The following is a 55,893-nucleotide window of genomic DNA, read 5'->3' on the forward strand; positions in this document are numbered from 1 at the left end:
AGCGCGCCCGCCCCGGCACCCGCGCCCGCGGCGGCCCCGGCTCCGGCAGCAGCGGCTGCCGCCGCGCCGGCCGTCGCTGGCGTAAGCGGCAAGGCCGCCCACGCCAGCCCGTCGGTGCGCAAGTTCGCACGCGAGCTGGGCGTCGACGTGTCGCGCGTGGCCGGCACGGGCCCCAAGGGCCGCATCACGCAGCAGGACGTGCAGAACTACGTCAAGGGCGTGATGACCGGCCAGGCCGCCGCGCCGGCCCAGGCTGCCGCGGCTGGCGGCGGCGGTGGCGAGCTCGGCCTGCTGCCGTGGCCGAAGGTCGATTTCACCCGCTTCGGCGAGGTGGAAAGCAAGGCCCTGTCTCGCATCAAGAAGATTTCCGGCGCCAACCTGCACCGCAACTGGGTCATGATCCCGCACGTCACCAACCATGACGAAGCGGACATCACCGAGCTGGAAGCCTTCCGCGTGCAGCTGAACAAGGAAAACGAGAAGTCCGGCATCAAGGTCACCATGCTGGCCTTCATGATCAAGGCCACGGTCGCGGCGCTGAAGAAGTTCCCGAACTTCAATGCCTCGCTCGACGGCGACAACCTGGTGCTGAAGAAGTACTTCAACATCGGTTTCGCCGCCGACACCCCGAATGGCCTGGTCGTGCCGGTGATCAAGGACGCCGACAAGAAGGGCGTGCTGGAGATCAGCCAGGAAATGAGCGAGCTGGCCAAGCTGGCGCGCGACGGCAAGCTCAAGCCGGACCAGATGCAGGGCGGCTGCTTCTCGATCTCGTCGCTGGGCGGCCTCGGCGGCACGTACTTCACGCCGATCATCAACGCGCCGGAAGTGGCCATCATGGGCGTGTGCAAGTCGTTCCAGAAGCCGGTGTGGGACGGCAAGCAGTTCGCGCCGCGCCTGACGCTGCCGCTGTCGCTGTCGTGGGACCACCGCGTCATCGACGGCGCCGAGGCTGCGCGCTTCAACACGTACTTCGCGCAACTGCTGGCCGACTTCCGCCGCATCCTGCTGTAAAAAGCAGCCGCGACGCACACCGGCTTTGCCGGTGTGCGAAAGGCCAGCCACCTGAGTTGATTCAGAGGAGCGAGCCATGACTACCTGTGTTGTCGTCAAGAAGGGCGCCGAGGTGGCGATCGCGGCGGACGCGCTGGTCACCTTCGGCGATACGCGGCTGTCGCGCGCGTATGAGCGCAACCAGAAGGTCTTTCCGGTCGGCGACGGCTTTATCGCGCTGGCCGGGACGACCGCGCACTTCCCGGTCATGCGCACGCTGCTGGCAGGCCTGGGCGAGGAGTGCCGGCTGGACTCGCGCGACGACGTGTTCCGCACCTTCCTGAAGGTGCACGAGAAGCTGAAGACGGAGTACTTCGTCAACACCAAGGAAGACGAGGACGATCCCTACGAGTCGTCGCAGATCGTATGCCTGATCGCCAATCCGGCCGGCATCTTCGGCGTCTATTCGTATCGCGAGGTGTTTTCGTTCGACCGTTTCTGGGGCATCGGCTCGGGCCGCAACTACGCGCTGGGCGCGATGCACGCGGTGTATGACCGGCCCGACCTGGATGCGGGCGAGATCGCGCGCATCGGCGTCGATGCGGGCGTGGAGTTCGACAAGAGCTCATCGGGGCCGATCGAGGTCCATACGGTGCGGCTGCACGATGCAGACAATGGCGCAGCGCCGGCGGCGGATGCGGCAACCAACAACGACGGCGCGCCCTGAAGCCGAGAGGCGGGCGCGTATTGAGGAGCAAATATGAGTGTGATCGAAGTCAAGGTGCCGGATATCGGCGATTTCGACGCGGTGGAAGTGATCGAGGTACTGGTCAAGGCCGGCGATACGGTCGAGACGGAACAGTCCCTGATCGTGCTGGAGTCCGACAAGGCGAGCATGGATGTGCCGTCGTCGGTCGCCGGCAAGGTGGTGGAAGTCAAGGTCAAGGTGGGCGACAAGGTCGGCCAGGGCGCGGTGATCTGCACCGTGGAGGCCGAGGCCGCCGCCGCTGCACCGGCGCCCGCGCAAGCTCCGGCTCCGGCCGCTGCGCCTGCGCAGGCTGCCGCGGCACCGGCCGCCGCTGCGCCGGCCGCCGCAACGCATAGCGGCGGTGCCGATATCCAGTGCGAAATGCTGGTGCTGGGCGCCGGCCCCGGCGGCTACTCGGCCGCCTTCCGCGCCGCCGACCTGGGCATGAATACCGTGCTGGTCGAACGCTACAGCACGCTTGGCGGCGTCTGCCTGAACGTGGGCTGCATCCCCTCCAAGGCGCTGCTACACAACGCCGCCGTGATCGACGAAGCCAAGGCGCTGGCCGCCCATGGCATCCTGTTCGGCGAAGCCAAGATCGACCTCGACGGCCTGCGCCACTACAAGAACCAGGTGGTCGGCAAGCTGACCGGCGGCCTGGCCGGCATGGCCAAGGCGCGCAAGGTGCAGGTGGTGCGCGGCATCGGCAACTTCCTCGATCCGCACCACATGGAAGTCGAGCTGACCGAGGGCGAGGGCAAGCGCAGCACCGGCAAGAAGACCGTGATCCGCTTCGAGAAGGCCATCATCGCCGCCGGCAGCCAGGCGGTGAAGCTGCCCTTCATCCCGGAAGACCCGCGCATCGTCGACTCGACCGGCGCGCTCGAACTGCCGGAAGTGCCCAACAAGATGCTGGTCATCGGCGGCGGCATCATCGGCCTGGAAATGGCCACGGTCTACAGCACGCTGGGCGCGGAAATCGATGTCGTCGAGATGCTGCCGGGCCTGATGGGCGGCGCTGACCGCGACCTGGTCAAGGTCTGGGAAAAGAAGAACAAGGACCGTTTCGGCAAGGTCATGCTGAATACCAAGACGGTCGGGGTGGAAGCCAAACCGGACGGCATCTACGTCAAGTTCGAGGGCGAGCAGGCCCCGGCCGAGGCGCAACGCTACGACCTGGTGCTGGTGTCGGTGGGCCGCGCGCCCAACGGCAAGCGCATCGCCGCCGAAAAGGCGGGCGTGGCCGTGACCGACCGCGGCTTTATCAACGTCGACAAGCAGATGCGCACCAACGTGCCGCATATCTTCGCGATCGGCGACGTCGTCGGCCAGCCGATGCTGGCGCACAAGGCGGTGCATGAAGCCCACGTGGCCGCGGAAGCCGCGCATGGCGAGAAGGCGTTCTTCGATGCCAAGCAGATCCCGTCGGTGGCCTTTACCGATCCGGAAGTGGCCTGGGCCGGCCTGACCGAAGACGAGTGCAAGGCGCAGGGCATCAAGTACAGCAAGGGTGTGTTCCCGTGGGCCGCTTCGGGCCGCGCCATCGCCAATGGCCGCGACGAGGGCTTTACCAAGCTGATCTTCGACGAGGAAACGCATCGCGTGATCGGCGGCGGTATCGTGGGTACGCACGCCGGCGACCTGATCAGCGAAGTGTGCCTGGCGATCGAGATGGGCGCCGATGCGGTGGATATCGGCAAGACCATCCACCCGCACCCGACGCTGGGCGAATCGATCGGCATGGCGGCTGAGATCTACGAAGGTACCTGTACCGACGTGCCGCCGCCGCGCAAGCGCTGAGGATTCCGCAGCAAGCGCAGAACCCGCCTCCGGGCGGGTTCTTTTTTTGCGCGATAATGCAATTAACCGCCAGAAGCCCGAGCCCACCACACTAGGGGCCAACAGGGCGGGGCGCTGCACAAGCGGGAAAGAGAAAAACCAAAAAAAAGCCCGGCCTTTGCAGGCCAGGCTTTAACGATACCTTTGGACAAGGAGACCGCGGTACCGAGGAGACATCGGCAGACTAGGCAGTGCCGCTATCCTCGGTCGGGACACCACCTTCATCGTTGGCAAAACACACCGGCAGGTTTCCGCTTCGATGCGCTTTGCCAACGGACCGGCCGGAGCCGGTCCATCGTCAAGGCAAACAGCTATCAGGCAACCGTAGCCTTCTTCGCCGTGGCCGTACGGGCCGTGGCGCTGGCTTGCTGGGCAGCCTTGGTGGCGGCGGAAGCAGCGGCCTGGAAGTTGGTTTCAGCGATTTCCACGGCTTGCTTGGTCGCCTTCTGCACCGACTCGTAGGCGTTGTTGGCAGCCGAGATCGCCGACTTCACGATGGCCACGGTCGATTCCGAACCGGCCGGGGCGTTCTTGGCGAAGTTCTCGACCAGCGCCTGCACGTTCTTCGAGCCTTCGGCCAGTTGGGCCTCGGCCACCTTGGTGAACTCGCTCTGGGTTTCCGAAGCGATTTCGTACAGGTGACGGGTGTAAGCCAGGGTCTTCTCGGCGACCGGTTGCACGGCTGCGGCCTGCAGGGCCAGCAGTTCCTGTGCGTCCTTGGCCGACAGCGCCTTCTTGGCGTTTTCCACGTTTTCGGCGAACGTGGTCTTCACGACCTGCAGGTTCAGTTCGACAAGCTTTTCGACGCCTTCAAATGCCTTGGTAGTCAGGCCGAACAGCGTTTCCAGGTTTGCTTTTTGCGCTGCTGCGACTTGTTCCGGGGTCAGGATCATTGCTGGTCTCCAGTGGTGAACTTCAAGGTCAAGCAAAATACAAAAATAAGCCGCCTAGATGTCAGGGCCGTGACGGTGTTTCCCGTTTCGGCCAGCCCAGGCGCGTGTGGGTGGTTGTGTGCCGCGCCCGATGCTTTGATGCGCCGCAACAATTCCAATTCTAGGGAAGCCAGGTTTAATGTCAAGCGCATTTTGTGCGTCGCACAAAAAGATTGTGGCGGTGCGCTGATTTTGTGCCGCAGCAGGCATTTCGGCAGGGCGGCGAGGGATGGTGAGCGATGCTAACATCGCGGCTTGCCTCGCTGTACGGCTGGCCGCCGCCTGCGAAAACCGACAAGACGTGAACAGAACCGCACAGGCCGACCCATGCTCGCCTTCTACGCCGACCATTTCGTGTTGCCGCTGCCGCCGGGACATCGTTTCCCGATGCGCAAGTACAGCATGCTGCGCGACTCGGTCGCAACCCAGATTCCTGGCCTGCGCCTGGCCGAGGCGCCGCGCGCCGGCGACGATGCCCTGCTGCTGGCGCATACGCCGGAATACGTACAGGCCGCTTCCGCCGGCACGCTGGATGCCGCCCGCCAGCGCGAAATCGGCTTCCCGTGGTCCGAAGCCATGGTCGAGCGCTCGCGGCGCTCTGCCGGTGCCACCATCGAGGCGTGCCGGGCGGCCTTGCGCGAAGGCGTTGCCGTGAACCTCGCGGGCGGTACGCATCACGCGTATGCCGACAAGGGAGGCGGCTTCTGCGTGTTCAACGACGCTGCCATTGCGGCGCGCGTGCTACAGCGCGACGGCGACGTGCGCCGCGTGGCGGTGGTCGATCTCGACGTGCACCAGGGCAACGGCACGGCGTCGATCCTGCAAGGCGACCCCACCGTGTTCACGCTGTCGCTGCACGGCGAGAAAAACTACCCGTTCCGCAAGGAAGCCAGCGACCTCGACGTCGGCCTGCCGGACGGCTGCGACGACGATGGCTTTGCCAGTGCGCTGCAGGCGGCACTGGATACGCTATTCAGCCGCTTCGCGCCCGACCTGCTGATCTACCTGGCCGGCGCCGATCCGCACGAGGGCGATCGGCTCGGGCGGCTCAAACTGAGCTTCGCCGGCCTGGCGCGGCGTGACCAACTGGTATTCGACGCCGCCATGGCGCGCGGACTGCCGGTGGCGGTGGCGATGGCCGGTGGCTACGGCAACCAGATCGAAGACACGGTCGCGGTCCACGTGCAGACCGTGCGCCTGGCCGCGCAATACCATGCCCGCCACGGCACGCTGGTGGGGGTGTCATGAGCGCTGCGGCAGAACCCGGCCGCGCGGTGGGCGCGGGCACCCGCCAGACGGCATGGGTGGCGGCGATGCCGTGGCTGTTCGTGCTGATCTGGAGCACCGGCTTCATCGTTGCCAAGTACGGCATGCCGTATGCGGAACCGATGACATTCCTGTTCCTGCGCTTTGCCGGCGTGCTGGTGCTGATGGTGCCGTTCGTGCTGCTGGCCGGCGTGCCGTTGCCGCGCGCGGCCGGCTCGACACATACCGACTGGCGCGTGGTCGGCCATCTTGCCGTGGCGGGCTTGCTGCTGCAGGGCGGCTACCTTGGTGGCGTGTGGGCGGCGATCAAGCTCGGCATGCCGGCCGGCGTGTCGGCGCTGATCGCGGGCATGCAGCCGATCCTGACCGCGCTGATCGCCGCGCGGCTGGGCGAGCGCATCAGCGGGCGCCAGTGGCTGGGCCTGCTCCTGGGCATCGCCGGCGTGGCACTGGTGGTGGGCAACAAGCTCGGCACCAGCTCGCTGACGCCGGCAAGCCTGGCGCTGGCGGTCGGCGCGCTGCTCAGCATTACCGTCGGCACGGTCTACCAGAAGCACTTCTGCCCGGTGTTCGACCTGCGCATGGGATCCGTGATCCAGTTCGGCGCCGCCGCGCTCGCCTGCCTGCCGTTCATGTTCCTGTTCGAGACCCGCGGCGTGCAATGGACCGCCGCCATGATCGGCGCGCTGGCGTGGTCGGTGGTGGCGTTGTCCATCGGCGCCATCTCGCTGCTGTTCGTGCTGATCCGCCAGGGCGCGGCAACCAGGGTGTCGAGCCTGATGTACCTGACGCCGCCAACCACTGCCGTGATGGCCTGGCTGCTCTTCGGCGAACGCTTCCCGCCGCTGGCCGCCGCGGGCATGGTGCTTGCTGCGTCAGGGGTGGCACTGGTCATCCGCAGGTAGCGCTGGTGCGTTCGTTTCGCAGGCGCGAACGCGTCAACGGTTGCGCTGGCGCACTCCGTTTCCCTTTTCCGTTCTTGCCCAGTTCCTTGCTCGCCCCATGAAGCCACAAGCCGACCCGCGCAGTGCCTATCCGTACTTCCAGCCGATCACGACACGTTGGATGGATAACGATGTCTATGGCCACGTTAACAACGTTGTCTACTACAGTTATTTTGACACCGTGGTGAATACCTACCTGATCCGGCAGGGTGCGCTCGATCTCGAGTCGGGCAAGACAATCGGGCTGGTGATCGAGACGCAGTGCAACTACTTCTCGTCGCTCAGCTTCCCGGAGACCGTGGTCGCAGGCTTGCGCGTCGCCAGGCTCGGCACGTCGAGCGTGCGCTATGAGGTCGGCCTGTTCAGCGGCGACAACGAGGTTGCCGCCGCGCAGGGGCATTTCATCCACGTCTATGTCGATCGCGCCACGCGCCGGCCGGTACCGCTGCCGGCGCCGCTGCGCGAGGCGCTGCTGCCGCTGGCGGTCGCAGGCGCGCAAGGGTGACAGCGGGGCAATGGAGACGAACAAGATGTCCCTCGAGATGAAACCGGGTTCGCAGGACGCCGTGGCGTGCGTGGATCGTGCGATCCTGACACGGCGTTCGGTGCGGGCCTTTCTCGATACGCCCGTGCCGCGGGAGACCGTGGAAGACATTCTGGCCGTCGCCAGCCGCGCTCCCTCCGGCACCAATACGCAGCCATGGCGGGTCTATGTCCTGTCGGGAGAAGCCAAGGCAAAGTTGTGCGCCGATGTGCTTGCCGCTTACGAAGACCCCGAGCGCGACAGCAAGTACCTGGAGGAATACCCGTACTACCCCCGCGAATGGGCCAACCCCTACCTGGCGCGACGGCGCAAGGTGGGCTGGGACCTGTACGGCCTGCTTGAGATCAGCCGCGAGGACAAGGCGCGCATGCATGAGCAGCACGCGCGCAACTTCCGTTTCTTCGATGCGCCGGTGGGAATGATCTTTACCATCGACCGCATCATGGAGCAGGGCAGCTGGCTCGACTACGGCATGTTCCTGCAAAGCATCATGGTTGCCGCGCGGGCGCGCGCGCTGGATACCTGCCCGCAGGCGGCGTTCACGCAGTTCCACAAGATCATTGCCAGCCACTTGCTGCTGCCGCCGGAGGAAATGGTGGTGTGCGGCATGTCGCTGGGATTTGCCGATCCGGACGCGCCGGAAAATCGCATGACCACCGAACGGGAACCGGTGAGCGGGTTTGCGCGTTTCCTCTCATAGAGAGGTTTGTATCAATGTGTAACGATTGCTGCCGATATAGAGAGCGAATTGCCGTATTGGCCGTGATTGTTACTGGGGTGAGCAAGGCGGAGCGATTGTAGTTCGTTTGCGGACGTGACCTGTGGTCATCTTTTTCCACCATGTGGAAATGTTTGCAAATCGAACTTTAAGGAGCGTCTGTAAGTCTTTAATCTTGCTAACAATTTCTTAATTTCCTACACTAGCGCCATTCCTCATGCGCTGAACGAATCATGTTTCGGTCTGATTCCATTTTTTCCAGATTCTTCGGCTCCACGCCCTTGTCCGCCGTTGCCGCCGCGGTGCTGGTGTCGGTGTCGATGGTTGCAGCTCCCGTCGCCGAAGCTGCCAGTACGTCCGCAAGCACGCAAAAAGCGTCTAAAAAGCAGGCAACTAACGCTAAAGTCACCAAAAAATCCGCTTCCAAGGCTGTGAGCGCGAAGTCGCGCACCAGCAAGGTTGCCAAGAGCGAAGCCGGTTCCGGCCGCAAGGTGATCGTGCTGAAAAACGGCAAGCGCCAGGTCGTGGCCGCGCATCGCGCGGCGCCGGTGCGCGCCGTGTTCACGCCCGCCAAGCCATCGCTGGGCGAGGCGATGGGGCTGCGCGACACCGATGACGCGCTCGCGCTGCGCTCCAGCGTGGCGCTGGTGATGGACCAGGGCTCCAACGAGGTGCTGTTCCAGAAGAACGCCTCGGCGGTACTGCCGATCGCCTCGATCACCAAGCTGATGACCGCGCTGGTGGTCATGGACGCGCGCCTGCCGATGGATGAAGTGCTGACCATCACCGAGGAAGACCGCGACACCGAAAAGCACAGCAGCTCGCGCCTGCGCTTTGGTACGCAGCTGACCCGCCAGGAACTGCTGCTGCTGGCGCTGATGTCGTCCGAGAACCGTGCCGCTTCGGCGCTGGGCCGCCACTATCCGGGCGGGCTGCCGTCTTTCGTGCAGGCCATGAACCGCAAGGCGCGCGAGCTGGGCATGAACGACAGCCACTTTGTCGACTCGAGCGGCTTGTCGAGCAGTAATGTGTCGAGCGCGATGGACCTGGTGCGCATGGTCAACGCCGCGTACCGCAACCCGACCATCCGCGAGTTCTCGACCCAGACCGAGCATGAGGTCAACGTGCTGGGCCGCACGCAGCACTATGTCAGCACCAACCGCCTGGTGCGCGGCGGCAACTGGGATATCGGCCTGCAGAAGACCGGCTTTATCTCCGAGGCAGGCCAGTGCCTGGTGATGCAGGCACGCGTGCAGGGCCGCAATGTGGTGATGGTGTTCCTGGATTCGGCGGGCAAGCTGTCGCGCTTTGCCGATGCCAACCGTGTCAAGGACTGGCTGGAGCATGCGCCGTCGCAGCACCCGCAGGGCTTTCCCTCTTCCCCTAACTTGACGCAGCGTCCGGGCGGCGCGCACGCGATCCTGGCTTCGCAGCAGGGGCGTGGTATCTGATCGCTGACCTGCAATGAAAAACGCGCCGGATCCCGGCGCGTTTTTTTGTACCAGCGCGACAGCGCTCAGAGCAGCTTGCCCGGGTTCATGATCCCGGCCGGATCAAATACCGCCTTGATCTCTCGCATCAGCCGCAATTCCAGCGGATCCTTGACCGCCAGGAAGGCATGGCGCTTGAGCTGGCCGATGCCGTGCTCGGCGCTGATGCTGCCGCCGTAGCGCATTACTTCATCCAGCACCGCGTCAGTCACAGTCTCGCCCTGGGCCGCTGCCCAGTCCTTGGGGGCGCCTGCCGGGCGCGACAGGTTGTAGTGCAGATTGCCATCGCCGAAGTGGCCAAAGACAAAGGGCCGGATCGCCGGGTCGAGCGCGCGCAGCCGGCTTGCCATTGACGCCATGAACGCCGGGATCTGTTCGATCGGCAGCGACACGTCGTGCTTCAGGTGCGGACCATCGGCGCGCTGTGCCTCGGAGATTTCCTCGCGCAGTTTCCATAGCGCCTGCAGCTGTGCCAGCGATGCCGAGACCGCCGCGTCGAGACAGAGTTCGCGCTCCAGCGCTTCGCCGATCACGCGCTCCAGCAGCGCGTTGAGCGCATTCTCATCCGTGGTGTCTGCCAGTTCGACCAGCACATAGGCGGGATAGCGCTGCGCGAACGGTTCCTGCACGCCTTCCGCGTGCATCAGCACCAGGTCGAGGCACTCGCCGGTAAAGAACTCGAATGCCTGCAGGCGCGCACCGCACTGCTCGAACAGCAGTTCATACAGTTCCAGCGATTGCGCTGGCGAGGCTACTGCCGCCAGCACCACGCTGCGCGTATCGGTGCGTGGGAACAGCCGCAGGGCCGCCGCCGTGATCACGCCCAGCGTGCCTTCCGAGCCGATCAGCAGCTGCTTCAGGTCGTAGCCGGTGTTGTCCTTGCGCAGCGTGCGCAAGCCGTTGAACACCTCGCCGTTGGGCAGCACGGCTTCGACGCCCAGCACCAGCTCGCGCGCCATGCCATAGCGCACCACGTTGACGCCGCCGGCATTGGTGGCCAGGTTGCCGCCGATCTGGCACGAATCCTCGGCCGCCAGCGAAAGCGGCAACAGCCGGTTGGCCTCCTGCGCGGCGCGGCGCAGGTTGCCGAGGATGCAGCCGGCCTCGGCCACCATGGTGTTGGCGATGGTGTCGAGCGAGCGCACCGCATTCATGCGGTCCAGGCTCAGCACCACGTTGCCCGCCTGACCGTCAGGCGTAGCACCGCCGCACAGGCCGGTATTGCCGCCGCGCGGCACCACCGGCACCGCCGCCTGCTGGCACAGCGCCAGCGCGCGCGAGACCTGTTCCACGCTGCGCGGACGCACCACTGCCTGCGCCTGCCCACGATAGATGCCGCGCCAGTCAGACAGCCACGGAGCGATGTCGTCGGGGTTGGTCAGAACAGTGTCGGGGCCGAGCGCTTCGGCGAGGCGTTGGGCGAAATGAGCGGTTTGCATGATGTTCGGTGTTTCCGTGGTGTCAGGGCTGCGCGGGGGAAGGGCTGGCGGTGCGCGCGCGCAGCGTCAGGCCAAGACGCCGCGCCGCGTTCCGCAGGTGGGTGACCGCGGCGGTCCGGGCTGCGTCGGGGTCGCCGCGGCGGATCGCGTCGACGATGGCTTCATGTTCGGCCTGCACGCCTTCGGCCAGCCCAGGCTGGCGCAGCGTATTGGCGCGCGCGGTGGCGACTGCCTGGTGCAGTTGCAGGTTCAGGTACTGCAGCAACTGGCGGTAATACGGGTTATGCGTCGCCGCGGCGATGCCGATATGGAAGGCCGCGTCGATATCGGTTGCCGGCTGCCCGTCGTGGAGGTGGGCATGCAGCCGCTCGAGCAGCGCAGCCAGCGCGGCGACGTCGTCATCGGTGCGGCGCACGGCCGCGAGCGCGGCCGCGGCGCCTTCCAGGTCGATGCGCAGGTCGTACAGGTCAGCCAGGCCGGCGGCGTCGATATCGGGCTCGCGCGGCAGCTGGAACCCCGCCGCGCCGGTCCGCGAGCGCACCGTGCAGCCCACGCCCTGGCGCGTCTCGACAAAGCCCTGCGAGCGCAGGTGCTCGGTGACTTCGCGGATCACCGCGGCGCTGACGCCATATTGCTCCGAGAGCTGTTTGCCGGTCGGCAGCCGGGTGCCGACCGGGTACGCGCCGCTTTCGATATCGGCGCGCAACTGGCGGGTGACCTGTTCGGTGAGGGTGACGGCACGGGTTCGCATGGCCGTCGATTATAAGGTTTTCTGGTTATCAGAAAACTAAGGGTAAACCTATATGAATCAATGTGCCCGATGCCGGAAGTAAAAACGCGCGGGCCGCCATTGCTGGCGGCCCGCGCGTCGTCGCGCTCTCGAATGAATGCCGGCGCTCAGGCCGCGGCTTCGGACACGTAGCCCATGCCGCGCGAGATCTGCAGCGCGGTTTCCTTCAGGTTCTGCAGCCAGCTGTCCTGGAGCCGGTCAGCCGGGGCCGACAGCGACAGGCCCGCCACCAGCCGGCGCGAGTCGTCGTAGATGCCGGCGGCAATGCAGCGCACGCCCAGTTCCAGTTCTTCATTGTCGCGGGCGTAGCCATTGGTGCGGACCCAGTTCAACTCCCGCTCCAGCTTGGTCAGGTCCGTGATCGAGGTCCGGGTATGCCCGGCCAGGCCGGTGCGGGTGGCGTAGTTGCGCACGCGTGCCGACTCGTCGGCGGCCAGGAACAGCTTGCCGACCGAGGTCAGGTGCAGCGGCGCGCGGCCGCCGATGGCGCGCACCACCTGCATGCCGGAGCGCTCGCTGTAGGCGCGCTCGATATACACGATCTCGTCGCCCTGGCGTACCGACAGGTTGACCGTTTGCCCGGTCACGCGGTGCAGCGCGCGCATCGGCGCCAGCGCAGCGTCGCGCACCGACAGTCGAGCCTTGACCAGGTTGCCCAGTTCCAGCAGGCGCATGCCAAGACGGTAGCTGCCCGGATCGGAACGATCGACGAAACGGCAGGCCACCATGTCGTTAAGGATGCGGTGCGCGGTGGAAGGATGCAGGCCCGTGGCCAGCGACAGCTCTTTCAGGCTGACCGGGTCGGCGTGCTGTGCGAGGGCGTCCAGCAGGGTCATCATGCGCTCGATGACCTGGATGGACGTCTTGCCGGGTGACTTGTCTGCTTCGGACATAGTGGAAAGAGAGAATGTTGCTTTGCGGCATTTTTAAGTATCTGCCTGATTCTATCTCGCATCGTGAAAATTTCAATAGGTGAAATGACATTACGGTAAGAATCGCCCCGTGATGTCGCCTGGGAAAGTGATGTGTTTCGCACCGCATTCATGCCGGCGATGAACCGCTTGTGCGCCACGCGCGGCCCAAGGCGCGCATAATTGCGGGGTTTTGGGGTCTGGAGAAGCCAACAATGCGAGTCGGTCTGTTCGCCACCTGCCTGGTGGACCTGATGCGTCCGGAGATCGGATTTTCGGTGCTGAAGCTGCTGGAAGCCGCGGGCTACGAGGTCATGGTGCCCGAGGCGCAGACCTGCTGCGGCCAGCCGGCATACAACTCGGGCGAGCGCCCCGTGTCGCGGGATCTCGCCGAGAAATTCCTGCGCGAGTTCGAGATGTTCGACTACATCGTGGTCCCGTCGGGAAGCTGCGGCGGCATGATCCGCCACCACTACGGTGACCTGCTGCGCGACGATCCGGAGCTGAACGGCCGCTATGAACGCCTGCGCGAACGGGTGTACGAGCTGACCGAGTTCCTGGTCAACGTTGCGCGCGTCGAGACGCTGCCGTCCGGTTTTGCCGGCCATATCACTTACCACGATTCCTGTTCCGGCCTGCGCGAGCTGGGCGTCAAGCAACAGCCGCGCGAACTGCTGTCGCGCCTGCCCGGCGTCCAGCTCACCGAGATGAAGGACTGCGAAGCCTGCTGCGGCTTCGGCGGCACGTTCTCGGTCAAGTACGGCAATATCTCGACGGCCATCGTCGACGAGAAATGCGCCAACATCAAGGCCAGCGGCGCCGATGCGGTGGTGCTGGGCGACCTGGGCTGCATCCTCAATATCGAAGGCCGGCTGCGCCGCACCGGCGACAGCCAGACCCGCGTGCTGCATATCGCCCAGGTGCTGGCCGGCGACGCCTGACAACGAGAGACGCCACGATGCAAGTCCACAGTATGGAATTCAAGGCGCGCGCCGGCCAGAAGCTGGCCGACCAGCGCCTGCAGCAGAACCTGAAGAAGCTCTCGACCAAGTTCGTCACGGCACGCGCCGATGCCATCCGCGACATCGACTTCGACGCCACGCGCGAGGCGCTGAAGGAGCGCCGCAACCGCGCGCTCGAAAACCTCGATGTCTGGCTGGCGACGTTCGAGCAGAACGCCACCAGGCGCGGCGCCACGGTGCTGTTCGCCGAGACCACCGCCGACGCCGCGCGCCTGGTCGCCGAGATCGCGCAGAAGCACGGCGTGAAGAAGGTCATCAAGAGCAAGTCGATGGTGACCGAGGAAATGCGCCTGAACCAGGTGCTGGGCGAGATGGGTGTGCAGAGCATCGAGACCGACCTCGGCGAGTACATCCTGCAGATCAACGACTCGGAGCCGCCATCGCACATCATTGCGCCGGTGGTGCACAAGGACAAGGACGAGATCGCCGACCTGTTCGCCAAGGTTCACCACAAGCCGCGGCTGACCGATATCCCGGAGATGACCCGCGAGGCGCGCGAGGTGCTGCGCCCGGAATTCCTGTCGGCCGACATGGGCGTGACCGGCGGCAACTTCATCATCGCCGAGACCGGCTCGGTCGCGGTGGTTACCAATGAAGGCAACGAAGGCATGTGCACGGTGATGCCGCGCGTGCACGTGGCCGTGACCGGCATCGAGAAGGTGTTGCCGACGCTGGAAGACCTGGCCACGGTCATGCGCCTGCTGCCGCGTTCGGCCACTGGCCAGGCGATCTCCAACTACTTCTCGCTGCTGACCGGCCCGCGTGCCGAAGGCGAGCGCGATGGCCCCGAGCATATGTACTTCGTGCTGGTCGACGGCGGCCGCTCGGGGCTGATCGGTGGCGATTTCCAGGAGATGCTGCGCTGCATCCGCTGCGGCGCCTGCATGAACCATTGCCCGGTCTACCAGAAGATCGGCGGACATGCCTATGGCTGGGTCTATCCGGGGCCGATGGGCAGCGTGCTGACGCCCAGTTACGTAGGCCTGGCGAATGCGGTGGACCTGCCGCAGGCGGCGACCATGTGCGGCGAGTGCAATCGGGTCTGTCCGGCTTCGATCCCGCTGTCGGACCTGTTGCGCAAGCTGCGCGAGAAGCAAATGGAACGCGGCCTGCGACCGTGGCAGGAGCGCTTTGCGCTGAAGGCCTGGGGCTACGTGGCCAAGCGGCCCGACCTGTATGCCTTTGCCACGCGCATCGGTGCCTGGTGGCTGGGCCGCATGGGCGGCGGCAACAAGCTGATCACCAGCCTGCCGATGGCCGGCAAGGGCTGGACCGAAACCCGCGACATGCCGGCCCCGTCGGGCCGTACGTTCCGCGAACTCTACAAGGAAAGGAGGGCGCGTTCATGAGCGCAGCCAACACGGAAACGCTGGCGCGCATGCGCGCCGCACTGGACCGGCACGTCGCCGGGGCCATGCCCGCGCAGGAACTCGTGCGTGCATGGCGCGATGCCGGCAGCGGGTTGGCGCTGCCCCCCGTCTATGGGCAGGCGATGGAAGAGCTGCTGCGCAGGCTGGAGATGTCGGCGGTGTTTGCGCAGGACAGCTGCTCGTTCTCGAGCAGCGCGGTGACGGACCAGCTGGCGCGGTGGCTGGACAAGGCGGCCACGGCCTGAGGCCGATACGCCTCGCCGCAGCCGCCCCCGCGGCTCAACGCTTCATCATCCCCGTCAGCGTCTCCACGAACTCCAGCGACAGCCGCGACAGCGGCTCCGTCTGCACATGGAAGATCTGCACCGAGGCATTGACCCTGGTGCGGATCGGCACGGCGACGATATTGGGCCAGTTCGCGCCGAATACCGTCATGGCATCGACCAGCGCGATGCCGGCACCGGCCTGCGCCAGCGCGCGCGCCACATGGGCCTGCTCCACCTGCACCCGCATGTCGGGCTGGTCGCCATCGTTGCCGAACATCTCGTGCACCAGCAGCGCGAACGGCACATCGGGTCCATAGCCAATCAGGTCTTCGCCGATCAGGTCGGCGGGACGCACCCATTTGCGCGTGGCCAGCCGATGTTCCACCGGCACCAGCGCGACGATCTCGTTCTTCACCAGCAGCCGCGCCTCCAGGTTAGGGTGCGTCAGCGGCATGTTCGACACCGCCAGGTCCACCTGTCCCGATAGCAGCGCACGCAACATGTTGCCGGGGATCTGCGTGCGCACCACCACGCGCACCGCCGGGTGCGCGGCGCGGAAGCTGGCGATCGCGCGCGGCAGCACGGTCTGCCCCAGGTTGGGGCTGCATGTGATGCGCAGGCTGCCGGTCCGGTTGGCGGCGAGATCCTCGGCGATCTCGTTGACGCGCTCGATCCCTTCATAGACCGCATTGACTTCGCCCAGCAGCCGCCGCGCTTCCGGCGTGGGGTAGAGCCGCCCCTTGGTGCGGCGGAACAGTTCGAGGCCGAGCCGTTGTTCCGTGTGCGACATCAGCCGGCTGATGGCCGGTTGCGACACATAGAGCAGCTTCGATGCGCCGCTGATCGATCCGGTCAGCATTACCGCGCGGAAGACTTCGATCTGGCGCAGGTTCATTTTCATGGCATTAACCTGATGTTAAGGCAGGCGGATATATAAGCATATGACAGTCAAGGGCGCCAACCCTACACTGGACTCCATCGACACACCACACACTGATCTGGAGAGCGGGGACCGTATGGCTGACATTCATCTCACCTATCTCAACGGCCGGGACATTGCGCGGCTGGAAATGACCGATGCCGAAATCATCGATGCGGTGGAACAGGCACTGGTTGCGCAGGGCAATGGCCAGACCGTGATCGAGCCGCGCGTGCACCTGATGCCGGACCCGGCCTTCAACGGCCACTTCAACGTGCTGCGCGGCTACGTGGCGCCGCTGGGGCTGGCCGGCGTCAAGGTCGTCGGCGATTTCGTCGACAACTACAAGCTCGGCCTGCCTTCGGAGATGGCCATGCTGAACCTGTTCGATCCGCGCACCGGCATGCCGGTGGCGGTGATCGACGCCACCTTCATCACCGATGCCCGCACCGGCGCGCTGACCGCGCTCGGCGCCAAGCACCTGGCACGCCGCGACAGCAAGGTGCTGGGCCATATCGGCGCGCGCGGCACCTCGTACTGGAATGTGCGCCTGCTCGACAGCCTCTATGACTTCGACGAGATTCGCGTGCATTCGCGCCGTCCGGAAAGCCGCAATGCCTTTGCCGCGCGGCTGGAGCGCGATCTCGGCAAGAAGATCGTGGTGACGGACGACTGGGAATCGTGCGTGCGCGGCGCCGACATCGTGGTCGAGGCGTCGCGCCTGGAGCGCCCGACGCCGATGCTCAAGACCGAATGGATCAAGCCCGGTGCGTTCGTCGTGCCCTACGGCACCATGAGCGCGGTCGAGCTGTCGCTGACCGACATCATGACGCGGATGGTGGTGGACGACTGGGGCCAGTGCAAGGGCGGCATGTTCGGCTCGCTGCGCGCGCATGTCGAAGCGGGCAAGCTGTCGGAACAGACGCTCTACGCCGAACTGGGCGAGATCGCCGCCGGCCGCAAGCCCGGCCGCCAGAGCGACGACGAAACCAACCTGTTCTGGCACCGCGGCCTGTCGCTCAGCGATATCGCGCTGGGACATGCCATCCTGAAGAAGGCCGAGCAGCGCGGGCTGGGCCAGAAGCTGGTGTACGCATGATTGCCAATGCCCGCATGTACGCGGTAACGCCGCAGGCCGAAGCGGCATGGCGCGCGCTGCTGGCGCGCGTGTCCGAGCGCGCGGGCGTTGCGTTGCCGTATGTCGGGCATCCCGCGCCGGCGCCGGTCAGCGCGCTGTGGGCGCGGCCGGACTACGGCTGCGTGTTCATGTGTGGCTATCCGTACGCGAGCGCGCCGGTTACGCCGCAGTTGCTGGCCGCGCCGGTTCCGTCGCATGCGCGCTATGGCGAAAGGCCGGCCTATTTCACGGAGTTCATCGTGCGCGCCGATGCGCCGGTGCAGTCCCTGGCGCAAACCTTCGGCGGGCGGCTGGCATGCATGTTGCCTGAGTCGAACTCGGGCTATAACGCGCCGCGCCATTACCTGATGCGGCTGGCACCGGCGGGTACGCAGTCGCTGTACCGGCCCGCTGCGATGGCCACGCCAACTCCGCGCGAGGTCATCGATGCCGTGCTTGCTGGCGATGCCGACGTGGGGGTGATCGACAGCTATGTGATGGACCTGCTGCGCCGCTATGACCCGGGGCTTGCCGCGCAGCTGAAGACGCTGGCGCTGACGCCGCCCGCACCGATTCCGGTGCTGGTCGCGTCGGCGGGAACCGATCCGCAGCAGTGTGCTCGCGTGCGTGCGGCATTGCTGGGAATGCATGAGGATGCCGCCGGCACCGCGCTGCTGGCGTCGCTGGAACTGGCGCGCTTCGTTGAGGTGCAGCCGGGCGACTATGCCTGCCTGCCCGCGATGGCGAATGAAGCGGATCGCGCGAGCTTTGCGCTGACCGGTCCCGCCGCTGCAGAGCGGGGCACGGGATAGGCAACGTGTCTGACCGCACACGGCCATCGGCGATAACAAGACTGCCGGCGCGGTGGAGGAGCCATAGCCTGATTACTGCCAAATTGGGGAAAACGTCATGAAATCCGCTGTGAATGCCGCTGTGAAATCCGATGTTAAGTCTTTCGTGAGTTCTGACATCCGGCGCCTTGCCATGCATTGCCTGTTTGCCTGTGCGGCAGCCTGCGCGGCATGGCTCGGTGCGGCGCCGGCCCATGCCCAGCCGCCGGCATATCCCGCCAGGCCGGTCCGCCTGATCGTGCCGTTTGCCGCCGGCGGCCCCGCCGACGTGCTGGCGCGCGCCGTCGGGGAGGGCATCGCCAAGGCCACCGGCCAGAGCGTGCTGGTCGAGAACAAGGCCGGCGCCGCCGGCACCATCGGTGTCGACATGGTGGCCAAGGCAGCGCCAGACGGCTACACCATCGCACTGGTGCCGGTCGGGAATATCGCGGTGAATCCCACGCTGATGCCAAACCTTCCCTACAAGCAGTCCGACCTGGCGCCGGTGGCGATGCTCGCCACCGCCGAAAACGTGCTGGTGGTCAACGCGGCCACGCCGGCCAGATCGCTGGCGGACCTGCTCAAGCTGGCCGCACAGAAACCGGGCGAACTGAGTTTCGCCTCGCCCGGCGCCGGCAGCCAGGCGCACCTCGCCGGGGAACTGCTGCAGCTCGATGCCAACGTCAAGCTGAACCACGTGCCGTACAAGGGCGTGAGCCCGGCCATGACCGATGTGGTCGGCGGGCAGGTGACGATGATGTTCGCGCAGCTGTCGGCGGCGTTGCCCTATATCAAGGCAGGCAAGCTGCGCGCCCTGGGCGTGGCCAGCACCAAACGCTCGACGGTGCTGCCCGATGTGCCGACGATCGCGGAGCAGGGCTTCCCGAAATTCGAGGCGGTGTCGTGGTATGCGCTGATGGCGCCGGCGGGTACGCCGCCCGAGATCGTACGCAAGCTCAGCCAGCATGCCGACGCGGTGCTGGCCGATGCGGCGCTGAAGGAAAAGCTGGCAACGCTGGGGATGGAGGCGGCGGGTGGCACGCCGCAGCAGCTGGCGGCAACAATCCAGAAGGAGAGTGTCCGGTGGGCGGGGTTGATCAGACAGCGGCGCATCACGATCGATTAGTCGTTTGCATGCTGCCGGTTTGCTCCCCTCTCCCGCTCGCGGGAGAGGGGGGCAAACATTCGGGACACTCAAGCGTCATCGAACGCAAAAAAATGGGGAGCCAAAGCTCCCCATTCTTCTTGGATGTCAGCGCTGTCAGCCCAGCAACAGCGCGTCATCATCCAGCTGTTCATGCCGCGTCTGCTCGAACATCTTCAGCAGGTCCGGCACATCCAGCCCCTTGCGCTTGTCGCCAGAGACATCCAGCACCACCTGTCCCTGGTGCAGCATCACCGTGCGCTGCCCGTAGTCCAGCGCCTGGCGCATGCTGTGCGTCACCATCATCGTCGTCAGCTTGCTCTCCTCGACGATGCGCGCGGTCAGTTCCAGCACGAACGCGGCGGTCTTCGGGTCCAGCGCGGCGGTATGCTCGTCCAGCAGCAGGATGCGCGACGGCTGCAGCGATGCCATCAGCAGGCTCACCGCCTGGCGCTGGCCGCCGGACAGCAGGCCGATGCGGTCGGTCAGGCGGTTTTCCAGCCCCAGGTTCAGCAGCCGCAGCTTCTCGCGGAACAGCTCGCGCGAGGCGCGGTTCAGCGCCGGGCGGAAACCCCGCTTCGCGCCGCGCGCCATCGCCAGGGCCATGTTCTCCTCGATGGTCAGCGCCTCGCAGGTTCCGGCCATCGGGTCCTGGAACACGCGCGCCACCAGGTGCGCCCGGTCCCATGCCGGCTGGCGCGTGACGTCGGTGTCATCGATGGTGATGCGGCCCGAGTCGACCATCTGGTCGCCGCTGATCGCGTTCAGGAAGGTCGACTTGCCGGCGCCATTGGAGCCGATCACGGCGACGAACTGGCCGCTCGGGATTTCCAGCGTGAGCCCGCGCAGCGCGCGGGTCTCGATCGGGGTACCCGGGTTGAAGGTGAGCTTCAGGTCTTGTGCGCGCAGCATCTCAGGCACCTCCGTTCTTGCGGGCAAACAGCTTCTTGCGCGTGGCCGGCAGCACCAGCGCGATCGTCACCAGCGCGGCGGTGACCAGGTTCAGGTCCTGCGCCTTCAGGCCGATGAAGTCGCTGTTCAGCGCCAGCGCGATGAAGAAGCGGTACAGGATGGCACCGAGCACCACGGCCAGCGTGGTCCAGATCAGGCGGCGCGCCGGCAGCACGGTTTCGCCGATGATCACCGCGGCCAGGCCGATCACGATGGTGCCGATGCCCATCGAGATATCCGAGCCGCCCTGGGTCTGCGCGAACAGCGCGCCGGCCAGTGCCACCAGCGCATTGGACAGCGCCATGCCGGCCAGCGTGGCGCGGCCGGTGGCAATGCCCTGCGCCCGGGCCATGCGCGGGTTGGCGCCGGTGGCGCGCATCGCCAGGCCCAGTTGCGAGCTGAAGAACCAGTCCAGGCCGAGCTTTGCGATCACCACCACGATAAACAGCACCAGCGGGCGCAGCACGTAGTCAGGCATCCATTCCGGCTGCAGGATGGTGAACAGGGTCGGCTCGGTGATCAGCGGCACGTTGGGGCGGCCCATGATGCGCAGGTTGACCGAGTACAGCGCGATCATCATCAGGATACTGGCGAGCAGGTCCATGATCTTGAGACGCACGTTGAGCCAGCCGGTGATCCAGCCAGCCAGCGCGCCGGCTGCGATCGCGACCACGGTCGCCAGGAACGGGTCCTGGCCGGCGGCGATCAGCGTCGCGGCAACGGCGCCGCCCAGCGGAAAGCTGCCGTCAACGGTCAGGTCGGGGAAGTTGAGGATGCGGAAGGAAATCAGCACCCCGAGCGCGACCAGGCTGAAGATCAGGCCGATCTCCAGGGCGCCCAGAAGGGAAAAAAGGGACATGGGGGAATCCTGTTGCGGGGGCCGGCGGCTACCCTGGCGCCGGTTTGGAGCGGGGCGGCACGGCGGCCCGTGTGGAGCCGCCCGCCGCCTCGCCCGGTCTGCGCCTGCCGCGCCGGGTAGGCGCGGCAGGGCACCGCCGTATTGCGACGGCGGCGGGCAGTGACGTGCTTACTTGATGACCGTCTTGGCTTCCTTGATCAGCTCCGGCGACAGCGTGGCGCCTTGCTTGGCGGCGGCGCCCGTGTTCACGAACAGCTCCAGGTTGTCGCTGGTCTGCGAAGCGATCGCGCCCGGCTTCTCGCCCTTCAGGATGCGCACCACGACCTTGCCGGTCTGGTGGCCCAGGTCGCCGTAGTTGATGCCCAGCGCGGCCACCGCGCCACGCTTGACGCTGTCGGTATCGGCCGCCACCAGCGGGATCTTCGATTCGTTGGCGACCTTGACCAGCGACTCATACGCCGACACCACGTTGTTGTCGGTGTTGGTGTAGATCACGTCGACCTTGCCGATCAGGCTCTTGGCGGCCGGCCCGATGTCCACGGTGCGCGGCGCGGCGGCTTCCTTCAGTGTCAGGCCTTCCTTGGCCAGCAGCTCCTTCAGTTCCTTCACCACCACCACCGAGTTGGCCTCGCCCGGGTTGTAGACCATGCCCACGTTCTTGGCCTTCGGCACCACGCGCTTGATCAGGGCGACCTGCTTGTCCAGCGGCAGCTTGTCCGACACGCCGGTCACGTTGGTGCCCGAAGCGGCCCAGCTCTTGACCAGCTGCGCGGCGACCGGATCGGTCACGCCCGAGTACACCACCGGCACCGTCTTGGTCGCGGCGACCACGGCCTGGGCCGACGGGGTGGCGATGGCAACGATGGCGTTCGGGTTGTCGCCGACGAACTTGCGGGCGATCTGCGCGGCGGTGCCGGTGTTGCCCTGGGCGCTCTGGTATTCCCACTTCAGGCTCTTGTCGGCGTCATAGCCGGCCGCCTTCAGTTCGGCGCGCACGCCGTCGCGGATTGCGTCCAGCGCGGGGTGGTCGACGATCGACAGCACCTTGACGGTCTGGGCCTGCACGGCACCGCCGTACAGCAAGGCCAGCGCCACGGCGCCGCCCAGGATCGACTTGGTTGCTGCGAGACCCTTGATGGACTTCATTATCTGTTCTCCCCCGAATGCTCGGTTCTGGATGGATGCGGCCGCGGATGGTTCGGTCCGCTGTCCTGGCGCGCGCCCGCGCACTGGCGGACGGTGCCGGTCCGGGGCGTGCGCGGCGGCTTCCTGCGGCGAGAGGGAGCGTGCGCGGGCGCGTCGGATGCGACAGCGATAAGCCTGCGAGGATACCACTTCTCGCGCACGAAATGCGTAGTCATCATGCCAAAGCGCGGCATCCGATGCTGTCAGACGCCCGCTATCGGCCATTCAGGCGCATATTATTGCGCGGGATTCGTGATTTCCTTGTGGATTACCCCGATTGCGGCGATCCCATCTTCATGCAATTGCGCATCCCGGGCGTCGAGGTTTTCCTCGAGCCGGGCCCCGGCAGGGGGATGGAGAAGGCTTAGCGACGCAAGGCCGCGGCGCAGTCGCGCACCAGCGCCGGGCCGCGGTAGATCAGCCCGCTGTAGACCTGCACCAGCTTCGCGCCGGCGTCGATCTTGGCGCGCGCATCGGCGCCGCTGAAGATGCCGCCCACGCCGATGATCGGCACCGCATCGCCGACCACGGCGTGCAGCGCGCGCACCACGCGCGTGGAGGCCTCGAACACCGGGCGCCCCGACAGGCCGCCGGCTTCCTCGGCATGCGGCAGCCCCTTGACCGCCTCGCGCGAAATGGTGGTGTTGGTGGCGATCACGCCGTCGATCTTGTGCCGCACCAGCGCGTCGCCGATATTGCCGATCTGGTCGGCGTCGAGGTCCGGGGCGATCTTCAGCGCCAGCGGCACGTAGCGCTTGTGCTGGTCGGCCAGGCGCTGCTGCGCGTCCTTCAGCGTCGACAGCAGGCTGTCCAGCTCGCTGGCGCCCTGCAGCTGGCGCAGGTTCTTGGTGTTGGGCGACGAGATATTGACCGTCACATAGCTGGCGTGCGGGTAGACCCGCTCCAGGCAGTACAGGTAGTCGTCATTGGCGCGCTCGATCGGCGTATCGGCGTTCTTGCCGATATTCAGCCCCAGCACGCCGCCCTCGGCCTTCCAGCGCGACGCCTTGACGTTGGCGACAAAGGCATCGACGCCGCCGTTGTTGAAGCCCATGCGGTTGATCAGCGCATCCGCCTGCGGCAGGCGGAACATGCGCGGGCGCGGGTTGCCCGGCTGCGCGCGCGGCGTGACCGTGCCCACCTCGATAAAGCCGAAGCCGAACGCGGCCAGCCCGTCGATATACGCGCCGTCCTTGTCCAGCCCGGCGGCCAGCCCGACCGGGTTGGGGAAGCGCACGCCCATCACGGTGCGCGGATCGTCGGCGATCTTGTTGCCGATGCAGCCGCCCAGGCCCATGCGGTGGGCGCGCAGCAGGTTGTTCAGCGTGAAATGGTGGGCGTCCTCGGCATCCATCGAGAACAGGGCGGGGCGAAACAGGGGGTAGAGCGCGTTGAGCACGGGGCAGCCGGCCGGCGGGGCCGTCACAGAGTGAATTCCAGCCCGGCATTGTAGCGGCTGGTCCGCTTGCCCGGTGGCGGGCTACTCCTTCGCGGGAGGCGTGTCGGGAGCGTCTGGGGCCGCGGCGGCGTCCTTTTCCTCGAAGGCGTGCCAGTGGTTGCCGGTCAGCACCTGCAGCGGCTGGAAGCGTGCCTTGTACGCCATCTTGCGGCTGTCGGCGATCCAGTAGCCCAGGTACAGGTGCGGCAGGCCGAGCGCGTGGGTCTGCTGGATCTGCCACAGGATGTTGAAGGTGCCGTAGCTGGCGTTGCGCTCGAGCGGGTCGTAGAAGGTGTAGACCGACGACAGCCCGTCGTCGAGCACGTCGATCATGCTGACCATGCGCAGGCGGCCTGCCTCGGGCGATCCCGGGGGTTCGCGGAACTCGACCAGGCGCGAATTGACACGGCTTTGCAGCAGGAACTGCTCGTACTGGTCGCGGCTGTCCTGGTCCATGCCGCCGCCGGCGTGGCGCATCGACTGGTACAGCAGGTACAGCGAATAGTGCTCTTCGACGTAGGTCAGCGGCGCCACCAGCGCCTGCAGGTGCTCATGCCGGCGCCAGGCGCGGCGCTGCGAGCGGTCGGGCGTGAACTGGTCGACCAGCACCCGGCACGGCGTGCAGGCATGGCAATCGTCGCAATATGGCCGGTAGGTGAAGATGCCGCTGCGCCGGAAACCTGCGCGCACCAGGCGCGAATAGACGTCGGCGTTGATCAGGTGCGCGGGCGTGGCGACCTGCGAGCGCGCCATGCGGCCTTCCAGGTAGCTGCAAGCGTACGGCGCCGTAGCGTAGAACTGCAGCGCAGAGAGCGGTAGTTCCTTCAGCTTGCTCATGACTCTGGGGGCTCCGGGCGGGACGATGCGGGCGGACGTTTGGCGGGGGCAGCGTCCTTCCCGGGATTCAACCGGCTGGCGCGGCTGGCGTTCCGGCCCAGCACTCCAGCACCGACTTGTCGAACCGCCACGGGTGGATCGCGGGCTGCAGCGCCGCCGCGCGCACATGTGCCACGAACTGCGCGCGGGGGATCGGGCTGGCGCCCAGCGAGGCCAGGTGGTCGGTCTCCTGCTGGCAGTCTATCATCGCCACGCCGTGGTTGCCGAGGAAGGCGCACAGCGCCGCCAGCGCGATCTTGGAGGCGTCGGTGCGGTGCGCGAACATCGACTCGCCGAAGAACATCCTTCCCAGCGCCACGCCGTACAAGCCGCCGACACGCTCGCCGCGGAACCAGGTCTCGACCGAATGCGCCAGGCCGTTGCGGTGCAGCGTGCCATAGGCGGCGATGATGTCGCCGGTGATCCAGGTGCCGTCCTGCCCGTCGCGCGGCGTGGTGGCGCAGGCGCGCATCACCGCCGCGAAATCGTCGTCGACGCGGATTTCCCAGTCCGCGTCGCGCAGCACGCGGCGCAGCGTCTTGCGCAGCGTCACCGACACGCGCAATGCCTGCGGCGCCAGCACCATGCGGGGGTCGGTGCTCCACCACAGCACCGGCTGGCCACTCGAATACCACGGAAAGATGCCTTGCCGGTACGCCAGCAGCAGGCGCTGGGGCGACAGGTCGCGGCTAGCCGCCAGCAAGCCGGGCGCGTCGGAATCGGGCCCGAGCGCCTCCTCCACCGGAGGAAACGGGTCGTGCGGCTCCAGCCAGGCGATCATGAGGGCCGTGCCGGGTGTTGCGCGCGCCGGCCGGCGCTCAGGGCGTGACCGTGGCCCGGCTGGTCAGCGGGCGCATGGGCTTGTCGATATCCAGGCTATGCAGCCGGAAGCTGCCGTCCTGCAGCCGGCCGGCGGCGCGGTCGGCGAAGAAGCAGCGCAGCGTGTGGATCACGGTCGGGAACGCCAGTTCGTCCCACGGCACGTCGGCCTCTTCCACCAGCTTGACCTCCAGGCTTTCCTCGCCCGGCGCGATGTCCAGGTCGTCCAGCGTGGCCAGGTAGAACAGGTGGACCTGGTGCACATGCGGCACATTGAGGATAGAGAACAGCTCGCCCACCTGCACGCGCGCGCCGGCTTCTTCCAGCGTCTCGCGCGCGGCGGCCTGCGCGGTGGTCTCGCCGATTTCCATGAAGCCGGCGGGCAGGGTCCAGAAGCCATAGCGCGGCTCGATCGCGCGCTTGCAGATCAGGATCTTGTCTTCCCAGACCGGAATCGTTCCCACGACATTGCGCGGGTTGACGTAGTGGATGGTGCCGCAGCTGTCGCAGACACTGCGCGGGCGGTTGTCGCCGTCAGGCACACGCAACACGACCGCATGGCCACAGTTCGAGCAGAATTTCATGAGGGGCGTCCGGGAGGAATGGCGAAAGTGTATCACCCTCGCGGAGGGCGCCGCGGCGGGTCAGCAGGGCAGCACGGTGAGGTCGGTTGCATGCCGCACCGATGATGCTGCCGGCGTGTGTGCTGAGGCTGTGCAGAACGGCGCGGCCAAAACAAAAAACCCGCCAGTGGCGGGTTTGTCTGTCGAGCGGACCGAATGGGACCGAATCGGATCGGATGACTTGCAGTGTCCAACCGCATCATCAGCGGTTGGTTGCGGGGGCAGGATTTGAACCTGCGACCTTCGGGTTATGAGCCCGACGAGCTGCCAGACTGCTCCACCCCGCGTCCGTCGAAGAAAAGATTATAGGGCACCTGGTTGCGCATTGCAACACCTGGCTGGAAATATCGCCAGGCGCGGCGAAAACCCGCGTGCAACAACGATTAGATCGCCGCGAGCGCGAACAGGTTCAGCCCTCGCCCGGACTATCGCTTGTGCGCTGCCACAGCGTGGCGGCGAACTCGAAGCTGTCGCGCTGCTGCAGGTCGTCGCGCTGCCAGATCACGCGGTCGGGGCGCACGGTCAGCATCCAGGTGGTGGTTGCCAGTGGCTGCGGGTGGGCGAAAGCGCGCGGCGTCAGCACGGCGCCGCACAGGCCGTGATGCGGGTCGCGTACCGAGGTGTAGCGGATCATGCCGAGGCCGGCTTCGCGCACGACGCGGCCGAAGGCCTGGCAGGGTTCGTGCCGGTCGGGATCGGTCCAGGCATCGCGATCGCGGTCGAAGGGCGGGGCGTCGAGCGCCACGCCGTCGGTGGCGATGCGCACTTCGAACAGCGTCTGCGCGCGCGCGTCGATGCCCGGCAGCGCCGGACTGTCGTTAAGGAAGCGCCAGCGCCAGTAGCCCAGCTCCGCGCAGGCCGTGCGGATCTCCGCGGCGCCGTAAAACACGCCGGGATCCTGCGCGGCACGGAAGCGCGAACCCCAGGGAGACGGCGGGTAGCGAAAGGGGGTGAACAGCAGATAGTGCAGGTGGCGTGCCTCGACCGGCACGGCGGGTTTGCCGGCATCGAGCACGGCTTCCAGCACGGCCTGTTCTTCGAGGCTGTCGACCAGCGGCATGGTGGAGACAACGTGCTGGGCTTCCACCGCCCGCCACAACGTGAGCGCGAACTGCCGGCGCTCAGATGCGACCGCGGGTGGCGTCCAGGTAGTGAACGACACGGACCAGACCTTCCGTTGTGCGGATCATTTCGATGGGCTTGCCGCCCAGTGCCAGGTTTTCATGCGTCAGCCACAGCCGCGCCTGGTCGCCATGGCCGAGGATTGCGTCCAGCGAGCGGAACAGGCGTACAAAGAGCACGCCGAATTCCCACTCCTTGCGGTGCGCGTCGAGTACATAGCCGCCGGATGCCATGCGCGATACCGAAGCCGTGCTGATCCCCAGCACGCTTGCCACCACCGCCTGGCTGATGCCAAGGAAGCCGGCGGCACGCATTACCGCCTTGGTCAGCGTGGTGCCGGGGTCGGGGCCGCCGGCGGGGTCTGTTTCCGGGATCCGCCTGGATTGCATCGCCTTGCTCCTGTTTCTTCAGAAAGATTATAGGCGAACGATTTCAGAAGGGAAGTGTTTGGGGCAAAAAGGTCCGGCCCGCCGGATGCTGGCGGGCCGGTATCGGTTAGACAGGCGTGCCGGCTAATAGGTCTCGATATGCAGCCGGCCCTCGGCTTTCATGATGGCTTCCAGTTCCGCCCAGCTGCGGCCGGCGCCGGCACAGACCGCGTTGAAGGCGGCCAGCACGCCTTCCTCCATCCCTTTCAGTCCGCAGATGTAGACATGGCCGTTCGGGTCCGCCAGCAGGGTCGCCACGGCATCGGCCGCCTCGCGGATGGCGTCCTGCACATAGCGGCGCGGTGTATCGGGATCGCGCGAAAAGGCGAAGTGGATGTCGAGGAAATCCCTGGGCAGTTTGAGCAGCGGGCCGAAGTAGGGCAGTTCGTTGGCATTGCGGGCGCCGAAGAACAGCATCCGGCGCCCGCTGAAGTGCGCCAGGTTGCGCCGCATGCGCTCGGTCATGGCGCGCATGGGTGCGGAGCCCGTGCCGGTGCAGATCATCATCACGCTGGCTTCGGCGTGGTTGGGCATCAGGAAGGTGGTGCCGAACGGACCCACCACCTGCACGGTGTCGCCCTTGGCCAGGTCGCACAGGTAGCTGGATGCCACGCCGCGCACCGGCCGGCCGTCATGGTCCTGGTCGACCCGCTTTACCGTCAGCGCGAGGTTGTTGTAGCCGGGGCGCTCGCCGTCGCGCGGGCTGGCCACCGAGTACATGCGGATGTAGTGCGGCTTGCCCGCGGCGTCGGTGCCCGGCGGCACGATGCCGATCGACTGGCCTTCCAGGATCGGGAAGAAATGGGTGCCGAAGTCCAGCACGATATGGTGGATATCGCTGGAGGCGTCGTCGGCGGTGAGCCGGTAGTTGCCGGCCACCGTCGCGGCGACCGGCGCCCGCACGCCGTGCAGGTTCACATACGGGTGCGCCGCCGACCATGGCGCGCGCTGCGAGGTGTGGCGGCTGGCTTCGACCGCCTGGATGCTGACGTCGGGCGCGGCCGTAGCCGGCACCGCGGCGACGGTATTCTCGATCGCAGTGTCCAGCTCCGGCAACGGCACCTCGGCCGGCAGTTCGTCCCACAACAGCTGCGCCTCGATGGTATAGGCGTCGCCGCGCGGCATGGTGCGCCAGTTGTCGATGGCGCCGGTCGGGCACGGCGACAGGCAGGCATTGCAGCCGTTGCAGACCTCGGCCTTGACCACGTAGTTGCGGTCGTCGTGGGTGATGGCGTCGATCGGGCAGGTGTCCTCGCAGGTATTGCAGCGGATGCAGATTTCCGGGTCGATCAGGTGCTGCTTGATGATGTCGGGGGCGCCCATTGCTCTTATCTCTGGTTAGTCCGGTATCTCCTTGCCGGCTTCTTGCCTGGTTCAGTTGAAACGCACGTACTCGAAATCCATCGGCTGGCGATTGATACCCACCGCCGGCGGCGCGATCCAGTTGGCGTACTTGCCGGGCTCGACCACGCGGCCCATCAGGCTGGCGACAAAGGCGCGGTCCTCGTCCGTGGCGAGCCACTTGCGTTCGTTGGCCTTCCACTCGGCCTCTGAGATCAGTTCTCCCTGCGGCGACACATGCACGTTGGCCAGCGTGCCGATCCTGCGGTTGAAGGCCTTGTGCGGCACGGTCAGGCGGAAGGAGATGCCGGCTTTCTCGATCACCTTGTTCCAGCGCGCCACGCCGCCCATGCTGTCCTTGATGTAGTCGTCGCGCAGCACTTCATTGAGAGCATTGAGCATCGGCACCTCGCGCTCGCCCAGGCGGCCGTCGCGCACTTCCAGCACACGGTAGACATCGCCCTTGAGTACATGGTCGTCGGCGCGCTTGCCTTCCTCGAAGCGGCCCTTCAGGCCGGCGCTGTAGAAGGTGGCAGCGTTAGACGACTGGTCCGCGCCAAACAGGTCGATGGTCACGCTGTAGTGGAAGTTCAGGTAGCGCTGGATCGTCTCCAGGTCGATCACGCCGGCGGCGCGCACCTGTTCCGGATCTTCGATGCCGCGCTCGCGCATGACCTCGCAGGTGCGCTGGATCACGCGCGACACGCCCGACTCGCCGACGAACATATGGTGTGCTTCCTCGGTCAGCATGAAGCGCGTGGTGCGCGCGAGCGGATCGAAGCCCGACTCGGCCAGCGCACACAGCTGGAACTTGCCGTCGCGGTCGGTGAAGTAGGTGAACATGAAGAACGACAGCCAGTCCGGCGTGCGCTCGTTGAAGGCGCCGAGGATGCGCGGGTTGTCCTGGTCGCCGGAGCGGCGCTCCAGCAGCGCCTCGGCTTCCTCGCGGCCGTCGCGGCCGAAGTAGCGGTGCAGCAGGTAGACCATGGCCCACAGGTGGCGGCCTTCTTCCACGTTCACCTGGAACAGGTTGCGCAGGTCGTACAGGCTGGGCGCGGTCAGGCCCAGGTGCCGTTGCTGCTCGACCGATGCCGGCTCGGTGTCGCCCTGCGTGACGATGATGCGGCGCAGGTTGGCGCGGTGCTCGCCGGGCACATCCTGCCACGCGGCTTCGCCCTTGTGTTCGCCGAAATGGATCCTGCGCTCCGGGTCGGCCGGCTGCAGGAAGATGCCCCAGCGGTAGTCGGGCATCTTGACGTGCTCGAAATGCGCCCAGCCCGACGGGTCCACCGACACCGCGGTGCGCAGGTACACGTCGAAGTCGTGCGAGCCATCGGGCCCCATGTCGCGCCACCAGTCGAGGAAGGCGGGCTGCCAGTGCTCGAGCGCGCGTTGCAGCGCGCGGTCATCTGACAGGTTGACGTTGTTGGGGATCTTCTGGCTGTAGTCGATGCTCACGGTGTCTCCTCGTTGTCCTTGCGCGGGGCAGGGGGCAGGGCGCTACACCCGGTCCCAGTCGAAGCGCGCCTTGTTGCCGGTGCCGAACACCTTCAGCGCGCCGTTCTCGCCGACGGCGTTGGGCCGCTGGAAGATCCAGTTCTGCCACGCGGTCAGCCGGCCGAAGATGCGCGTTGCCATGTTCTCGGCGCCGCCGAAGCGCAGGTTCGCTTCCATGCCGGTGAGTGCGTCCGGCGACAGGCTGGCGCGCTCTTCCAGCGCGATGCGGATTTCGTCTTCCCAGTCGATATCGTCCGGCGCGGCGGTGATCAGGCCGAGCGAGTCGGCGCTGAGCGCGTCGAGCGGGGCGCCGACGTGTTCGCGCACCGCGGCCAGCGCGGTCTCGTCGCCATAGAAGCGCGCGGCCAGCCGGTCTTGCCCGTTCGGCATCGGGTAGCGGCCGAAGTTGACTGGCGAAACAAAGATGCGCGGCGCGTCGTCGGGCGCGTCGGGCAGGTGCAGCATGTAGCTGCGGTCAGCCGCCAGCGCCAGTTCCAGCAGCGTGCCGGCGAAGCACGAATCCTGCTCGATCAGCGCGATCAGGCTGCGCGACGACACGTCCAGCCGCGCCAGCGTGCGGCGCAGCATGCCGATGGTCTCGCGCACGAACCAGTGGCCGGCATTGGCTTCCAGCAGCGCATCGGCGGCCAGCACCTGCGCCGGGTCGCCATCGGTTTTCAGCACCCAGATGCCGATGCCGAGGTGGTTGGTGCGCAGCGTCAGGATGGCATCGTCGAGCTCGCGCGCCATCTTCAGCGGCCACCATTGCGCGCCGGCGGCGACCACGCCGGCCAGATCGGCGGGCTGGTGCTTGTCGGGGCCGAATATGGTGAGCGTGGCCTTGCGTGCCGCGGGATCGATATGCACGCGCACGGTCTCGTAGCGGTAGCCGTCGGGCTCGACCGTGCGCGACAGCGGCGTCAGCGTGATGCCGTGGTGGCCCTGCGGGCGGTCGCTGGCGGCGGCCAGTGCCGCGGCGCGCTCGGCGACGTACTCGGCGAAGCGGGCCGGCTTGACCACTTCATCGACCAGCTTCCAGTCCTTTGCGCGCTGGCCGCGCACGCCCTCGGTGGTGGTGCAGAAGATGTCGGCATGGTCGCGCCGGACCTTGCGCTTGTCGGTCACCCGGGTCAGGCCTCCGGTGCCGGGCAGCACGCCCAGCAATGGCACTTCGGGCAGGCTGACCGCGGAAGAGCGGTCGTCGACCAGCACGATCTCGTCGCAGGCCAGCGCCAGCTCGTAGCCGCCGCCGGCGGTGGTGCCGTTGCAGGCGGCAATGAATTTCAGCCCGGAATGCTCGCTGGCATCCTCGATGGCGTTGCGGGTCTCGTTGGTGAACTTGCAGAAGTTGACCTTCCACGCGTGCGACGACTGGCCCAGCATGAAGATATTGGCGCCGGAGCAGAAGATGCGCTCGCGCGCGCTGGTCAGCACCACGGTGCGCACTTCGGGATGCTCGAAGCGGATGCGCTGCAGCGCGTCATGCAGTTCGATGTCGACGCCGAGGTCGTACGAATTCAGCTTAAGCGCGTAGCCGGGCCACAGGCCGGCTTCCTCGTCGACGTCCATCGCCAGCGTGGCGACTGGGCCGTTGAAGCTGAGCTTCCAGTGGCGGTACTGGTCGGGATGGCGCTCGAACGTGACGGGAACGGGGGCTTCGGGGGCGGGTGCCGGCGCGGACATGGCTGTCTCCTTGATGCACTATAGTGCCTTGCGGCTTTTGATGAAATATAGTGCAGAGGAGGGCGCGGCGCAATGCCTGATTGCCCCGCGCGCGGAACGCGTGCGGGGTGAGAGGGGGTAAAGCGAGGTCAGGCGCCCGCGGCCTGCAGTTGTGCGCGCAGCTGTTGCAGCGAGGTCGCGGCATCCAGGCCGCTGGTGTCGATCGAGATATCGGCGCGGGCGTACAGCGGCGTGCGCGCCTGCAGGATGCGGCGCAGGTCGGCCATGGCCTCGCGGTTGCCTTCCATCGGGCGCATGTCGCCCTGGGCCACCACGCGCGCCATGTGCTCTTCCGGCGAGGTGCGCACCCAGATGGTGTAGCAGTGCGCCAGCAGCAGGTTGAAGGTGCCCGGCTCCGACACCAGGCTGCCCGGCGTGGCCAGCACCATGCGCTCGTTCTCGCGCAGCGTGCGTTCCAGCGCACGCATCTCGTAGCGGCGGTAGGCGGCCTGGCCATACAGCGAATGGATTTCGGACAGGCTGGCGCCGGCTTCCTGCTCGATCACGGTGTTCAGTTCGACGAAGGGCACGTCGCGCGCGGCCGCCAGCGCGCGGCCCAGCGTGGACTTGCCGGCGCCGCGCAGGCCGATCAGCGCGATGCGGCGGTGGCGCGCGTCACCGGATTCTTCAGGCGCCAGCGCATGGCGGCAGGCTTCGCGCACGCGCGCGAGGTCCGCGGCCGGCAGTTGCGCCAGCCATTGCACCATCTGCGCGAACTCCGTCGCCTGCTGGCCGTTCAAGCCGTTCGGGCCGTCCACCTCGGCCAGCACCACCGGCAGCGGCACGTCGAGCGCGCCGGCCACCTGGCGCAGCAGCAGCACCGAGGCATTGCCGGTGCCGGTTTCGAGGTTGGCGAGGTAGCGCTCGGACACGCCGGCGCCGCGCGCCAGGTCTTTGCGCGACATGCCGCGCGAGGCGCGCAGCGAGCGGATGCGGTCGCCCAGTTGGGTCAGGTAGGGGTCGCGCTCGGCATTGGCGGCCGGCGCGGACGCTTCGCGCGCGGGGCGGGCGTCGGGGTCGGTGGCAGGCAGCAGGGCTGGGTCGCGGCGCATGGTGTCGAAGGTCATGTTGGCCGGGCGGCGCCTGGGCCGCCTGGCAAAAAGCAAGGGCGCATTATACGAGCAGGGTTGCCGCGCCCTGTGGTGCTTCGGGCTCCCGCCCGGCGGCTCCCCGCAAGGCGCTGTCTTATAGTGCATCCCCTTGCTTGCATAATAGTTGATATGAAATAAAATGCATCGCAAAGCGGATGCCGGCACGCACGTGATCCGGACATCGCGATAACAGCGACTGGCCTGGCGCCTGGCGCGCAGCTACCGGTCCAGGCAGCGCGCGGCATGCGACACCAAGGAGTGGAGACATGACGCCCCCGAATACCGCCGCCATTGCCGGCACTGCAGCGCCGGACGGCACCGTCGCGGTGCTGCCGACGCGCTACAACGCCGCCGAAGACCTGCTTTCGCGCAACCTCGAAGCAGGGCGGGGCGACAAGGTCGCCTATGTCGACGACGCCACTTCGCTGACCTACGCCGCGCTCGATGCCCGCGCCCGCCGCTTTGGCGGCGCGCTGCGCGATGCGGGATTCCGGCAGGAAGAGCGGCTGCTGCTGTGCGCGCTCGATACCGTCGACTTCCCCACGGTGTTTCTCGGCTGCCTGCTGGCCGGGGTGGTGCCGGTGGCGGTCAACACGCTGCTGACCGCGGACGACTATGCGTACATGCTCGCGCACAGCGGCGCCCGCGCAGCGGTGGTATCGACGCCGCTGTTGCCGGTGATGCAGGCAGCGATCGACAAGAGCGGCCTGTCGCCGATGGTGATCCAGGCCGCCCCGCACGGCGATGCGGCGCCGGCATGCAGCGTGGGCGCGATGCTGGCGCGCACCCGCTCGCCGGCGCCGGTCGCGCGCACCGGCCCCGATGACATGGCGTTCTGGCTCTATTCGTCGGGCTCGACCGGCCGCCCCAAGGGCACGGTGCATACCCACGGCAACCTGTTCTACACCGCCGATCTCTATGCCCGCCAGGTGCTCGGCATTCGCGAGGACGACGTCGTGTTCTCGGCCGCCAAGCTGTTCTTCGCCTACGGGCTGGGCAATGCGCTGACCTTCCCGATGTCGGTTGGCGCGACCACCGTGCTGATGGCCGAACGGCCCACGCCGACGGCGGTGTTCCGGCGACTGCGGGAGCAGCGGCCAACAGTGTTTTGCGGCGTGCCGACATTGTTCGCCGGCATGCTCGCCGCGCCCGACCTGCCCGTGCGCAGCGACGTGGCCCTGCGCGTGTGCACCTCCGCCGGCGAGGCATTGCCGCGCGATATCGGCGAGCGTTTCCTGGCGCATTTCGGCTGCGACATCCTGGATGGCATCGGCTCCACGGAGATGCTGCATATCTTCCTGTCGAACCGGCCCGGCGAGGTGCGCTACGGCACCACGGGCATGGCCGTCCCGGGCTACGAACTGAAGCTGCTGGACGAGCGCGGCGAACCGTGCGCGCCTGGCGAGATCGGCGACCTCTACATCAAGGGACCGAGCGCGGCGCTGATGTACTGGTGCAATCGCGACAAGACCCGCGACACCTTTGTCGGCGAATGGACGCGCAGCGGCGACAAGTACCTGCGCGATGCCGACGGCTACTACACCTATGCAGGGCGCAGCGACGACATGCTCAAGGTCGGCGGCATCTACGTCTCGCCGTTCGAGGTCGAAGCCGCGCTGGCGCTGCACCCGGCCGTGCTCGAAGCCGCGGTGATCGGCGTGGCCGATGCCGACGAGCTGGTCAAGCCCAAGGCCTTCGTCGTGCTGCGGCCGGGCCAGCAATGGCAGGACGGCATGGCCGCGGAGCTGCAGGCGTTCATCAAGGCGCGCCTCGCGCCGTACAAGTACCCGCGCCAGATCGAATGCGTGCCGGAACTGCCCAAGACCGCCACCGGCAAGATCCAGCGTTTCCGGCTGCGCCAGCGCGAGGAAGCCGCGCGCCAGTCCCAGACAACTCCTTCCTGAAGCGATGCCAGACGACAAGATGCCGATGCCCACCAGCCTGGTGGAAATCCCCTTCGACGAACGCCGTATCCAGATCGAATACCAGTGGCTGCGCCCCGAGCGCACGCAGCGTCCGCTGGTGGTCTTCCTGCACGAAGGCCTGGGCTCGGTCAGCATGTGGCGCGATTTCCCGCGCGATTTCTGCGAGGCCGGCGACTATCGCGGGCTGGTGTTCTCACGCTACGGCTACGGCCGTTCCACGCCGCGCCCGCATGCCGAGAAATGGCGCCCCGATTTCATGCACCGCCAGGCGCGCGAGGCGTTGCCGGCATTGTTCGACGCGCTCGATATCGGGCCCGGCCGCAAGCATGGCGTGCCCTGGCTGATGGGGCACAGCGATGGCGCTTCCATCGCGCTGATCTATGCCGCCAGCTTCCCGCAGGCGCTGGACGGCATCACCGTGCTCGCGCCGCATATCGTGGTGGAAGACCTGTCAGTAAGCAGCATCGCCGCCACGCGCCAGGTCTATCTCGACACCGACCTGCGCCAGCGGCTGGGGCGCCATCATGACGACGTCGAATCCGCCTTCTGGGGCTGGAACGATATCTGGCTCGACCCGGATTTCCGCCAGTGGGACCTGCGTCCGCTGCTGTCGGGGCTCACGGGCCCGGTGCTGGCGGTGCAGGGCGAAGACGACGAGTACGGCACCATGGCGCAGATCGAGGGTATCCATCGATATGCCCCACAAACCACGTTGCTTAAACTCGCGCGATGCGGGCATTCGCCACACCGCGACCAGCCTGAGGCGTTGACGCAGGCCGCGGTTCGGCATATAAACACACATACTTCATACCTAAAATAATTGGGCTTCCCCGCCCGCTCCGCAGGGTCCGCGGCGCAGCATGCGCCGTCGCAGGCCACGGCAGCGGCAGGGGGACCGGCAACGGTCCGGTAAGCCGCCGGCTTGACCACCAGGAGACATTGATGCGTCGCTTCACACCGCGCGGGCTCGCGCCTGCCTGCCTTGCCGCCGCCACCGTGTTTGCCATGGCCGGCGCCTCGGCCCAGCCCGCCCCGCCAGCCCAGCCCGCGCCGGGCGGCAAGATCAGGGTCGGCTTCATGCTGCCGTACACCGGCACGTACGCGGCGCTCGGCACCGCCATCGAGAACGGCTTCCGCATGTATGTGCAGCAGCAGGGCGGCAAGCTCGGCGGCCGCGAGATCGAATACTTCAAGGTCGACGATGAATCCGACCCCGCCAAGGCCCCGGAAAACGCCACCAAGCTGGTCAAGCGCGACCAGGTCGACGTGGTGGTCGGCACGGTGCATTCGGGCGTGCAGATGGGCATCGTCAAGGTCGCCAAGGAAAACAACACGCTGCTGATCATCCCCAACGCCGGCGTCGATGAAGCCACCGGTCCGCTGTGCGGCCCGAACATCTTCCGCACTTCATTCTCGAACTGGCAGCCGGGCTATGCGATGGGCCAGGTGCTGGCCGAGCGCGGGCTCAAGAAGGTGGTGACGCTGACGTGGAAATACGCCGCCGGCGAGCAGTCGGTCAAGGGCTTCAAGGAGGCCTTCGAGGCCAAGGGCGGCAAGGTGGTGAAGGAGCTGAGCCTGCCCTTCCCCAACGTCGAATTCCAGGCGCTGATCACCGAGGTGGCTTCGCTCAAGCCGGATGCCGTGTTCGTGTTCTTTGCCGGCGGCGGCGCGGTCAAGTTCGTCAAGGACTGGGCCGCGGCGGGGCTGAAGGACAAGATCCCGCTGTACGGCTCGGGCTTCCTGACCGACGGCACGCTGGAAGCGCAGGGCAACGCCGCGCAGGGGCTGGAAACGACGCTGCACTACGCGGACGGCCTGAGCAATGCGCGCGACAAGAACTTCCGGCTGGACTACGCCAAGACCTTCAAGCTGCAGCCCGACGTCTACGCGGTGCAGGGGTATGACGCGGCACAGCTGCTCGCGGCCGGTGCCAGTGCGGTCAAGGGCGACATGACGCGCAAGGCCGACCTGTACAAGGCCATGGGCGCGGCCAAGATCGACAGCCCGCGCGGTGCCTTTACGCTGTCGAAGGCGCACAACCCGGTGCAGGATTTCTACCTGCGCAAGGTGGACGGGCGCGAGAACAAGGTCAGCTCGGTGGCGGTGAAGGCGCTGGCGGATCCGGCGCGTGGGTGCAGGCTGTAAGCGCTTCAATACCCGCGTGTTTGCTCCCCTCTCCCGCCTGCGGGAGAGGGGCAGGGGGTGAGGGCATGCGGGTCAAAGGCTGACGCCCATCGGTTCAAGACCGAAGGCTCCGCTTGATCTGGTACCTGGCTATACCACCCTTCACCCCACCCCTCTCCCCATGCGGGGAGAGGGAGAACACCTTGCTCAGGCAAGTTCGGGCGGCTTTGGCGCACCCAAAACCGTCTTCCCTGTCGTAGTCTGCAGAAGTGCCCGCATGGACATCGTCTCCTTCCTCATCCAGTGCCTGAACAGCGTGCAGTACGGCCTGCTGCTGTTCCTGGTCGCCAGCGGCCTGACGCTCATCTTCGGCATCATGGGCGTGATCAACCTGGCGCACGGCAGCTTCTATATGCTGGGCGCATACCTTGCCTTCACGCTCGCCGGGCTGACCGGCAACCTGTTTATCGCGATCCCGCTCGGCATCGTGCTGGCGGTGGTGTTCGGCTACGTGCTGGAGTGGGCGTTCTTCAGCTACCTGTACGAGCGCGACCACCTGCAGCAGGTGCTGATGACCTACGGCCTGATCCTGGTGTTCGAAGAGCTGCGCAGCATCCTGGTCGGCGACGATGTGCACGGCGTGCAGGTGCCGGCGCTGCTCGACGGCGCGCTGCCGATCGGCAACGACATGACGTACCCGGTGTACCGGCTCTTTATCTCCGCGGTGTGCCTGGCGGTGGCCGCGGCCATGTACTACGTGATCCGGCGCACGCGGCTGGGCATGATGATCCGCGCGGGCGCGACCAACCGCGAGATGGTGCAGTCGCTCGGCATCAACATCACCGTGCTGTACCGCTTCGTGTTCGCGCTGGGCGTGGCGCTGGCGGTGCTGGCGGGGATGATCTCGGCGCCGGTGTCGTCAGTGTATCCGGGCATGGGCGGGCAGGTGCTGATCGTGTGCTTCGTGGTGGTGGTGATCGGCGGTATCGGCTCGGTCAAGGGCGCGCTGGTGGCCTCGCTGCTGCTGGGCTTCGTCGATACCTTTGGCAAGGTGTTCTGGCAGGAGGCGGCCGGCGTGCTGATCTACCTGCTGATGGCGGTGATCCTGCTGTGGAAGCCGCAGGGGCTGTTCAAGGCGGGCTGACATGAATCCGACGACATTGCCGGCGCGCCGGCATTCCCGCGGCAATGCCGCGCTGCTTGCCGCGCTGGGCTGGCTGGTGGCCTTCTCCGTGCTGGCGGTGCTGCCGCTGCTGCTGACCGCGGACAGCCACAAGTTCTATATCGAGCTGCTCAGCAAGGTGATGATCATGGCGATCTTCGCGCTGTCGCTGCAGCTGCTGATCGGCTATACCGGGCTGGTGAGCCTCGGGCATGCCGCGTACTTCGCCATGGCGGCCTACGCCACCGCGATGCTCGCGCCGCAATCCGGGCCGGGCAACGGCTGGCTGCTGCTGGCCGGCGCGCTGGCCGCCTCGGCTGGGCTGGCGCTGGTGGTGGGCGCGCTGGTGCTGCGCACGCGCGGCGTGTATTTCATCATGGTGACGCTGGCCTTCGCGCAGATGGTCTACTTCGTCTTCCATGACACCAAGCTCGCGGGCGGCAGCGACGGCACCTATATCTATTTCCGCCCGGAATTCCCGGTGCCGGGCGAGCAGTTGCTGACCGTCACCGACCCCACGCACTTCTACTGGCTGGTGTGGGCGGGCCTGGTGGCCACGGTCGCGCTGCTGGCGCTGGTGCTGCGTTCGCGCTTCGGCCATGCGCTGGTGGGCATCCGCCATAACGAGCAGCGCATGCGCGCCGCCGGCTATGCCACCTATCGGTACCAGCTAGGCGCCTTTGTCGCCGGCGGGGTGCTGGCGGGGCTGGCCGGCTTCCTCTATGCGATCCAGTTCGGCTTCGTCAACCCGGAGATCGCGTCGTGGCACCAGTCGGGCAACGCCATGCTGATGGTGATCCTGGGCGGTGTCGGCAGCCTTGCCGGGGCGGTGCTGGGGGCGTTTTCGTTCGTGCTGCTGGCCGAATGGTTCAGCACGCTGACCAAGCACTGGCAGCTCGTGATGGGCGGCTTCATCATCGTTGCCGTCGCGCTGCTGCCGCGGGGGCTGGTGAGCCTGCCCGCGGTGCTGCGGCACGGGCGCCGCGGCAAGACCGGGCGGCACAATGGCGGGCAGGGGAGCGAAGCCAGCGAGACCAATGATGGCAACGCGCGAAATACGGAGGCCGCATGAACACCCCGGTACTGCAGGCGCAGCAGCTCACGCGCCGCTTTGGCGGCCTTACTGCCGTGGCCGGCGTCGACCTGTCGCTGGCGCTGCATGAGATCCATGCCGTGATCGGCACCAATGGCGCGGGCAAGTCCACGCTGATCAACATGCTGTCGTGCGAGCTGCCGCCGACGTCAGGGCGCCTGTTCCTGAAGGGCGAGGAGGTCACCGGCTGGTCGCAGCCGCGCCTGGCACGGCACGGCGTGGGGCGCAGCTACCAGCGCAACAACATCTTCCTGCCGCTGACCGTGCGCGAGAACTGCCGGCTGGCGGCGCAGTCGCGCGCGCAGCGGGCCTGGCGCCTGTGGGAAAGCGCGCAGGGCTGCCGCACCAGCGCCACGCTGGCCGACGAGGCGATGGAGCGCGCCGGCCTGGCGCCGCTGGCGGACCGGCGCGCCAGCGACCTGGCGCATGGCCAGAAGCGCCAGCTCGAGGTGGCGATGTGCCTGGCTACGCAGCCGGTTGCGCTGCTGCTCGACGAGCCGCTCGCCGGCATGGGCGCCGAGGAATCGACGCGCATGCTCGGGCTGCTGCGCGGCCTGCGCGAGGGCCATGCCATCCTGCTGGTCGAACACGACATGGACGCGGTGTTCTCGGTTGCCGACCGTATCACCGTGATGGTCAACGGCGTGGTGATCGCCACCGGCACGCCCGAGGCGATCCGGTCCAACCGCGAAGTCCAGCTTGCCTACCTGGGCGAAGAAGAAAACGAGGCCGCATGAGTACGCCTACTAGCACACTCACCAGCACACCGATGATCGAAGCCACCGGCATCAACGCCTGGTACGGCTCCAGCCATGTGCTGCGCGGCATCGATTTCACCGTGGGCGTGGGCGAGACCGTGGGCCTGCTGGGGCGCAACGGCATGGGCAAGAGCACGCTGTTGCGCACGCTGCTGGGCCACGTGCGCCAGCGCCAGGGGCAGATCCGCGTGGCCGGCCGTGACATGTCGCGGGCGCAGCCTTACGAGGTGGCGCGCCTCGGCGTCGCCTACGTGCCGGAAGGGCGGGGCATTTTCCCCAGCCTGTCGGTGCGTGAAAACCTGCTGATGGCCGCCCGCAAGGGCTGCAATGGCCGCAACGACTGGGACGAGGCGCGTGTGCTCGACCTGTTCCCGCGCCTGAAGGAGCGCCTCTCGCATGGCGGCCAGCAACTGTCCGGCGGCGAGCAGCAGATGCTGTCGATCGGCCGCGCGCTGATGACCAATCCCGACTGCCTGGTGCTGGACGAAGCCACCGAAGGGCTGGCCCCGCGCATCGTGCGCGAGATCTGGGAAGTCATCGCCACGGTGCGCGCCACCGGGATCGCTTCGGTGGTGGTAGACCGCAACTTCCGCTCGGTGCTGGCCCACGCCGACCGCGCCGTGGTGCTGGAAAAAGGCCGGGTGGTGCTGGCCGGCCCGGCGGCCGACCTGGCCGGAAAGCCGGAGGCGCTGGATCGTTACCTCGGCGTATAGGCCGTCCCGGGTGCTGCCTGACGCACAAATGTTGCCCTGCCGCAACGGGCCTTGCGGGCGCAAGGACAGGCTGTTTTGCTTACCCAGGCCTTGACCACCGGCCACTTCCCTCCCATGCTTGCTGAGTCACGAAAACGGCATCCGGATCACGCGGAGTGGTCGTGCGCGGGCAGTTCATCTAGAATTGCGCGGGTTTGTGCAATGCAATAGAACGCAAAAAGCGCCGGAAAACGGTCGCAGCAGTCGGCACCCCGCGCCGGGTGGCGGCTGCCAGAGCCAACAAAACTGCCGGCAAGCCGGCCGGGCAGACCCAATCTCATGACTACCCAGTCCACAACCAGCCATTATTTCGTCGAAAGTCCCAGTACACGCGCCCTGGTGCTCGGCGCGGTCGGCGTCGTCTTCGGCGACATCGGCACCAGCCCGCTGTACGCGCTCAAGGAGTGCTTCAGCAAGGAACATGGCATCGCCTTCAGCCCCGACGCCGTACTGGGCGTCATCTCGATGCTGTTCTGGGCCATGATCATCGTGGTTTCGATCAAGTACGTGGTGTTCGTGATGCGCGCCGACAACGACGGCGAGGGCGGGGTGCTGGCGCTGATGGCGCTGGTGCTGCGTACCGTGGCGCCGCGCTCGGGCAAGGCAAAGATCCTGATGATGCTCGGCATCTTCGGCGCCTGCATGTTCTATGGCGATGCGGTCATCACGCCGGCGATCTCGGTGCTGTCGGCGGTGGAAGGGCTGGAGATCGCGGCGCCGCAGCTGTCGCAATTCGTGATACCGATCACTCTGGCCATCCTGGCCGGGCTGTTCCTGATCCAGCGGCATGGCACCCACGCGGTGGGCAAGCTGTTCGGTCCGATCATGACGGCCTGGTTCGTGACGCTGGGTGCGCTGGGCGTGTTCAACCTGGTCCAGGCGCCGGAAATCCTCAAGGCGGTCAATCCGCTGTACGGCATCACCTTCCTGGTCGAGCATGCGCTGCAGGCCTTTATCGTGCTGGGCTCGGTGTTCCTGGTGCTGACCGGGGCCGAGGCGCTGTACGTCGACATGGGCCATTTCGGCGCGCGGCCGATCCGCATCGGCTGGTTCATCCTGGTGATGCCGTGCCTGATGCTGAACTACTTCGGCCAGGGCGCGATGCTGCTGCAAAACCCCGCCGGCGCCGAGAACCCGTTCTACCTGATGGTGCCGGAGCCGCTGCTGATCCCGATGGTGCTGCTGGCCACCTGCGCGACGGTGATCGCCTCGCAGGCGGTCATCTCCGGCGCCTTCTCGCTGACCAGCCAGGCGATCCAGCTGGGCTTTGTGCCGCGCATGCGCGTGCGCTACACCTCGGCCGCGGAGATCGGCCAGATCTACCTGCCGGTGGTCAACTGGCTGCTGCTGGTGCTGGTGATCGGCGTGGTGATCTCGTTCAAGAAGTCCGAGAACCTGGCGGCGGCCTACGGCATCGCCGTGACCACGACCATGGTCATCACCAGCATCCTGGCGGCGGTGTGCATGCGCAATGTGTGGAAGTGGAACACGGCGCTGGTGGTACTGGTCGGCGCGGGCTTCCTGCTGGTCGACCTGTCGTTCTTTGCCGCCAACCTGCTCAAGGTCGCCGAAGGCGGCTGGTTCCCGCTGCTGCTGGGCAGCATGGCCTTCTTCATGCTGATGACCTGGTACAGCGGCCGCAAGCTGCTGCGCGCGCGCAGCCTGGAAGACGGCATCCCGCTGGAGCCGTTCATCGCCGGCCTGCTGGCGCACCCGCCGCACCGCGTCGAGGGCACCGCGGTCTTCCTGACCGGCAACACCGAGTCGGTGCCGGTGTCGCTGCTGCACAACCTCAAGCATAACCGCGTGCTGCACGAGCGCGTGGTGTTCCTGCACTTCATCACGCGCGACGTGCCGTATGTCGACGACGATCATCGCCTGAGCTGCAAGGACCTGGGCGGCGGCGTCTTTATCCTGAAGTCGGAATACGGCTTCAAGGAAACGCCGGACGTGCAGAAGGTGCTGGACCTGGCCGACCGCAAGCTCGGCATGCATTTCGAGCTGATGGAAACCTCGTTCTTCATCGCGCGCGAATCGGTGATTCCGTCCAAGCTGCCGGGCATGACGATGTGGCGCGAAAGCTTGTTCGCCTGGATGCATCAGAACGGCGCCAAGCCGTCAGATTTCTTCCAGATCCCGGCCAACCGGGTGGTGGAGCTGGGTACCAAGGTCGAGATCTGAAGCGGGCGGGCCTGGTGCCCGCCGCTGCAAGCCCCGGGACGGCGCCGCAAGGCGTGTCCCGGGGCTTTTTTGTCTGACGCGGCCCGCGCGGTCGAGGCGCGCGTCTGCCATGCGCCACCCGCCGGCGCTCCCCCGGGGCACTTGTCCCGGAAACCCGGGCGTCGCAGCAGCCGGCCCGGGACCACGGCCTCATGCGCGCGCCGGCCCCGGGCCGGACAATGCAACCCTCAACTTGTCACAGGACCCCTTCGTGGCGGTCCGCCTCCTCGAGGAGCCGTGCCATGCGTTCGTTGCAGCAGTGGTCTCGCCCGTCCAGCCGGCATGCCGACGAAGCCCGTCGCGCGCGCCTGCCGCGACGTGCGCTGCCGCCATGGCTGCGACGCATGCTGCGCGAGCGCATCGCGCCCACCGGCGCGGTGCTGCTGCCGCCGGCGCTGCTGCTGCTCTACGTCTTCTGTCATTCACACGCGAACTGGGAGTCGTGGCTGGCCTCGCTGCGCGAGCTGGACCACGATCACGGCGCGCCGGCGCGCGAGCTGGGACGCGCGTTGTCGCTGGCGCGCTCCCTGCGCGGCCGCCAGGCGCCGGATGCGACGCTCTGGCGCACCGCGGTGCAGCTGGCCGCCGACCGCGTGTCGGCGGGCCTGGCGGCACGCTGGCGCAGTCCGGCGCGGCTGATGCCGTCGCCGGCGCTGTTGCCGCTAATGCCGCTGGTGCCGCTGGTGCCGCTGCTCGCGATGTTCGGATGGCTGCACTGACGTTGAGCGACTGAAGCGGGGCGCCATGCGCGCCCGCACCCCCCACACCCGCATCTTCCTGATCCAGGAGTCAGGCGCCGCACCGCTGCCGCGATGGGAGGGCAGCCGGCAGGCGCCGGGCAATCGGCCCGCACGGCCAAGGCGATCCCGTGCGGCCCGTGCGTTGGTGATCGCCTTGCATGAGGGACCGCAGCGGCCACGCTGCCGGCATCCCCGGTTGGAGATAGCAATGCATAAGAAGTTTGCCGAGACCCTGCTCACCGTCACCGCACTTGCCGCACTGGCGGCCGGCGCGAGCCCGACCGCCCACGCCGGGGCGGGTGACGAAGCCACGCGGACTGCCGCGCATGTCCGCCACGGACAGCGCGACGCCTTCAGCGACGGAGCGCACGGGCCCGAGGCCACGATGTTGTCCGTGGTGGCGCGCCAGGGCATGTCAGTGTGCGCGGTCCGTGACTTTGATCCGTACGGTGACGGCATGCGCAAGCCCGATCCATATACTGACGGCGCGCGCATGGGACAGTTCGACCCGTTTACGGAAGGGACCCGCACCAGATCGCGCGACGGCTACAGCGACGGCGCACGCAGCGGCCCGCGCGACAGTGGCGAATGCCTCAGCCATGCATAACCGCGTGCCTCGGTGAGGCACCATGCCAGCGCACATGCGCCCGCATGTGCGTCAGGACCCGCCCGTGCCAAACGCTGCCGCACGCTCGTCCCTGACCACCGGCCCGGTTTCATGCCGGGCCGGTGCATTCGCGCAACGGCATGCGCGCTTGCGCAATCCCTTGCAAAGCCGCACCGATCCTTTCCTACACTAGTGAAGTCACGCGGCGCGCCCGCCTGGCAGGCACGGTCCCGAGGGCCGCGCCGCCGGCAGGCCGTCCCAGCACCGCGCGGCCCGACATGCCGATGTTCAAGCAGCAGATTCGCCTGTGCACCAGCCGGGATGGCGTTCGCCTTGCCTACGCCGTCACGGGCAGCGGCGCGCCGCTGGTGAAGGCGGCCAACTGGATGAGCCACCTCGAGTTCGATGTGGACAGCCCGGTGTGGAGCCACATGATCATGGCCCTGTCGGCGCACCACACGCTGATCCGCTATGACGAACGCGGCTGCGGGCTGTCCGACCGCGATATCGAAGACCTGTCGTTCGACGCGTGGCTGCGCGACCTCGAAACCATCGTCGATGCCAACGGCGTGGAGCATTTCCCGCTGCTGGGTATCTCGCAGGGCGCATCGATCGCCGTGGCCTACGCCGTGGCGCACCCCGAGCGCGTCAGCCACCTGATCCTGCACGGCGGTTATGCGCGCGGGCGGCTCAAGCGCGACAACCTGAGCCCGCGCCTGCGCGAGGAAGCCGAATTGATGAACAAGCTCGCCGAGCTAGGCTGGGGCCAGGAGAATCCCGCCTTCCGCCAGTTCTTCACGACCCAGTTCATCCCGGGCGGCACGGCCGAGCAGCATGCGTGGTTCAACGAGCTGGAGCGGGTCTCCACGTCGCCGCTGAATGCCGCGCGCTTCATGCGCGTGTTCAACGAGATCGATGTGGTCGAACTGCTGCCGAGGGTCACGTGCCCGACGCTGGTGCTGCATGCGGTGCGCGACGCGCGCGTGCCGTTCGACGAGGGCCGCCTGATCGCCAGCGAAATTCCCGGCGCGCGCTTCGTGCCGCTGGAAAGCGGCAATCACCTGCTGCTCGACACCGAGCCCGCTTGGAACCGGTGGCTCGACGAGGTGCGTGCCTTCTTGCCGGCCTCGGCACCGGTGCGCGATCCCGCCTTCACCGCGCTGACGCGGCGCGAGCGCGATATCGTCGAGCTGATCGCGCAGGGCCGCGACAACGCCCAGATCGCCGCGCGCCTGGACCTGTGCGAAAAGACCGTGCGCAACCATATCACCAGCATCTTCGCCAAGCTGGAAGTGGAGAACCGCGCGCAGGCCATCGTGCTGGCGCGCAAGGCGGGGTTTGACCGGGCGGACGCTTAGGACATCGAGCGCCTGTGGCCTGCCTGCCTGCGCCTACGACTGGTTCACTAGCGTGCGCGCGTCGGCCACGTGCCCGCGGTAGGCTTCGAAGATGCGGCGCAGCGACTGCTCCATCGTGACCTCGGGCTTCCAGCCCAGCTCCTCGACGGTGTTGTCGATCTTCGGCACGCGGTGCTGCACGTCCTGGTAGCCCTTGCCGTAGAAGTCGCCCGACGAGGTTTCGACGATCTGCGTCTTGCGCGCTTCCTCGGCGTATTCGGGGTAGTCCGCGGCCATCTTCAGCATCATCTCGGCCAGCTCGCGCACCGAATGGATGTTGGCCGGATTGCCGATATTGAAGATCTTGCCGCTGGCGATGCCGCTCGGGTTCTCGATGATGCGCATCAGCGCACCGATGCCGTCCGAGATATCGGCAAACGCGCGCTTCTGCGCGCCTCCGTCGACCAGCCTGATCGGCTCGCCGCGCACGATATGGCCGAGGAACTGCGTCACGACGCGTGACGAGCCTTCCTTCGACTCGAAGATCGAGTCCAGCCCCGCGCCGATCCAGTTGAAGGGGCGGAACAGCGTGTAGTGGAGGCCCTGCTCCATGCCGTAGGCGTGGATCACGCGGTCCATCAGTTGCTTGGAGCAGGCATAGATCCAGCGCGGCTTGTTGATCGGGCCGTAGACCAGCGGCGAGGCTTCCGGGTCGAACTCCTCGTCGCTGCACATGCCGTAGACCTCCGAGGTCGACGGGAACACCAGGTGCTTGCCGTACTTGACCGCGGCGCGCACGATCGGCAGGTTGGCCTCGAAATCCAGCTCGAACACGCGCAGCGGCTGGCGCACGTAGATCGGTCCGTGTTCATGTCCATGCCGTAGACCTCCCACGGCGTGGTTTCCAGGATGCGGCGCGTCAGGTGATGGCCAATGAAGCCGTTGACGCCGAGAATCAGTACTTTCTTGCCTTGCATTGTGTTGACGATCGCATCGAAAAGAAGCGTGCCGCACGAGTGCGGCACGAAACACCGGCAGCACGCTAGCGCACGCCGGCGACGGGGAAGTTGGCCACGGCCACGCGCCGCCAGTCGCGCGCGATCACATGCATCGGCACGCGCGCGCTCAGTTCGGCAAACGTCCGCGGCGACAACAGCGCCACGGCACGCGGGCCGTGCTGCCACGCATCGACAAAGGCGTCGATGGTCGGCAGCCACTTCTGCGGCTCCTGCTCCGTGCCGAAGGCCAGTTCATCGGGCTGCGCCACCATGGTGAGCGGATGCCGCAGGTAGAAGGGCAACGTATGGTCGAGCATGCCCACGCCATAGAGCGGCATGCCGGGCCGCAGCACGCGCTCGATCGGCGCAGCCAGGGCGATGCCCGAGGCCGAGCGGCCGATGGCCTCATGGCCGAGCAGGGCAACGGTGAATGCCAGCAGCATGCCCAGCGCGTAAGCCGTGATGCTTGCCATGCGCCCGTGCCGGCGCAGCAGCCACAGCGCGGCGAGCGTGCCGGCGCAGATGAGGGCAAACGCCATCGCCACCCATACGGCGTAGGCGCGATAGAGCACGTTCGGTGTGTTGTTGGAATCGAGGTTCGCCACCACGGGACTCGCCAGCAGCCCGAGCGCGCCGATCGCCAGCATCGCCCAAAGCTGCGTGCGCCACGCCGGCACGCCGGTTTGCGCCAGCGCGGCACCGGCGAGGATCGCCAGCGCCGGGAACACCGGCAGGATGTAGCCGGGCAGCTTGGAGCCTGACAGGCTGAAGAAGGCGAAGATCGACAATGCCCACGCAGCGCACATCAGCGCGGGCTGGAACGGTGCCGGGCCGATTGTCATGGTGGTGGTCACGGTGGTCACGCTGGTCCCGGCGCGATGCCTGACGGTGCGGACCATTGCGGGCAGCACCCCAAGCCACGGCATGAACCCGCCCAGCACCAGCGGCACGAAGTACCACGGCGGACCCTGGCGCGCATGCACCGTCGACGTGTAGCGCTGCCAGTGCTCGTGCACGAAGAAGAAGTGCAGGAACTCGGGGTTGCGACGTGCCACCAGGCAGTACCACGGCACCGCCACCAGCAGCATCACCGCAATGCCCGCCAGCGCATGCAGGCGCCGCCACAGCGCCAGGTCGCGCGTGACGCAGGTGTACGCCACCAGTGCCAGTCCCGGCAGCACCACCCCGACCAGCCCCTTGGTCAGCAGCGCGATACCCATCGCCGTCCAGCATGCCAGCATCCAGTTGCGTCGCGACGTTGGCGTGGTGCGGGGGTGCTGCGCCAGCAGCATGCCCGCCAGGGCGCAGGCCAGGACGCCGGAGAGCGTCATGTCGAGAGTATTGAAGTGTGCCGCGGCATTCCACATCGGCGCCGATGCCAGCACCAGCCCCGCCAGCCATCCCGCGCGCGCGCCGAACCAGCGCGCCGCCGCCAGCATCGATGCCGCCACGCCGGCCAGGCCGGCAAGCGCGACGCACAGCCGCGCCTGCCATTCGCCGATGCCGAACAGCGTATATGACACTGCCGTCACCCACAGGTGAAAGGGCGGCTTCTCGAAGTACTTCAGCCCGTCATAGCGGATCGTGACCCAGTCGCCGGTGGCCAGCATCTCGCGCGCGATCTCGGCGTAGCGGCCTTCATCCGGTCCCAGCAGGTGGCGTGCCCCCAGCGTGCCGAACCACAGCAGCGCGAACGCCAGCACCGCGAGCGCGAGCGCAATGGCGGGAATGCCTGCCACGCGCACGGCATGGTCGGGCCGCGCGGCGAGGCGCTCGGCGTGTGGCAGAACGGCGGGGCTGGCAGGGCTGGCAGGGCTGGAGGGCAGGTGTGACGGCAAGGCGGCGCGGGCGGAAGAGTTGACGGCCTTGTCGGCGCCGGCGCCAGGCGCGGCGTTGAACAGGACAAGGCCTGGCAATGCGAGCGCGAGGATAAGCCGGCAACCTTAATGGCACATTAAGCTTGCAAGCGCACAATCGATCCCCTGCGTGGCGTGACGGCCGCATAACAACCCGGAACATGAGAATCCTTATTGTTGAAGACGACCCCATGCTCGGCGACGGCCTGCGGCGCGGGCTGCAGCTGCTGGACTATGCGGTCGACTGGTTCAGCACCGCCGCAGAGGCCGACCATGCGCTCGAGATGGCCGGCTATGACGCCGTGGTGCTGGACCTCGGCCTGCCCGGCGAGGACGGCATGGCGCTGCTGGCGCGCTGGCGCGCGCGCGGCTGCCGCATTCCCGTGATCGTGCTGACCGCGCGCGATGCGATCGAAAGCCGCATCGGCGGGCTCGATGCCGGCGCCGATGACTACCTGGTCAAGCCGGTCGCGCTCGACGAACTGGCCGCGCGCCTGCGCGCCGTGACACGCCGCGCCGTGGGGATGTCGTCGCCGGTGTGGAAGCACGGCGCGCTGGAATTCCATCCCGCCCGCCGGCAGGCATACTGGGCCGGCACGCCGGTGGAGCTGACCAGCCGCGAAGCCATGCTGCTCGAGTTGCTGCTGGCACACCCCAACCGCCTGCTGACGCGCGATTTCCTGCGCGACAAGCTCTATGACTGGCAGGGCGGCGTGGAAAGCAATGCGCTGGAAGTCCACATCCACCACCTGCGCCGAAAGATCCATCCCAGGATCGTGCGCACCTTCCGCGGCGCGGGCTACACGCTGGGCGCTGCCGAGGACTGCCAATGACGCTGCAGCGCCGGCTTATCCTGGCCGTGCTGATCGCCACGCCGGTGGTCTGGCTGCTGACCATCGGCCTGACCTACGTGCGCGCCCGGCATGAGATCAATGAGCTGTATGACACCGACATGGTGCGCATGGCGCTGCAGATGCACTCGGTGGCGCCGATGGTCGACCTTGCCGCCGGGCCGTCGCGCACGCGGCTGCCGCAGCTGGTGGAAGGCGACCAGGGCGATGCCGGCCTCGGCGACCTCGCCATCGCCGCGTGGCTGCCAAACGGGCAGCCGCTGCATATCGATCCGGAGGGCGACCTGCTTCCGCGCGCGCCGGGCGTGAAGGGCTTTACCGATACCGTGCTCGACCACCAGCGCTGGCGGCTGTACTACCTCGACGATCCGGATACCGGCTGGCGTGTCTGCGTCGGCCAGCAACTGGCCGAGCGCAACGAGCTGATCCTGTCCTATATCGCCGCGCAGGTGCTGCCATGGGCCGCGGGCCTGCCGCTGCTGATCGCGCTGCTGATCTGGTTCACGCGCCGCGCGATGGCGCCGGTGCGGGCGTTGTCGGCCGACATCGAACGGCGCGCGCCCGACGATCGCCAGCCGCTCAGCCTGGCGGCGGTGCCTGGCGAGCTGGTACCGCTGGTCCACGCGATGAACCGGCTGCTGGAGCGCGTGTCGGATTCGATCGAGCACGAGCGCCGCCTGACCGCCGACGCCGCGCACGAGATGCGCACGCCGCTGGCCGCGCTAAGGGCGCAATGGGAGCTTGCCGAGCGCTCGCCGGACGCCGTGGAGCGCGACCGGGCCCGCGCCAACGTCGCCGCCGGCATCGACCGCATCAGCCGGCTGGTATCGCAGCTGCTGACGCTGAGCCGGCTGGAGGATGCCTCGGCGCTGCCGTCGCGCCAGCCGGTCAGCTGGCTGCCGGTGGCGCAGCAGGCGCTGTCGGACTGCCTGGCGCTGGCGCAGCAGAAGCAGGTCGATGTGGAGCTCGAATGGCCGGAGCAGGGCGGCGAACCGCTGCCGGTCGCGGGCGATGCCAACCTGCTGTCCCTGCTGCTGCGCAACCTGCTCGACAATGCCATCCGCTACAGCCCGCCGGGCGCGCTGGTCACGGTGGATTTTGAGCCGGGCGGTATTTCCGTGCGCGACCAGGGGCCGGGCATCGCGCCCGATGTGCTGGCGCGGCTCGGCGACCGCTTCTTCCGCGGGGGCGGGGCGCACCGCGAGCATGGGCATGGCCTCGGCGTTTCCATCGCCCTGCGCGTGGCGAGGCTGCACGGACTCGACCTTGCCTTTGCCAACCGGACCGACGGCGCGACTGGACTGGTCGTGACGATCGCCCGCGGCGGCGCGCAATGAAAAACGCCCCGCACAGTTTCGTGCGGGGCGTCCTTGATTTTGCGTGGAGCGTGCCGTTCAGCGCTTGAGCTTGGCAAATGCCGCTGCCATCGCGCCCGCCGGCTCCGGCTCGCGGCGGCCGCCGCCGGAGCCCTTGCCGCCGTTACGCTGGCCGCCGCGGTCGCCGCCGCCGGCTCGCGGTGCCGCCTGGCCCGGCTCGTCGTCCAGCCGCATCGACAGTCCAATGCGATTGCGCTTGACGTCGACCTCCATCACCTTGACCTTGACGATCTGGCCGGCCTTGACCACTTCGTGCGCGTCCTTGACGAACTTGTTCGACAGCGCCGAGATGTGAACCAGGCCGTCCTGGTGCACGCCGATATCGACGAACGCGCCGAACGCCGCCACGTTGGTGACCACGCCTTCCAGCACCATGCCGGGCTGCAGGTCCTTCACGTCCTCCACGCCTTCCTGGAAGGTCGCGGTCTTGAACTCGGGGCGCGGGTCGCGGCCGGGCTTTTCCAGCTCGGACAGGATGTCGCGCACGGTCGGCAGGCCGAACGACTCGTCGGTGAACTTTTCCGGCGACAGGCCGCGCAGCGCTTCGCGGTTGCCCATCACGTCGCGCAGGCCCTTCTTGATGGCGTCCAGGATGCGTTGCACCACCGGATAGGCTTCCGGGTGCACCGATGAGCGGTCCAGCGGGTTGTCGCCATCGTTGATGCGCAGGAAGCCGGCCGCCTGCTCGAAGGTCTTGTCGCCCAGGCGCGGCACCTTCTTCAGCGCATTGCGGTTGGCAAAGGCGCCGTTGGCATCGCGGTATTCGACGATATTGCGCGCCAGCACCGTGTTCAGGCCCGATACGCGCGCCAGCAGCGGCGCCGAGGCGGTGTTGACGTCCACGCCCACGGCGTTCACGCAGTCCTCCACCACGGCATCGAGGGTACGCGCCAGTTCGCGCTGGTTCACATCGTGCTGGTACTGGCCCACGCCGATCGACTTGGGATCGATCTTGACCAGTTCGGCCAGCGGGTCCTGCAGGCGGCGTGCGATCGACACCGCGCCGCGCAGCGACACGTCCAGGTCCGGGAATTCCTTGGCGGCCAGTTCCGACGCCGAGTAGACCGATGCGCCGGCCTCGCTGACCACGATTTTGGTCAGCTTCAGCTCGGGCATCTGCTTCATCAGGTCCTGCACCAGCTTGTCGGTCTCGCGGCTGGCGGTGCCGTTGCCGATCGAGACCAGCGCGACGTTGTGCTGCTTCGCCAGGCGGGCCAGCGTGGCGAGCGAACCGTTCCAGTCGCGGCGCGGCTCGTGCGGGTAGATGGTGGCCGTGTCGAGCAGCTTGCCGGTGCTGTCGACCACCGCGATCTTGCAGCCGGTGCGGATGCCGGGGTCGACGCCCATCACGGCCTTGGGCCCGGCCGGCGCGGCCAGCAGCAGTTCATGCAGGTTGCGGCCGAACACCTTGATGGCTTCGCTTTCGGCGGTCTCGCGCAACTGCGTCAGCAGCTCGGTTTCCAGGTGCGGCTGCACCTTCACGCGCCAGCACCAGCGGCACACGTCGCCCAGCCACTTGTCGGCGGGGCGGCCCAGCTGCTGGATGCCGACATGGCGCGCGATCATGCCTTCGCACGGGTGCGGCACCAGCGCGTCCTGTTCTTCGCCCAGGCCCAGCTTGACCATCAGCACGCCCGCATTGCGGCCGCGGAACAGCGCCAGCGCGCGGTGCGACGGTACCGTGCGGATGGTTTCGCTGTAGGCGTAGTAGTCGCGGAACTTCTCTTCCTCGGCGGTTTCCTTGCCTTCCATCACGGTGGAGGCGACCACGCCGTTGTTCCACAGGTGTTCGCGCAGCTTGCCCAGCAACTCGGCGGTCTCGCCGAACTGCTCGGACAGGATGTCGCGCGCGCCGTCCAGCGCGGCCTTCACATCGGGCACGCCGCCGTCGGCGGTCGGGTTGCCGTTGACGTACCTGGCGGCCTCGGCCTGCGGGTCCAGCGTGGGGTCGGCCAGCAGCGCCAGCGCCAGCGGTTCCAGTCCGCATTCGCGCGCGATCTGGGCGCGGGTGCGGCGCTTGGGCTTGTAGGGCAGGTAGAGGTCTTCCAGCGTCTGCTTGGTTTCGGCGGCCTCGATGGCAGCCTGCAGCTCGGGCGTGAGCTTGCCTTGCTCCTGGATCGACGCCAGGATGGCCGCGCGGCGGTCTTCCATGTCGCGCAGGTAGAGCAGTCGCTCTTCCAGGTTGCGCAGCTGCGTGTCGTCCAGGTTGCCGGTCACTTCCTTGCGGTAGCGGGCGATGAACGGGACGGTGGCGCCCTCGTCGAGCAGGTCCACGGCGGCCGCGACCTGGCGCGGCTGCACGGACAGTTCAGCCGCGATGAGCGACACGATTTTTTGCGAGACGGAAGCGGGCAGGTTGGACATCTGAAAACGCAGTCGGTCGAAAGCGGGGCATTTTGCCACAAGCGCGCCGCAGTTCGGCCACGCTTGCCGCCGGCTTCGCGCAAGGGGCGTTACCGGCATGTGCGGGGCAGGCCGCCAGGCGGCCCGGATGCTAGAATCCCGTCATGATCGTCAAGCCCCGCCAGGCCGCCGCCCTGGCTACTTCCGCGGTAACTTCTCCCGCCACCTCGCCGGCCATGCCAACTGTCGCCAACGTGCCGAAATCCGTCCTTTTCCAGGCTGCCAGCCTGGCCGTGCTGGCGCTCGCCTCCGGCGCCGCGCTGATGCCGGTGCGACCGGCGCTGGCGCAAGCTTCTGCGACGGCCGCCGGAGCTCCGCGCGACTTCGGTGCCGAACGCAAGGCCATCGGCGATTCCCGCGCCTGGACCAACTACCGTTTTTCCGCGGCCGAGCACGAGTGCTACAGCAAGTTCTTCGTCAACAGCTGCATCGACAAGGCCAAGGAAGTCCAGCGCGAGGAGTTGCAGGTGCTGCGCAAGCGCGAACTGGAAGTCGGCGAGGCCGAACGCGCGCACCGCGCTGCCGAGCGCGACCGCGAGCAGGCGCTGCGCCGGGCCGAATTCGAGGCCAGCCAGCCGCAGCGTGCCGCCAGCGAGCAGTCCAGCCGCGCCGCGTTCGAGAAGAAGCAGCAGGAACAGCAACTGCGCGACGCGCAACGCCAGGGTGAAGCGCCGCAGCGTGCCGCCAATGCGCAGGCGTACCAGCAGAAGCAGTCCGACTATGACGCCAAGATGAAGGAGGCGCAGCAAAAGGGCGCCGAGCAGGCGCGCCAGCGCGAGGAAAACGTGAAGGCGTACGAGGCCAAGCAACGCGACCTCGAGCGGCGCCAGAAGGAACTGGAAGAGCGGCGCGTCAAGGCCAAGGAGCAGCAGGGCCAGGCGTCGGCGCCGCGCCCGTTCGGCTTCTGAGCCGATCGCACTGTGACCGTACAGCGGAGGCGCACATGGACAGCAACCTGAATACCCTGGAGCGGCGCATCATGGAGTTGCAGATCGAGCACCGCGACCTGGACTTCCTGATCGACCGGCTCGCGAGCGACGCCGTCCATGACGAGCTGCAACTGCGCCGCCTGAAGAAGCGCCGGCTGAAGCTGAAGGACGCCATCACGCTGCTGCAATTGCAGCTGGAACCCGACGTGCCGGCCTGAGCATCCGGGCCGCCCGCACCAGATGCCGCCGGCACACCGACCGGCGGCTTACACAAAGTATTCCCCCACCTTGTCCGACCTTTCCGATTCCCCCGAGCAAGACGATGCCGCCAGCGCGGACGACGCCACGGACCTGCATGACGTCGCCGCCAGCGCCATGGACGCCGCAGCCAGCCGCAGCGCCGAGCTTGGCACCATCTTTGCCGATACCGGCACGCTGGCGCAGGCCATCCCGGGCTACCGGCCGCGCGCTTCGCAGCACAAGATGGCCGATGCCGTCGCCGAGGCGATCGCGTCCAACGACACCGTCATCGTCGAGGCCGGCACCGGCACCGGCAAGACCTACGCCTACCTGGTGCCGGCCATGTTGTGGGGCGGCAAGGTCATCCTGTCCACCGGCACCAAGAACCTGCAGGACCAGCTGTTCCTGCGCGATATCCCGACGGTGCGCCATGCGCTGAACGTGCCGGTCTCGGTGGCCTTGCTCAAGGGCCGCGCCAACTACGTCTGTCACTATCACCTCGAACGCGCGCAGGCGGCCGGGCGGCTGGCATCGCGCCAGGACGCCGCGTGGCTGCGTGACATCGGTCGCTTCGTCAAGGAAACCAAGACCGGCGACAAGGCCGAGCTGGCCGCCGTGCCCGAGAACGCGCCGGTGTGGCAGATGGTGACGTCGACGCGCGACAACTGCCTGGGCTCGGAGTGCCCGTTCTACAAGGACTGCTTCGTGATGCGCGCGCGCAAGGAAGCGCAGCAGGCCGACGTGGTGGTGGTCAACCATCACCTGTTCTTCGCCGACGTGGTGCTGCGCGATACCGGCATGGCCGAGCTGCTGCCTGCCGCCAACACCGTGATCTTCGACGAAGCGCACCAGCTGCCCGAGACCGCGACGCTGTTCTTCGGCGAGACGCTGTCGACCAGCCAGCTGCTCGAGCTGGCTCGCGACACGGTGGCCGAAGGCCTGTCGCATGCACGCGATGCGGTCGACTGGGTGGCGCTTGGCGCGCCGCTGGAGCGTGCCGCGCGCGACCTGCGGCTGGCGTTCGGCAAGGACAACGCGCGGCTGGCGCTGGGCCAGATCGAGGCCGACCGCCGCATTGCCGAGCCCTTCAATGAAACGCTCGATGCGCTGGACGAGGCGCTGTCCGCCTTCGTCGAGATGCTGGAAAGCCAGGCGGAGCGCGCCGAATCGCTGCAGCAGTGCCACCGGCGCGCGCTGGAGCTGGCCGAGCGGCTGGCGGCATGGCGCAGCGATGTCGTTGCCGCGCCCGCCGCACCGGCAGGCGAGGGCAGTGAAGGCGGCGAGGCAG

Annotated in this window: 51 protein-coding genes, 1 tRNA gene and 1 pseudogene (1 of these 53 only partly in view); 30 read left to right on the forward strand and 23 right to left on the reverse strand. The window is 67.2% G+C overall.

What is annotated here, in order from left to right:
* From E1J61_RS25805 to lpdA, 3 genes are all read left to right on the forward strand, one after another.
* The coding region (locus E1J61_RS25805) for a dihydrolipoyllysine-residue acetyltransferase (RefSeq protein WP_133096796.1) at positions 1-1,014 on the forward strand (1,014 nt) is incomplete at its 5' end.
* Positions 1,015-1,090: 76 nt separating this feature from the next.
* Positions 1,091-1,720, forward strand: coding sequence for an MFS transporter (locus E1J61_RS25810; protein WP_133096797.1), 630 nt, complete (start codon positions 1,091-1,093; stop codon positions 1,718-1,720).
* A 33-nt stretch (positions 1,721-1,753) separates the two neighbouring features.
* Positions 1,754-3,541, forward strand: a complete 1,788-nt coding sequence (gene lpdA / locus E1J61_RS25815) for a dihydrolipoyl dehydrogenase (RefSeq protein WP_133096798.1) — start codon at positions 1,754-1,756, stop codon at positions 3,539-3,541.
* A gap of 353 nt (positions 3,542-3,894) precedes the next feature.
* On the opposite strand, the gene phaP1 is transcribed toward lpdA, so the two are convergent.
* A complete protein-coding gene (gene phaP1, locus E1J61_RS25820) occupies positions 3,895-4,473 on the reverse strand; it encodes a TIGR01841 family phasin PhaP1 (RefSeq protein ID WP_133096799.1) in 579 nt (192 codons plus the stop codon).
* Positions 4,474-4,839: 366 nt separating this feature from the next.
* On the opposite strand from phaP1, the gene E1J61_RS25825 reads away from it, so the two are divergent.
* The 4 genes from E1J61_RS25825 (at position 4,840) to E1J61_RS25840 (ending at position 7,966) form a co-directional block, all read left to right on the forward strand.
* Positions 4,840-5,760, forward strand: a complete 921-nt coding sequence (locus tag E1J61_RS25825; protein WP_133096800.1) for a histone deacetylase — start codon at positions 4,840-4,842, stop codon at positions 5,758-5,760.
* Complete coding sequence (locus E1J61_RS25830) at positions 5,757-6,683, forward strand: DMT family transporter (RefSeq protein ID WP_133096801.1); 927 nt, start codon at positions 5,757-5,759, stop codon at positions 6,681-6,683. Before E1J61_RS25825 ends, E1J61_RS25830 begins: the two co-directional genes overlap by 4 nt.
* 97 nt (positions 6,684-6,780) lie before the next feature.
* Positions 6,781-7,227, forward strand: coding sequence for a thioesterase family protein (locus E1J61_RS25835; RefSeq protein ID WP_133096802.1), 447 nt, complete (start codon positions 6,781-6,783; stop codon positions 7,225-7,227).
* A gap of 25 nt (positions 7,228-7,252) precedes the next feature.
* Complete coding sequence (locus E1J61_RS25840; RefSeq protein ID WP_133096803.1) at positions 7,253-7,966, forward strand: nitroreductase; 714 nt, start codon at positions 7,253-7,255, stop codon at positions 7,964-7,966.
* Positions 7,967-8,186: 220 nt separating this feature from the next.
* On the opposite strand, the gene E1J61_RS38915 is transcribed toward E1J61_RS25840, so the two are convergent.
* A complete protein-coding gene (locus E1J61_RS38915) occupies positions 8,187-8,450 on the reverse strand; it encodes a hypothetical protein (protein ID WP_371704746.1) in 264 nt (87 codons plus the stop codon).
* Here E1J61_RS38915 and pbpG point away from each other — a divergent pair.
* Positions 8,416-9,435 carry a D-alanyl-D-alanine endopeptidase gene (gene pbpG / locus E1J61_RS25845; protein WP_371704747.1) on the forward strand — a complete coding sequence of 340 codons (1,020 nt, stop codon included), beginning with the start codon at positions 8,416-8,418 and terminating at the stop codon, positions 9,433-9,435. The genes E1J61_RS38915 and pbpG overlap by 35 nt on opposite strands.
* Positions 9,436-9,500: 65 nt before the next feature.
* On the opposite strand, the gene E1J61_RS25850 is transcribed toward pbpG, so the two are convergent.
* The 3 genes from E1J61_RS25850 to E1J61_RS25860 all read right to left on the reverse strand — a co-directional run bounded on the left by E1J61_RS25850 (position 9,501) and on the right by E1J61_RS25860 (position 12,596).
* The gene (locus E1J61_RS25850) at positions 9,501-10,913 is read right to left on the reverse strand and encodes an FAD-binding oxidoreductase (protein WP_133096805.1); all 1,413 of its coding nucleotides are present in this window, start codon (positions 10,911-10,913) and stop codon (positions 9,501-9,503) included.
* 22 nt (positions 10,914-10,935) lie between these two features.
* The gene (locus E1J61_RS25855) at positions 10,936-11,664 is read right to left on the reverse strand and encodes a FadR/GntR family transcriptional regulator (RefSeq protein WP_133096806.1); all 729 of its coding nucleotides are present in this window, start codon (positions 11,662-11,664) and stop codon (positions 10,936-10,938) included.
* A gap of 146 nt (positions 11,665-11,810) precedes the next feature.
* Positions 11,811-12,596, reverse strand: coding sequence for an IclR family transcriptional regulator (locus tag E1J61_RS25860; RefSeq protein WP_029047693.1), 786 nt, complete (start codon positions 12,594-12,596; stop codon positions 11,811-11,813).
* 233 nt (positions 12,597-12,829) lie between these two features.
* On the opposite strand from E1J61_RS25860, the gene E1J61_RS25865 reads away from it, so the two are divergent.
* Genes E1J61_RS25865 through E1J61_RS25875 form a run of 3 tightly spaced genes read left to right on the forward strand, consistent with a single transcriptional unit; the run spans position 12,830 to position 15,251 of the window.
* Positions 12,830-13,555: a (Fe-S)-binding protein gene (locus E1J61_RS25865; protein WP_133096807.1), complete on the forward strand. Its 726-nt coding sequence runs from the start codon at positions 12,830-12,832 to the stop codon at positions 13,553-13,555.
* Positions 13,556-13,572: 17 nt separating this feature from the next.
* Positions 13,573-14,985 (forward strand): LutB/LldF family L-lactate oxidation iron-sulfur protein, encoded by a 1,413-nt coding sequence (locus E1J61_RS25870; RefSeq protein WP_133096808.1) that lies wholly within the window; start codon positions 13,573-13,575, stop codon positions 14,983-14,985.
* Positions 14,982-15,251: a hypothetical protein gene (locus tag E1J61_RS25875; RefSeq protein WP_133096809.1), complete on the forward strand. Its 270-nt coding sequence runs from the start codon at positions 14,982-14,984 to the stop codon at positions 15,249-15,251. Before E1J61_RS25870 ends, E1J61_RS25875 begins: the two co-directional genes overlap by 4 nt.
* A 34-nt stretch (positions 15,252-15,285) precedes the next feature.
* Here the strand turns inward: E1J61_RS25875 and E1J61_RS25880 are convergent, their stop codons facing one another.
* Entirely contained in the window at positions 15,286-16,173 is an 888-nt protein-coding gene (locus E1J61_RS25880) for a LysR substrate-binding domain-containing protein (RefSeq protein WP_133096810.1), read from the reverse strand.
* A 115-nt stretch (positions 16,174-16,288) separates the two neighbouring features.
* Between E1J61_RS25880 and E1J61_RS25885 the strand changes: the two genes are divergently transcribed.
* The 3 genes from E1J61_RS25885 to E1J61_RS25895 all read left to right on the forward strand — a co-directional run bounded on the left by E1J61_RS25885 (position 16,289) and on the right by E1J61_RS25895 (position 19,264).
* Positions 16,289-17,290, forward strand: coding sequence for an ornithine cyclodeaminase family protein (locus E1J61_RS25885; RefSeq protein ID WP_133096811.1), 1,002 nt, complete (start codon positions 16,289-16,291; stop codon positions 17,288-17,290).
* The gene (locus E1J61_RS25890; RefSeq protein WP_133096812.1) at positions 17,287-18,120 is read left to right on the forward strand and encodes a phosphate/phosphite/phosphonate ABC transporter substrate-binding protein; all 834 of its coding nucleotides are present in this window, start codon (positions 17,287-17,289) and stop codon (positions 18,118-18,120) included. The genes E1J61_RS25885 and E1J61_RS25890 overlap by 4 nt, the downstream gene beginning before the upstream one ends.
* 172 nt (positions 18,121-18,292) lie before the next feature.
* Positions 18,293-19,264: a tripartite tricarboxylate transporter substrate binding protein gene (locus E1J61_RS25895; protein ID WP_371704748.1), complete on the forward strand. Its 972-nt coding sequence runs from the start codon at positions 18,293-18,295 to the stop codon at positions 19,262-19,264.
* A gap of 135 nt (positions 19,265-19,399) precedes the next feature.
* On the opposite strand, the gene E1J61_RS25900 is transcribed toward E1J61_RS25895, so the two are convergent.
* From E1J61_RS25900 to E1J61_RS25965, 14 genes are all read right to left on the reverse strand, one after another.
* A complete protein-coding gene (locus E1J61_RS25900; RefSeq protein ID WP_063238620.1) occupies positions 19,400-20,194 on the reverse strand; it encodes an ABC transporter ATP-binding protein in 795 nt (264 codons plus the stop codon).
* A 1-nt stretch (position 20,195) separates the two neighbouring features.
* Positions 20,196-21,092: an ABC transporter permease gene (locus E1J61_RS25905; protein WP_133096814.1), complete on the reverse strand. Its 897-nt coding sequence runs from the start codon at positions 21,090-21,092 to the stop codon at positions 20,196-20,198.
* A gap of 168 nt (positions 21,093-21,260) precedes the next feature.
* Positions 21,261-22,238 (reverse strand): ABC transporter substrate-binding protein, encoded by a 978-nt coding sequence (locus E1J61_RS25910; RefSeq protein ID WP_116317769.1) that lies wholly within the window; start codon positions 22,236-22,238, stop codon positions 21,261-21,263.
* A 403-nt stretch (positions 22,239-22,641) separates the two neighbouring features.
* Positions 22,642-23,676, reverse strand: coding sequence for a quinone-dependent dihydroorotate dehydrogenase (locus tag E1J61_RS25915; protein ID WP_133096918.1), 1,035 nt, complete (start codon positions 23,674-23,676; stop codon positions 22,642-22,644).
* Between the two features lie 81 nt (positions 23,677-23,757).
* A complete protein-coding gene (locus E1J61_RS25920) occupies positions 23,758-24,552 on the reverse strand; it encodes an arginyltransferase (protein WP_133096815.1) in 795 nt (264 codons plus the stop codon).
* Positions 24,553-24,619: 67 nt separating this feature from the next.
* Complete coding sequence (gene aat, locus E1J61_RS25925; RefSeq protein WP_133096816.1) at positions 24,620-25,372, reverse strand: leucyl/phenylalanyl-tRNA--protein transferase; 753 nt, start codon at positions 25,370-25,372, stop codon at positions 24,620-24,622.
* A gap of 37 nt (positions 25,373-25,409) precedes the next feature.
* A complete protein-coding gene (locus E1J61_RS25930) occupies positions 25,410-25,994 on the reverse strand; it encodes an NUDIX hydrolase (RefSeq protein WP_133096817.1) in 585 nt (194 codons plus the stop codon).
* A 249-nt stretch (positions 25,995-26,243) separates the two neighbouring features.
* A tRNA-Met gene (locus E1J61_RS25935) sits at positions 26,244-26,320 on the reverse strand.
* Positions 26,321-26,442: 122 nt separating this feature from the next.
* Positions 26,443-27,195 carry an RES family NAD+ phosphorylase gene (locus E1J61_RS25940; RefSeq protein WP_133096818.1) on the reverse strand — a complete coding sequence of 251 codons (753 nt, stop codon included), beginning with the start codon at positions 27,193-27,195 and terminating at the stop codon, positions 26,443-26,445.
* On the reverse strand, positions 27,155-27,544 hold the full coding sequence (locus E1J61_RS25945) for an MbcA/ParS/Xre antitoxin family protein (protein ID WP_063238628.1): 390 nt from the start codon (positions 27,542-27,544) through the stop codon (positions 27,155-27,157). The genes E1J61_RS25940 and E1J61_RS25945 overlap by 41 nt, the downstream gene beginning before the upstream one ends.
* Positions 27,545-27,667: 123 nt before the next feature.
* Complete coding sequence (gene boxA / locus E1J61_RS25950; protein WP_133096819.1) at positions 27,668-28,906, reverse strand: benzoyl-CoA 2,3-epoxidase subunit BoxA; 1,239 nt, start codon at positions 28,904-28,906, stop codon at positions 27,668-27,670.
* Positions 28,907-28,957: 51 nt separating this feature from the next.
* On the reverse strand, positions 28,958-30,382 hold the full coding sequence (gene boxB, locus E1J61_RS25955) for a benzoyl-CoA 2,3-epoxidase subunit BoxB (protein WP_133096820.1): 1,425 nt from the start codon (positions 30,380-30,382) through the stop codon (positions 28,958-28,960).
* A 42-nt stretch (positions 30,383-30,424) separates the two neighbouring features.
* Entirely contained in the window at positions 30,425-32,104 is a 1,680-nt protein-coding gene (gene boxC / locus E1J61_RS25960; protein ID WP_133096821.1) for a 2,3-epoxybenzoyl-CoA dihydrolase, read from the reverse strand.
* A gap of 128 nt (positions 32,105-32,232) precedes the next feature.
* Positions 32,233-33,195, reverse strand: coding sequence for a helix-turn-helix transcriptional regulator (locus E1J61_RS25965; protein WP_133096919.1), 963 nt, complete (start codon positions 33,193-33,195; stop codon positions 32,233-32,235).
* A gap of 305 nt (positions 33,196-33,500) precedes the next feature.
* On the opposite strand from E1J61_RS25965, the gene E1J61_RS25970 reads away from it, so the two are divergent.
* From E1J61_RS25970 to E1J61_RS26020, 11 genes are all read left to right on the forward strand, one after another.
* Complete coding sequence (locus E1J61_RS25970; protein ID WP_133096822.1) at positions 33,501-35,138, forward strand: benzoate-CoA ligase family protein; 1,638 nt, start codon at positions 33,501-33,503, stop codon at positions 35,136-35,138.
* A 25-nt stretch (positions 35,139-35,163) separates the two neighbouring features.
* Positions 35,164-35,979, forward strand: a complete 816-nt coding sequence (locus E1J61_RS25975; RefSeq protein ID WP_195429524.1) for an alpha/beta fold hydrolase — start codon at positions 35,164-35,166, stop codon at positions 35,977-35,979.
* Between the two features lie 122 nt (positions 35,980-36,101).
* Entirely contained in the window at positions 36,102-37,304 is a 1,203-nt protein-coding gene (locus E1J61_RS25980) for an ABC transporter substrate-binding protein (protein ID WP_133096824.1), read from the forward strand.
* Between the two features lie 256 nt (positions 37,305-37,560).
* Positions 37,561-38,427: a branched-chain amino acid ABC transporter permease gene (locus E1J61_RS25985; RefSeq protein ID WP_063238635.1), complete on the forward strand. Its 867-nt coding sequence runs from the start codon at positions 37,561-37,563 to the stop codon at positions 38,425-38,427.
* 1 nt (position 38,428) lies between these two features.
* Positions 38,429-39,517, forward strand: coding sequence for a branched-chain amino acid ABC transporter permease (locus tag E1J61_RS25990; protein WP_133096825.1), 1,089 nt, complete (start codon positions 38,429-38,431; stop codon positions 39,515-39,517).
* Entirely contained in the window at positions 39,514-40,275 is a 762-nt protein-coding gene (locus E1J61_RS25995; protein ID WP_133096826.1) for an ABC transporter ATP-binding protein, read from the forward strand. The genes E1J61_RS25990 and E1J61_RS25995 overlap by 4 nt, the downstream gene beginning before the upstream one ends.
* A complete protein-coding gene (locus E1J61_RS26000) occupies positions 40,272-41,009 on the forward strand; it encodes an ABC transporter ATP-binding protein (protein WP_133096827.1) in 738 nt (245 codons plus the stop codon). The genes E1J61_RS25995 and E1J61_RS26000 overlap by 4 nt, the downstream gene beginning before the upstream one ends.
* Positions 41,010-41,327: 318 nt before the next feature.
* Positions 41,328-43,229, forward strand: coding sequence for a potassium transporter Kup (locus E1J61_RS26005; protein WP_133096828.1), 1,902 nt, complete (start codon positions 41,328-41,330; stop codon positions 43,227-43,229).
* 281 nt (positions 43,230-43,510) lie between these two features.
* Positions 43,511-43,987 carry a hypothetical protein gene (locus tag E1J61_RS26010; RefSeq protein ID WP_243736977.1) on the forward strand — a complete coding sequence of 159 codons (477 nt, stop codon included), beginning with the start codon at positions 43,511-43,513 and terminating at the stop codon, positions 43,985-43,987.
* Between the two features lie 229 nt (positions 43,988-44,216).
* Positions 44,217-44,615 carry a hypothetical protein gene (locus E1J61_RS26015; RefSeq protein WP_133096829.1) on the forward strand — a complete coding sequence of 133 codons (399 nt, stop codon included), beginning with the start codon at positions 44,217-44,219 and terminating at the stop codon, positions 44,613-44,615.
* Between the two features lie 278 nt (positions 44,616-44,893).
* Positions 44,894-45,973 carry an alpha/beta fold hydrolase gene (locus E1J61_RS26020; RefSeq protein WP_133096830.1) on the forward strand — a complete coding sequence of 360 codons (1,080 nt, stop codon included), beginning with the start codon at positions 44,894-44,896 and terminating at the stop codon, positions 45,971-45,973.
* Between the two features lie 33 nt (positions 45,974-46,006).
* Here the strand turns inward: E1J61_RS26020 and E1J61_RS26025 are convergent.
* Positions 46,007-46,929 (reverse strand): annotated as a pseudogene (locus E1J61_RS26025) (bifunctional UDP-4-keto-pentose/UDP-xylose synthase).
* Positions 46,930-46,994: 65 nt separating this feature from the next.
* Positions 46,995-48,737 carry a glycosyltransferase family 39 protein gene (locus E1J61_RS26030; RefSeq protein ID WP_133096920.1) on the reverse strand — a complete coding sequence of 581 codons (1,743 nt, stop codon included), beginning with the start codon at positions 48,735-48,737 and terminating at the stop codon, positions 46,995-46,997.
* Between the two features lie 230 nt (positions 48,738-48,967).
* Here E1J61_RS26030 and E1J61_RS26035 point away from each other — a divergent pair, with 230 nt between their 5' ends.
* Entirely contained in the window at positions 48,968-49,639 is a 672-nt protein-coding gene (locus tag E1J61_RS26035) for a response regulator (RefSeq protein ID WP_133096831.1), read from the forward strand.
* A complete protein-coding gene (locus E1J61_RS26040; protein WP_133096832.1) occupies positions 49,636-50,994 on the forward strand; it encodes an ATP-binding protein in 1,359 nt (452 codons plus the stop codon). The genes E1J61_RS26035 and E1J61_RS26040 overlap by 4 nt, the downstream gene beginning before the upstream one ends.
* Positions 50,995-51,051: 57 nt before the next feature.
* On the opposite strand, the gene E1J61_RS26045 is transcribed toward E1J61_RS26040, so the two are convergent.
* Positions 51,052-53,397 (reverse strand): Tex family protein, encoded by a 2,346-nt coding sequence (locus E1J61_RS26045; RefSeq protein ID WP_133096833.1) that lies wholly within the window; start codon positions 53,395-53,397, stop codon positions 51,052-51,054.
* Between the two features lie 143 nt (positions 53,398-53,540).
* Between E1J61_RS26045 and E1J61_RS26050 the strand changes: the two genes are divergently transcribed.
* The 3 genes in view from E1J61_RS26050 to E1J61_RS26060 are tightly spaced (at most 35 nt apart) and all read left to right on the forward strand, a layout consistent with a single transcriptional unit that may run on beyond the window.
* Positions 53,541-54,344 carry a hypothetical protein gene (locus E1J61_RS26050; RefSeq protein WP_133096834.1) on the forward strand — a complete coding sequence of 268 codons (804 nt, stop codon included), beginning with the start codon at positions 53,541-53,543 and terminating at the stop codon, positions 54,342-54,344.
* Positions 54,345-54,379: 35 nt separating this feature from the next.
* Positions 54,380-54,583 carry a DUF465 domain-containing protein gene (locus E1J61_RS26055; RefSeq protein WP_013956445.1) on the forward strand — a complete coding sequence of 68 codons (204 nt, stop codon included), beginning with the start codon at positions 54,380-54,382 and terminating at the stop codon, positions 54,581-54,583.
* Positions 54,584-54,605: 22 nt separating this feature from the next.
* On the forward strand, positions 54,606-55,893 hold the 5' portion of the coding sequence (locus tag E1J61_RS26060) for an ATP-dependent DNA helicase (protein ID WP_133096835.1). It continues 920 nt past the right edge of the window; only the first 1,288 of its 2,208 coding nucleotides appear in the window; its start codon is at positions 54,606-54,608; the stop codon falls past the right edge of the window.

The organism is Cupriavidus sp. L7L, from assembly GCF_004353535.1.
Classification (GTDB): Bacteria; Pseudomonadota; Gammaproteobacteria; order Burkholderiales; family Burkholderiaceae; genus Cupriavidus; species Cupriavidus oxalaticus_A.

What these genes read in the sequence shown, in the direction of transcription:
- E1J61_RS26020 (WP_133096830.1), top strand. Translation starts at nt 44,894, where the DNA reads ATGCCGATGTTCAAGCAGCAGATTCGCCTGTGCACCAGCCGGGATGGC.
- E1J61_RS26040 (WP_133096832.1), top strand. Translation starts at nt 49,636, where the DNA reads ATGACGCTGCAGCGCCGGCTTATCCTGGCCGTGCTGATCGCCACGCCG.
- boxA (WP_133096819.1), bottom strand. Translation starts at nt 28,906, where the DNA reads ATGGGCGCCCCCGACATCATCAAGCAGCACCTGATCGACCCGGAAATC.
- E1J61_RS25850 (WP_133096805.1), bottom strand. Translation starts at nt 10,913, where the DNA reads ATGCAAACCGCTCATTTCGCCCAACGCCTCGCCGAAGCGCTCGGCCCC.
- E1J61_RS26010 (WP_243736977.1), top strand. Translation starts at nt 43,511, where the DNA reads ATGCGTTCGTTGCAGCAGTGGTCTCGCCCGTCCAGCCGGCATGCCGAC.
- E1J61_RS25905 (WP_133096814.1), bottom strand. Translation starts at nt 21,092, where the DNA reads ATGTCCCTTTTTTCCCTTCTGGGCGCCCTGGAGATCGGCCTGATCTTC.
- E1J61_RS25980 (WP_133096824.1), top strand. Translation starts at nt 36,102, where the DNA reads ATGCGTCGCTTCACACCGCGCGGGCTCGCGCCTGCCTGCCTTGCCGCC.
- E1J61_RS25910 (WP_116317769.1), bottom strand. Translation starts at nt 22,238, where the DNA reads ATGAAGTCCATCAAGGGTCTCGCAGCAACCAAGTCGATCCTGGGCGGC.
- E1J61_RS25945 (WP_063238628.1), bottom strand. Translation starts at nt 27,544, where the DNA reads ATGCAATCCAGGCGGATCCCGGAAACAGACCCCGCCGGCGGCCCCGAC.
- E1J61_RS25870 (WP_133096808.1), top strand. Translation starts at nt 13,573, where the DNA reads ATGCAAGTCCACAGTATGGAATTCAAGGCGCGCGCCGGCCAGAAGCTG.
- phaP1 (WP_133096799.1), bottom strand. Translation starts at nt 4,473, where the DNA reads ATGATCCTGACCCCGGAACAAGTCGCAGCAGCGCAAAAAGCAAACCTG.
- E1J61_RS25825 (WP_133096800.1), top strand. Translation starts at nt 4,840, where the DNA reads ATGCTCGCCTTCTACGCCGACCATTTCGTGTTGCCGCTGCCGCCGGGA.
- E1J61_RS26005 (WP_133096828.1), top strand. Translation starts at nt 41,328, where the DNA reads ATGACTACCCAGTCCACAACCAGCCATTATTTCGTCGAAAGTCCCAGT.
- E1J61_RS26000 (WP_133096827.1), top strand. Translation starts at nt 40,272, where the DNA reads ATGAGTACGCCTACTAGCACACTCACCAGCACACCGATGATCGAAGCC.
- E1J61_RS25885 (WP_133096811.1), top strand. Translation starts at nt 16,289, where the DNA reads ATGGCTGACATTCATCTCACCTATCTCAACGGCCGGGACATTGCGCGG.
- E1J61_RS25840 (WP_133096803.1), top strand. Translation starts at nt 7,253, where the DNA reads ATGTCCCTCGAGATGAAACCGGGTTCGCAGGACGCCGTGGCGTGCGTG.
- lpdA (WP_133096798.1), top strand. Translation starts at nt 1,754, where the DNA reads ATGAGTGTGATCGAAGTCAAGGTGCCGGATATCGGCGATTTCGACGCG.
- E1J61_RS25835 (WP_133096802.1), top strand. Translation starts at nt 6,781, where the DNA reads ATGAAGCCACAAGCCGACCCGCGCAGTGCCTATCCGTACTTCCAGCCG.
- boxC (WP_133096821.1), bottom strand. Translation starts at nt 32,104, where the DNA reads ATGTCCGCGCCGGCACCCGCCCCCGAAGCCCCCGTTCCCGTCACGTTC.
- E1J61_RS25880 (WP_133096810.1), bottom strand. Translation starts at nt 16,173, where the DNA reads ATGAAAATGAACCTGCGCCAGATCGAAGTCTTCCGCGCGGTAATGCTG.
- E1J61_RS25970 (WP_133096822.1), top strand. Translation starts at nt 33,501, where the DNA reads ATGACGCCCCCGAATACCGCCGCCATTGCCGGCACTGCAGCGCCGGAC.
- E1J61_RS26055 (WP_013956445.1), top strand. Translation starts at nt 54,380, where the DNA reads ATGGACAGCAACCTGAATACCCTGGAGCGGCGCATCATGGAGTTGCAG.
- E1J61_RS25900 (WP_063238620.1), bottom strand. Translation starts at nt 20,194, where the DNA reads ATGCTGCGCGCACAAGACCTGAAGCTCACCTTCAACCCGGGTACCCCG.
- E1J61_RS25860 (WP_029047693.1), bottom strand. Translation starts at nt 12,596, where the DNA reads ATGTCCGAAGCAGACAAGTCACCCGGCAAGACGTCCATCCAGGTCATC.
- E1J61_RS25975 (WP_195429524.1), top strand. Translation starts at nt 35,164, where the DNA reads ATGCCCACCAGCCTGGTGGAAATCCCCTTCGACGAACGCCGTATCCAG.
- E1J61_RS25855 (WP_133096806.1), bottom strand. Translation starts at nt 11,664, where the DNA reads ATGCGAACCCGTGCCGTCACCCTCACCGAACAGGTCACCCGCCAGTTG.
- E1J61_RS26035 (WP_133096831.1), top strand. Translation starts at nt 48,968, where the DNA reads ATGAGAATCCTTATTGTTGAAGACGACCCCATGCTCGGCGACGGCCTG.
- E1J61_RS25865 (WP_133096807.1), top strand. Translation starts at nt 12,830, where the DNA reads ATGCGAGTCGGTCTGTTCGCCACCTGCCTGGTGGACCTGATGCGTCCG.
- E1J61_RS25920 (WP_133096815.1), bottom strand. Translation starts at nt 24,552, where the DNA reads ATGAGCAAGCTGAAGGAACTACCGCTCTCTGCGCTGCAGTTCTACGCT.
- E1J61_RS25875 (WP_133096809.1), top strand. Translation starts at nt 14,982, where the DNA reads ATGAGCGCAGCCAACACGGAAACGCTGGCGCGCATGCGCGCCGCACTG.
- aat (WP_133096816.1), bottom strand. Translation starts at nt 25,372, where the DNA reads ATGATCGCCTGGCTGGAGCCGCACGACCCGTTTCCTCCGGTGGAGGAG.
- E1J61_RS25810 (WP_133096797.1), top strand. Translation starts at nt 1,091, where the DNA reads ATGACTACCTGTGTTGTCGTCAAGAAGGGCGCCGAGGTGGCGATCGCG.
- E1J61_RS25895 (WP_371704748.1), top strand. Translation starts at nt 18,293, where the DNA reads ATGCATTGCCTGTTTGCCTGTGCGGCAGCCTGCGCGGCATGGCTCGGT.
- E1J61_RS25985 (WP_063238635.1), top strand. Translation starts at nt 37,561, where the DNA reads ATGGACATCGTCTCCTTCCTCATCCAGTGCCTGAACAGCGTGCAGTAC.
- E1J61_RS25930 (WP_133096817.1), bottom strand. Translation starts at nt 25,994, where the DNA reads ATGAAATTCTGCTCGAACTGTGGCCATGCGGTCGTGTTGCGTGTGCCT.
- E1J61_RS26050 (WP_133096834.1), top strand. Translation starts at nt 53,541, where the DNA reads ATGATCGTCAAGCCCCGCCAGGCCGCCGCCCTGGCTACTTCCGCGGTA.
- E1J61_RS25995 (WP_133096826.1), top strand. Translation starts at nt 39,514, where the DNA reads ATGAACACCCCGGTACTGCAGGCGCAGCAGCTCACGCGCCGCTTTGGC.
- E1J61_RS25890 (WP_133096812.1), top strand. Translation starts at nt 17,287, where the DNA reads ATGATTGCCAATGCCCGCATGTACGCGGTAACGCCGCAGGCCGAAGCG.
- E1J61_RS25965 (WP_133096919.1), bottom strand. Translation starts at nt 33,195, where the DNA reads ATGCGCCGCGACCCAGCCCTGCTGCCTGCCACCGACCCCGACGCCCGC.
- E1J61_RS26045 (WP_133096833.1), bottom strand. Translation starts at nt 53,397, where the DNA reads ATGTCCAACCTGCCCGCTTCCGTCTCGCAAAAAATCGTGTCGCTCATC.
- E1J61_RS25990 (WP_133096825.1), top strand. Translation starts at nt 38,429, where the DNA reads ATGAATCCGACGACATTGCCGGCGCGCCGGCATTCCCGCGGCAATGCC.
- E1J61_RS25830 (WP_133096801.1), top strand. Translation starts at nt 5,757, where the DNA reads ATGAGCGCTGCGGCAGAACCCGGCCGCGCGGTGGGCGCGGGCACCCGC.
- E1J61_RS26015 (WP_133096829.1), top strand. Translation starts at nt 44,217, where the DNA reads ATGCATAAGAAGTTTGCCGAGACCCTGCTCACCGTCACCGCACTTGCC.